The sequence below is a fragment of the Citrobacter sp. CRE-46 genome (genome assembly GCF_059615875.1).
This window is the reverse complement of sequence record NZ_CM184341.1, coordinates 1,263,693-1,321,363: the sequence shown is the minus strand read 5'-3', so window position 1 is coordinate 1,321,363 and position 57,671 is coordinate 1,263,693. Positions and strand designations below refer to the sequence as shown.

General features: G+C 51.0%; 46 protein-coding genes, 1 other RNA gene, 2 pseudogenes and 1 other annotated feature (1 of these 50 only partly in view). Of the genes and pseudogenes, 35 read left to right on the top strand and 14 right to left on the bottom strand.

What is annotated here, in order from left to right; translation table 11 throughout:
• The 3 genes from clpB to rluD all read right to left on the bottom strand — a co-directional run.
• On the bottom strand, positions 1-816 hold the beginning of the coding sequence (gene clpB, locus AC534G_RS06255; RefSeq protein WP_038642736.1) for an ATP-dependent chaperone ClpB. 1,758 nt of this gene lie to the left of the window's left edge; only the first 816 of its 2,574 coding nucleotides appear in the window; the start codon lies at positions 814-816; its stop codon lies off the left edge, out of view.
• A gap of 129 nt (positions 817-945) precedes the next feature.
• Positions 946-1,677, bottom strand: coding sequence for a purine nucleoside phosphorylase YfiH (gene yfiH, locus AC534G_RS06250; RefSeq protein WP_110497124.1), 732 nt, complete (start codon positions 1,675-1,677; stop codon positions 946-948).
• Positions 1,674-2,654, bottom strand: coding sequence for a 23S rRNA pseudouridine(1911/1915/1917) synthase RluD (gene rluD / locus AC534G_RS06245; RefSeq protein WP_038642740.1), 981 nt, complete (start codon positions 2,652-2,654; stop codon positions 1,674-1,676). The genes yfiH and rluD overlap by 4 nt, the downstream gene beginning before the upstream one ends.
• A 131-nt stretch (positions 2,655-2,785) precedes the next feature.
• Between rluD and bamD the strand changes: the two genes are divergently transcribed.
• From bamD to pheA, 4 genes are all read left to right on the top strand, one after another.
• On the top strand, positions 2,786-3,523 hold the full coding sequence (gene bamD, locus AC534G_RS06240; protein ID WP_005130417.1) for an outer membrane protein assembly factor BamD: 738 nt from the start codon (positions 2,786-2,788) through the stop codon (positions 3,521-3,523).
• Positions 3,524-3,793: 270 nt separating this feature from the next.
• Positions 3,794-4,132: a ribosome-associated translation inhibitor RaiA gene (gene raiA / locus AC534G_RS06235; protein ID WP_110497122.1), complete on the top strand. Its 339-nt coding sequence runs from the start codon at positions 3,794-3,796 to the stop codon at positions 4,130-4,132.
• Positions 4,133-4,234: 102 nt separating this feature from the next.
• Positions 4,235-4,360 (top strand) — a sequence feature (Phe leader region).
• The gene (gene pheL / locus AC534G_RS06230) at positions 4,236-4,283 is read left to right on the top strand and encodes a pheA operon leader peptide PheL (protein WP_100250063.1); all 48 of its coding nucleotides are present in this window, start codon (positions 4,236-4,238) and stop codon (positions 4,281-4,283) included. (Overlaps the previous feature by 48 nt.)
• 22 nt (positions 4,361-4,382) lie before the next feature.
• A complete protein-coding gene (gene pheA / locus AC534G_RS06225; protein WP_038642743.1) occupies positions 4,383-5,543 on the top strand; it encodes a bifunctional chorismate mutase/prephenate dehydratase in 1,161 nt (386 codons plus the stop codon).
• Positions 5,544-5,585: 42 nt separating this feature from the next.
• Here the strand turns inward: pheA and tyrA are convergent, their stop codons facing one another.
• Both tyrA and aroF read right to left on the bottom strand, forming a co-directional pair.
• A complete protein-coding gene (tyrA, locus tag AC534G_RS06220) occupies positions 5,586-6,707 on the bottom strand; it encodes a bifunctional chorismate mutase/prephenate dehydrogenase (protein ID WP_038642745.1) in 1,122 nt (373 codons plus the stop codon).
• Between the two features lie 10 nt (positions 6,708-6,717).
• Positions 6,718-7,788 (bottom strand): 3-deoxy-7-phosphoheptulonate synthase AroF, encoded by a 1,071-nt coding sequence (gene aroF, locus AC534G_RS06215; RefSeq protein ID WP_042313300.1) that lies wholly within the window; start codon positions 7,786-7,788, stop codon positions 6,718-6,720.
• Between the two features lie 215 nt (positions 7,789-8,003).
• On the opposite strand from aroF, the gene AC534G_RS06210 reads away from it, so the two are divergent.
• From AC534G_RS06210 to AC534G_RS06195, 4 genes are all read left to right on the top strand, one after another.
• Entirely contained in the window at positions 8,004-8,378 is a 375-nt protein-coding gene (locus AC534G_RS06210) for a DUF2799 domain-containing protein (RefSeq protein WP_038642749.1), read from the top strand.
• Positions 8,379-8,536: 158 nt separating this feature from the next.
• Complete coding sequence (yfiR, locus tag AC534G_RS06205; RefSeq protein ID WP_038642751.1) at positions 8,537-9,055, top strand: regulatory sequestration protein YfiR; 519 nt, start codon at positions 8,537-8,539, stop codon at positions 9,053-9,055.
• Positions 9,048-10,271, top strand: a complete 1,224-nt coding sequence (gene dgcN / locus AC534G_RS06200) for a diguanylate cyclase DgcN/YfiN (protein WP_110497118.1) — start codon at positions 9,048-9,050, stop codon at positions 10,269-10,271. The genes yfiR and dgcN overlap by 8 nt, the downstream gene beginning before the upstream one ends.
• A 12-nt stretch (positions 10,272-10,283) precedes the next feature.
• Complete coding sequence (locus AC534G_RS06195; protein WP_038642755.1) at positions 10,284-10,766, top strand: OmpA family protein; 483 nt, start codon at positions 10,284-10,286, stop codon at positions 10,764-10,766.
• Positions 10,767-10,905: 139 nt separating this feature from the next.
• Here the strand turns inward: AC534G_RS06195 and rplS are convergent, their stop codons facing one another.
• The 5 genes from rplS to ffh all read right to left on the bottom strand — a co-directional run bounded on the left by rplS (position 10,906) and on the right by ffh (position 14,533).
• Positions 10,906-11,253, bottom strand: a complete 348-nt coding sequence (gene rplS / locus AC534G_RS06190; protein ID WP_006687325.1) for a 50S ribosomal protein L19 — start codon at positions 11,251-11,253, stop codon at positions 10,906-10,908.
• A gap of 39 nt (positions 11,254-11,292) precedes the next feature.
• A complete protein-coding gene (gene trmD / locus AC534G_RS06185; protein WP_003031232.1) occupies positions 11,293-12,060 on the bottom strand; it encodes a tRNA (guanosine(37)-N1)-methyltransferase TrmD in 768 nt (255 codons plus the stop codon).
• 44 nt (positions 12,061-12,104) lie between these two features.
• Entirely contained in the window at positions 12,105-12,653 is a 549-nt protein-coding gene (gene rimM, locus AC534G_RS06180; protein WP_003031230.1) for a ribosome maturation factor RimM, read from the bottom strand.
• An 18-nt stretch (positions 12,654-12,671) separates the two neighbouring features.
• Positions 12,672-12,920, bottom strand: coding sequence for a 30S ribosomal protein S16 (gene rpsP / locus AC534G_RS06175; protein WP_003031228.1), 249 nt, complete (start codon positions 12,918-12,920; stop codon positions 12,672-12,674).
• Positions 12,921-13,171: 251 nt separating this feature from the next.
• Positions 13,172-14,533 (bottom strand): signal recognition particle protein, encoded by a 1,362-nt coding sequence (gene ffh, locus AC534G_RS06170; RefSeq protein WP_110497116.1) that lies wholly within the window; start codon positions 14,531-14,533, stop codon positions 13,172-13,174.
• Between the two features lie 166 nt (positions 14,534-14,699).
• On the opposite strand from ffh, the gene AC534G_RS06165 reads away from it, so the two are divergent.
• Positions 14,700-15,491: a cytochrome C assembly family protein gene (locus AC534G_RS06165; protein ID WP_042313291.1), complete on the top strand. Its 792-nt coding sequence runs from the start codon at positions 14,700-14,702 to the stop codon at positions 15,489-15,491.
• An 18-nt stretch (positions 15,492-15,509) separates the two neighbouring features.
• Positions 15,510-16,799, top strand: a complete 1,290-nt coding sequence (locus AC534G_RS06160; protein ID WP_038642758.1) for an HlyC/CorC family transporter — start codon at positions 15,510-15,512, stop codon at positions 16,797-16,799.
• A 49-nt stretch (positions 16,800-16,848) separates the two neighbouring features.
• Here AC534G_RS06160 and grpE read toward each other — a convergent pair whose 3' ends face one another.
• The gene (gene grpE / locus AC534G_RS06155; RefSeq protein ID WP_038642760.1) at positions 16,849-17,442 is read right to left on the bottom strand and encodes a nucleotide exchange factor GrpE; all 594 of its coding nucleotides are present in this window, start codon (positions 17,440-17,442) and stop codon (positions 16,849-16,851) included.
• Positions 17,443-17,563: 121 nt separating this feature from the next.
• Here grpE and nadK point away from each other — a divergent pair, with 121 nt between their 5' ends.
• From nadK to bamE, 3 genes are all read left to right on the top strand, one after another.
• Positions 17,564-18,442 (top strand): NAD(+) kinase, encoded by an 879-nt coding sequence (gene nadK, locus AC534G_RS06150; protein ID WP_038642764.1) that lies wholly within the window; start codon positions 17,564-17,566, stop codon positions 18,440-18,442.
• Positions 18,443-18,527: 85 nt separating this feature from the next.
• Entirely contained in the window at positions 18,528-20,189 is a 1,662-nt protein-coding gene (recN, locus tag AC534G_RS06145; RefSeq protein WP_110497112.1) for a DNA repair protein RecN, read from the top strand.
• A gap of 149 nt (positions 20,190-20,338) precedes the next feature.
• Positions 20,339-20,683, top strand: coding sequence for an outer membrane protein assembly factor BamE (gene bamE, locus AC534G_RS06140; protein ID WP_003826401.1), 345 nt, complete (start codon positions 20,339-20,341; stop codon positions 20,681-20,683).
• Between the two features lie 50 nt (positions 20,684-20,733).
• Here the strand turns inward: bamE and AC534G_RS06135 are convergent, their stop codons facing one another.
• The gene (locus tag AC534G_RS06135) at positions 20,734-21,030 is read right to left on the bottom strand and encodes an RnfH family protein (protein WP_038642768.1); all 297 of its coding nucleotides are present in this window, start codon (positions 21,028-21,030) and stop codon (positions 20,734-20,736) included.
• A complete protein-coding gene (ratA, locus tag AC534G_RS06130) occupies positions 21,014-21,457 on the bottom strand; it encodes a type II toxin-antitoxin system toxin RatA (protein ID WP_038642770.1) in 444 nt (147 codons plus the stop codon). The genes AC534G_RS06135 and ratA overlap by 17 nt, the downstream gene beginning before the upstream one ends.
• Positions 21,458-21,611: 154 nt before the next feature.
• Here ratA and smpB point away from each other — a divergent pair, with 154 nt between their 5' ends.
• The 7 genes from smpB (at position 21,612) to AC534G_RS06095 (ending at position 40,613) form a co-directional block, all read left to right on the top strand.
• Positions 21,612-22,094 (top strand): SsrA-binding protein SmpB, encoded by a 483-nt coding sequence (gene smpB / locus AC534G_RS06125; protein WP_043017973.1) that lies wholly within the window; start codon positions 21,612-21,614, stop codon positions 22,092-22,094.
• A 567-nt stretch (positions 22,095-22,661) separates the two neighbouring features.
• Positions 22,662-33,896, top strand: a complete 11,235-nt coding sequence (locus tag AC534G_RS06120) for a BapA/Bap/LapF family large adhesin (protein ID WP_110497110.1) — start codon at positions 22,662-22,664, stop codon at positions 33,894-33,896.
• A 71-nt stretch (positions 33,897-33,967) separates the two neighbouring features.
• Entirely contained in the window at positions 33,968-35,377 is a 1,410-nt protein-coding gene (locus tag AC534G_RS06115; protein ID WP_069325287.1) for a TolC family outer membrane protein, read from the top strand.
• Positions 35,374-37,560 carry a type I secretion system permease/ATPase gene (locus AC534G_RS06110; RefSeq protein WP_110497106.1) on the top strand — a complete coding sequence of 729 codons (2,187 nt, stop codon included), beginning with the start codon at positions 35,374-35,376 and terminating at the stop codon, positions 37,558-37,560. The genes AC534G_RS06115 and AC534G_RS06110 overlap by 4 nt, the downstream gene beginning before the upstream one ends.
• Positions 37,561-37,567: 7 nt before the next feature.
• Complete coding sequence (locus AC534G_RS06105; protein WP_110498798.1) at positions 37,568-38,731, top strand: beta-barrel domain-containing protein; 1,164 nt, start codon at positions 37,568-37,570, stop codon at positions 38,729-38,731.
• Positions 38,732-38,803: 72 nt separating this feature from the next.
• Positions 38,804-39,167, top strand: a transfer-messenger RNA (tmRNA) gene (gene ssrA / locus AC534G_RS06100).
• Positions 39,168-39,371: 204 nt separating this feature from the next.
• Positions 39,372-40,613 carry an integrase gene (locus tag AC534G_RS06095; RefSeq protein ID WP_496594519.1) on the top strand — a complete coding sequence of 414 codons (1,242 nt, stop codon included), beginning with the start codon at positions 39,372-39,374 and terminating at the stop codon, positions 40,611-40,613.
• Positions 40,614-40,683: 70 nt separating this feature from the next.
• Here AC534G_RS06095 and AC534G_RS06090 read toward each other — a convergent pair.
• Positions 40,684-40,863: pseudogene (locus tag AC534G_RS06090) on the bottom strand (hypothetical protein); the annotation flags it as partial.
• A gap of 65 nt (positions 40,864-40,928) precedes the next feature.
• Here AC534G_RS06090 and AC534G_RS06085 point away from each other — a divergent pair.
• The 15 genes and pseudogenes from AC534G_RS06085 to AC534G_RS06015 all read left to right on the top strand — a co-directional run bounded on the left by AC534G_RS06085 (position 40,929) and on the right by AC534G_RS06015 (position 57,354).
• A protein-coding gene (locus tag AC534G_RS06085) for an IS3 family transposase (RefSeq protein ID WP_096755719.1) occupies positions 40,929-42,076 on the top strand; the annotation gives its coding sequence in 2 pieces (ribosomal slippage) (positions 40,929-41,166 and positions 41,166-42,076; 1,149 coding nt in all).
• Positions 42,039-48,131, top strand: coding sequence for an AAA family ATPase (locus AC534G_RS06080; protein WP_496594518.1), 6,093 nt, complete (start codon positions 42,039-42,041; stop codon positions 48,129-48,131). Before AC534G_RS06085 ends, AC534G_RS06080 begins: the two co-directional genes overlap by 38 nt.
• Before the next feature lie 38 nt (positions 48,132-48,169).
• Entirely contained in the window at positions 48,170-48,655 is a 486-nt protein-coding gene (locus AC534G_RS06075) for a hypothetical protein (RefSeq protein ID WP_152900793.1), read from the top strand.
• An 89-nt stretch (positions 48,656-48,744) separates the two neighbouring features.
• The gene (locus AC534G_RS06070; RefSeq protein ID WP_319830485.1) at positions 48,745-51,033 is read left to right on the top strand and encodes a KAP family P-loop NTPase fold protein; all 2,289 of its coding nucleotides are present in this window, start codon (positions 48,745-48,747) and stop codon (positions 51,031-51,033) included.
• Positions 51,034-51,204: 171 nt separating this feature from the next.
• Positions 51,205-52,068, top strand: a complete 864-nt coding sequence (locus AC534G_RS06065) for a GTPase family protein (protein WP_496594602.1) — start codon at positions 51,205-51,207, stop codon at positions 52,066-52,068.
• A 95-nt stretch (positions 52,069-52,163) separates the two neighbouring features.
• Positions 52,164-52,988 carry a DUF932 domain-containing protein gene (locus tag AC534G_RS06060; RefSeq protein WP_496594517.1) on the top strand — a complete coding sequence of 275 codons (825 nt, stop codon included), beginning with the start codon at positions 52,164-52,166 and terminating at the stop codon, positions 52,986-52,988.
• Positions 52,989-53,196: 208 nt separating this feature from the next.
• Positions 53,197-53,895, top strand: a complete 699-nt coding sequence (locus AC534G_RS06055) for a DeoR family transcriptional regulator (RefSeq protein WP_286636886.1) — start codon at positions 53,197-53,199, stop codon at positions 53,893-53,895.
• Between the two features lie 37 nt (positions 53,896-53,932).
• A pseudogene (locus AC534G_RS06050) lies at positions 53,933-54,127 on the top strand (DUF4339 domain-containing protein); the annotation flags it as partial.
• A gap of 41 nt (positions 54,128-54,168) precedes the next feature.
• Positions 54,169-55,077 (top strand): Ivy family c-type lysozyme inhibitor, encoded by a 909-nt coding sequence (locus AC534G_RS06045; RefSeq protein WP_286636885.1) that lies wholly within the window; start codon positions 54,169-54,171, stop codon positions 55,075-55,077.
• Positions 55,078-55,175: 98 nt separating this feature from the next.
• The gene (locus tag AC534G_RS06040) at positions 55,176-55,412 is read left to right on the top strand and encodes a DUF905 domain-containing protein (RefSeq protein WP_286636884.1); all 237 of its coding nucleotides are present in this window, start codon (positions 55,176-55,178) and stop codon (positions 55,410-55,412) included.
• An 85-nt stretch (positions 55,413-55,497) separates the two neighbouring features.
• Positions 55,498-55,956: an antirestriction protein gene (locus AC534G_RS06035; RefSeq protein ID WP_286636883.1), complete on the top strand. Its 459-nt coding sequence runs from the start codon at positions 55,498-55,500 to the stop codon at positions 55,954-55,956.
• A gap of 8 nt (positions 55,957-55,964) precedes the next feature.
• Positions 55,965-56,447 carry a RadC family protein gene (gene radC, locus AC534G_RS06030; RefSeq protein WP_286636882.1) on the top strand — a complete coding sequence of 161 codons (483 nt, stop codon included), beginning with the start codon at positions 55,965-55,967 and terminating at the stop codon, positions 56,445-56,447.
• Positions 56,448-56,455: 8 nt separating this feature from the next.
• Positions 56,456-56,677, top strand: coding sequence for a DUF987 domain-containing protein (locus AC534G_RS06025; RefSeq protein WP_286636881.1), 222 nt, complete (start codon positions 56,456-56,458; stop codon positions 56,675-56,677).
• An 18-nt stretch (positions 56,678-56,695) separates the two neighbouring features.
• On the top strand, positions 56,696-57,013 hold the full coding sequence (locus AC534G_RS06020) for a type IV toxin-antitoxin system YeeU family antitoxin (protein WP_000065829.1): 318 nt from the start codon (positions 56,696-56,698) through the stop codon (positions 57,011-57,013).
• A gap of 20 nt (positions 57,014-57,033) precedes the next feature.
• Complete coding sequence (locus AC534G_RS06015) at positions 57,034-57,354, top strand: TA system toxin CbtA family protein (protein ID WP_496594516.1); 321 nt, start codon at positions 57,034-57,036, stop codon at positions 57,352-57,354.
• Positions 57,355-57,671 lie beyond the last annotated feature (317 nt).

The following is a 57,671-nucleotide window of genomic DNA, read 5'->3' as shown; positions in this document are numbered from 1 at the left end:
ATTGCCTTCTTGTTTAGAGAGATCGTTCAGCACACCTTTTAAACGTTCTTCAAACTCGCCACGATATTTTGCCCCGGCCACCAGCGCGCCCATATCCAGCGCCAGTACGCGGCGGCCTTTTAAGCCTTCCGGCACTTCGCCATTGATAATACGCTGCGCCAGTCCTTCAACGATGGCGGTTTTACCGACGCCAGGTTCACCAATCAATACCGGGTTATTTTTAGTACGACGTTGCAGCACCTGAATGGTGCGGCGAATTTCTTCATCACGACCGATAACCGGATCGAGCTTGCCCTGTTCGGCGCGTTCGGTCAGATCGACGGTATATTTTTTCAAGGCCTGACGTTGGTCTTCAGCTCCCTGATCATTCACGCTTTCACCTCCACGCATTTGTTCAATTGCCTGAGTGATATTGGCGGTCGTCGCCCCTGCTGATTTTAATAAATCGGTCAGCGTACCGCGTGACTCAAGCGCCGCCAGAACGAACAGTTCTGACGAAATAAAGTTGTCCCCACGTTTTTGCGCCAGCTTGTCGCAAAGATTCAGTACACGCACCAGATCCTGAGAAGGCTGCACATCACCGCCGGTACCTTCTACCTGCGGCAAGCGGCTCAACGCCTGGTCAATGGCTGTACGTAACTGGCCGGCATTAATGCCAGCAGAGGTTAATAAAGGACGTACCGATCCCCCTTCCTGATTCAGCAAGGCGCTCATTAGATGAAGTGGTTCGATGAATTGATTGTCGTGCCCCAATGCGAGTGACTGGGCATCGGCAAGAGCAAGCTGGAATTTATTAGTAAGACGATCCAGACGCATAACTCCTCCCATAACAGGTCAAAATTGCTACTGGAGATTAAATGAGGTCATCCCTCAATTATTCAAGGTGAATGACCTGAATTATGTGAAAAGAAAATTACACGTACCGGATCGTCTTGATTCTTTAGGTTATATCAGCCAAATAAAACTTGCCATACGACCCGTGGTATTGTCGCGACGATAAGAGAAGAAAGTCTCACTTTCGCTGAAGGTGCACCGGTCACCGCCGTAGAGGTGCGTCACGCCGACATTTGCCAGACGCTGGCGCGCAAGCTGGTAGATATCCGCCAGATATTTGTCTGCGCGCGGTACAAATGCGAGGTCCGCCTGCGGATCATGCGCCATGAACGCTGCGCGGACTTCTGGCCCCACTTCAAACGCGTTCGGGCCAATCGCCGGGCCTAGCCAGGCAATAATGTTTTCAGGTTTGTCGGCAAAACACGCCACCGTCTCTTCCAGCACACCGGCGCATAATCCGCGCCAACCTGCATGGGCCGCCGCGACTTCCGTACCTGCACGATTACAAAATAGTACGGGCAGACAGTCCGCCGTCATCACCGCACACACGGTACCAGGCGTATTGCTGTATGACGCATCCGCACGTTTGGAGGAGTACGGCTCGCCCGTCAGTTTCAGGACGTCCTTGCCGTGAACCTGTTCCAGCCAGACTGGCTTTGAAGGCAGATTGCCCGCAGCAAACAGTCGTTTGCGGTTCTCTTCGACATGCTCCGGGTTATCGCCGCAATGGGCGCCCAGATTCAGCGAATCATAAGGCGGCATACTGATACCGCCAATACGGGTAGAACTACATGCCGCAACACCTTGCGGTAGCGGCCACTGCGGGACAATTAGCTTACTCATAACCAGGCAATATCATCCTTATGTTCTTCGAAATCAGCGCGCATCACTTCAATCAATTCCACCATATCTTGCGGAATTGGCGCATGCCATTCCATTTCGATACCGGAAATCGGGTGATACAGACGCAGCATGGTCGCGTGCAGCGCCTGACGGTCGAACTTACGCAATACGGAAATAAATTCGTCAGAAGCGCCTTTTGGTGGACGCGGACGACCACCGTAGACCGGATCGCCCACCAGCGGATGGGTGATATGCGCCATGTGCACGCGGATCTGGTGCGTACGTCCGGTTTCCAGACGCAACCGCAGACGCGTGTGCACACGGAAGTGTTCCATAATACGATAGTGCGTCACCGCCGGTTTACCCATCGGGTGTACCGCCATGTGTGTACGCTTGGTCGGGTGACGGCTAATCGGCTCTTCAACGGTTCCGCCCGCTGTCATATGACCAATCGCCACGGCTTCGTACTCACGGGTAATTTCACGCAGCTGTAATGACTCCACCAGACGCGTTTGCGCCGGAACGGTTTTTGCTACCACCATTAATCCGGTCGTGTCTTTGTCCAGACGATGGACGATACCCGCGCGAGGAACATCCGCAATTGGCGGGTAGTAATGCAGCAACGCATTCAATACCGTGCCATCAGGATTGCCTGCGCCCGGATGCACCACGAGGTCACGCGGTTTGTTGATAACAAGAATGTCATCATCTTCATACACGATATCCAGCGGGATATCCTGAGGTTCAAAACGAACCTCTTCGTCAATTTCTGCATTGATGGAGACCTGCTCTCCACCCAACACTTTTTCTTTCGGTTTATCGCAAAGATTGCCATTTACCAGCACGCGCTGGTCGAGGATCCATTCTTTTATGCGCGATCGCGAATAATCAGGGAACAATTCGGCCAAAGCCTGATCTAAGCGTTGACCGAGCTGATTTTCGGAGACTGTTGCGGTGAGTTCTACTCGTTGTGCCATAAACTGCTTCTTTGTTTAACGTTGGGTTTTACGGCTTTGCCGTTTAATATAGTGTGCTATTGTAGCTGGTCTTAACCGGGAGCAGGAACAGAGAATCTCCCGTAAAACATTTTGAGGAAAGTCAAAACGTCATGACGCGCATGAAATATCTGGTGGCAGCAGCCACGTTGAGCCTGTTTTTGGCGGGTTGCTCTGGTTCAAAGGAAGAGGTGCCCGATAATCCGCCAAATGAAATCTACGCGACTGCTCAGCAAAAGCTGCAGGACGGTAACTGGAAACAGGCAATAACGCAATTGGAAGCGTTGGATAACCGTTATCCATTTGGACCGTATTCTCAGCAGGTGCAATTAGATCTCATCTACGCCTACTACAAAAACGCCGATCTGCCACTTGCTCAGGCTGCCATCGATCGTTTTATCCGTCTTAATCCGACACACCCTAACATTGATTATGTCATGTATATGCGTGGCCTGACCAATATGGCGTTGGATGATAGCGCACTGCAAGGATTCTTTGGGGTTGATCGCAGCGATCGCGATCCACAACATGCCCGAGCTGCGTTTAATGACTTTTCCAAACTGGTACGTGGCTACCCGAACAGCCAGTACACCACTGACGCCACTAAACGTCTGGTGTTCCTGAAAGATCGTCTGGCGAAGTATGAATACTCCGTTGCGGAATATTACACTGCCCGTGGCGCATGGGTGGCGGTGGTAAACCGTGTGGAAGGCATGCTGCGCGACTACCCGGATACCCAGGCAACGCGTGATGCTCTGCCGTTAATGGAAAACGCTTATCGCCAGATGCAAATGAATGCGCAGGCAGAAAAAGTAGCGAAAATCATTGCCGCCAACAGCAGTAACACCTGATTTACCTCAGAATGCAAAACGGCAGCCCCAAGGGCTGCCGTTTTTTTATCCGTTTACGCCATAACTGAAGCGGTTTAGCTCCAACGCATCTCATCAAATATGGCCTGCTTTCTGCTATTCCTCAAGTAAAAAATCGCTTGTTCCTGCGGTGCCTCACAAAAAGGTTTTCTTGACAAAAAGCGACAAAATAATGTGATTTAAATCACACATTTTGACATTAAGAACGGTATGCTGGAATCACCAAGACGGGAAAGACAAGAGGTAAAATTTATGACAATGAACATTACCAGTAAACAAATGGAAATTACTCCGGCAATTCGCCAGCATGTCGCAGACCGTCTCGCCAAACTTGAAAAATGGCAAACTCATCTGATTAATCCACATATCATTCTGTCTAAGGAGCCACAGGGTTTCATTGCTGATGCCACCATCAATACACCGAACGGACATCTGGTCGCCAGCGCAAAACACGAGGATATGTACACCGCAATTAACGATTTGATCAACAAGCTGGAACGGCAGCTCAATAAAGTGCAGCACAAAGGCGAAGCCCGTCGTGCAACAACTTCAGTCAAAGAAGCTAACTTCGTCGAAGCAGAAGAAGAGTAGTCCCTTACATTGAGTGTATCGCCAACGCGCCTTCGGGCGCGTTTTTTGTTGACAGGGTGAAAACAGTACGGGTACTTTACTGACGTAGCCAAAGGAAAATTACATGAAACTTGTCCCGTTCTTCTTCGCATTCTTTTTTACCTTCCCCTGAATGGGAGGCGTTTCGTCGTGTGATAAAGAATGCGAAGACGAACAATAAGGCCTCCCACAACGGGGGGCCTTTTTTATTGATAACAAGAAAGGCAACACTATGACATCGGAAAACCCATTGCTGGCGCTGCGCGATAAAATCAGTTCGCTGGATGAAAAATTACTGGCCCTGCTGGCTGAACGGCGTGGGCTGGCCGTAGAAGTCGGTAAAGCTAAACTGCTTTCACATCGTCCAGTACGTGATATCGACCGCGAACGCGATCTGTTAGACCGGCTGATTCAGCTTGGCAAAGCGCATCATCTCGACGCGCACTATATCACCCGCTTGTTCCAACTGATTATCGAAGACTCCGTCCTGACGCAGCAGGCACTGCTCCAGCAACATCTGAACAAAATTAACCCCCATTCCGCGCGCGTCGCCTTCCTTGGGCCAAAAGGCTCATACTCACACCTCGCCGCACGTCAGTACGCTGCCCGTCATTTTGAACAATTCATTGAAAGCGGCTGCGCGAAATTTGCCGATATCTTTAATCAGGTCGAAACCGGACAAGCTGACTATGCGGTGGTCCCGATTGAAAACACCAGCTCCGGTGGGATTAACGACGTCTACGACCTGCTGCAGCACACCAGTCTGTCTATCGTTGGCGAGATGACTATTACGATTGACCACTGCGTACTGGTATCCGGCACAACCGATCTCGAGACCATTGATACGGTATACAGCCACCCGCAGCCGTTCCAACAGTGCAGCAAGTTCCTGAGCCGTTACCCACACTGGAAGATTGAGTACACCGAAAGCACCTCAGCGGCGATGGAAAAAGTTGCACAAGCTAACTCACCGCGCGTAGCCGCATTGGGGAGCGAAGCCGGAGGCGTACTGTATGGTTTGCAGGTTCTCGAGCATATCGAAGCAAACCAGACACAAAACATCACCCGCTTTGTGGTACTGGCACGCAAGGCTATCAATGTTTCCGACCAGGTTCCGGCGAAAACCACGCTGCTGATGGCAACAGGCCAACAGGCCGGTGCGCTGGTTGAAGCGCTGCTGGTACTGCGCAACCATAATCTGATTATGACTAAACTGGAGTCACGCCCGATTCACGGCAATCCATGGGAAGAGATGTTTTATCTTGATATCCAGGCGAATCTGGAATCCCCCCAAATGCAAAAGGCGTTAAAGGAATTGGGGGAGATTACGCGTTCGATGAAAGTGCTGGGATGTTACCCGAGTGAGAACGTGGTGCCGGTCGATCCGAGTTAACGTGACAATGCCGGATGGCGCTAAGCTTATCCGGCATCTTACTTAAGGACGGCTGTCATTCGCCTGGCGCAACAAAGTACGGCTTTCGCTCTGGAAGCGTTTCGCATAATCGCCAAACCAGTGCTCCACCTTACGGAAGCTGTCGATAAACGCTTGCTTATCGCCCTGCTCCAGTAAACCAATCGCCTCACCAAAACGTTGATAGTAGCGTTTGATCAGCGCAAGGTTGCTCTCAGACGACATAATGATATCGGCATACAGCTGCGGATCCTGGGCAAACAGGCGTCCAACCATCGCCAGTTCAAGGCGGTAAATCGGCGAAGAGAGCGCCAGCAATTGTTCCAGTTGCACGTTTTCTTCCGCCAGGTGCAGACCATAAGCGAAGGTCGCAAAGTGACGCAAGGCCTGAATAAACGCCATATTCTGGTCGTGTTCAACGGCGCTGATCCGATGCAGCCGCGCGCCCCAGACCTGAATCTGTTCCAGGAACCACTGATAGGCTTCCGGCTGACGTCCATCACACCAGACAACCACCTGTTTTGCCAGACTGCCGCTGTCCGGACCAAACATGGGATGTAATCCCACCACCGGACCATCGTGCGCTGCCAGCATCGCCTGTAAAGGACCATTTTTCACCGATGCCAAATCGACCAGGATACAGTCAGACGGCAGACGCGGTAATTTAGCGATCACCTGCTCGGTGACGTGGATCGGCACGCTGACGATCACCATGCCTGCATCAGAGACGATCTCCGACGCGCGATCCCAGTCCTGCTGTTCCAGGATCCGCACCTGATAACCTGACAGAGTGAGCATTTTTTCGAAAAGACGCCCCATCTGACCACCGCCGCCGACGATCACTACCGGTCGTAGGGAAGGACAAAGCGTTTTAAATCCTTTGTCATTTTCACTGGAGTAGGACTCGCGCATAACCCGGCGCAGCACATCTTCAATCAGATCCGGCGGTACGCCAAGGGCTTCCGCTTCCGCGCGGCGTGAAGCCAGCATAGAGGCCTCCCGCTCCGGCACGTAAATCGGCAGCCCAAAGCGGCTTTTTACTTCACCGACTTCAGCAACCAGCTCCAGGCGGCGTGCCAGCAAATCCAGCAGCGCCTTGTCGACTTCATCAATTTGATCGCGTAATGCGGTCAATTCAGCAACCATAACCAACCTCTTATGCTACACGCGCCGACAGCTGGCCGTTTAAATCCTGGCTAATTTCACGCAGTAGCGCATCCGTCATTTCCCAGCTAATGCATGCATCGGTTACGGACACGCCGTATTTCATTGCGCTGCGCGGCTGTTCGGAAGACTGGTTGCCTTCATGAATATTACTTTCAATCATCAAACCAATGATCGAGCGATTGCCATCTTTGATTTGCGCAATCACGGATTCAGCCACGGCAGGCTGACGGCGGTAATCTTTATTGGAGTTACCATGACTGCAATCTACCATCAGGGAAGGCCTTAGTCCCGCCTGTTCCATCTCTTTTTCGCACTGGGCAACATCTGCCGGGCTGTAGTTCGGCGCTTTGCCGCCACGCAGGATCACATGACCGTCCGGATTGCCCTGAGTTTGCAGCAGCGCTACCTGCCCTGCCTGGTTAATACCGACAAAACGGTGTGACTGCGCCGCGGCACGCATGGCGTTGATCGCGGTGGCCAGGCTGCCGTCAGTGCCGTTCTTAAAGCCAACCGGCATCGAAAGACCAGAAGCCATTTCACGGTGAGTCTGTGATTCCGTGGTACGCGCACCGATTGCCGACCAGCTAAACAGATCGCCCAGGTATTGCGGGCTATTAGGATCCAGGGCTTCAGTTGCCAGCGGGAGTCCCATATTTACCAGTTCAAGCAGCAGTTGACGCGCAATTTTCAGTCCAGCTTCAACATCAAAAGAGCCATCCATATGAGGATCGTTAATTAACCCTTTCCAACCAACGGTAGTACGGGGTTTTTCAAAATAGACGCGCATCACCAGGTAGAGGTTATCGCTGACCTCTGCGGCAAGGGCTTTAAATCGACGAGCGTACTCAATTGCCATTTCAGGATCGTGAATGGAGCACGGACCACATACCACCAGCAGACGCGGATCGCGACCGGAGATAATATCTGAAATGGTTTTACGCGACTGGGCGATTTGCGCCTCTTGTGCCTGGCTCAGCGGAAATTCAGCTTTCAGCTGTTCCGGAGTCATCAGAACCTGTTCGTCGGTAATATGTACGTTGTTCAGCGCGTCTTTTTGCATGATGGTGATCCTGTTTAGCTCGTTTGCGATAGTTGATCCTCAGCGAGGAGGAAATAACGATATCACAACAGGTAAAGATTTCAATCCATAATCCGTAAATTTTAATTTACAGCGCGCTATTAAGCACTAAATAAAGCCTATCTTGGTGTACATTTAAATTTACATCATCTTGATATCAGATCCACTATGCTTAAAAAAACGCGGGAGCACAGGCAATGAAGCAACTCATCAGCACCTTATTAATACTACTTCTTAGCGGATGTCAGATAGACCCCTATACTCACGCCCCTACCTGGACTGGCACCGACTGGTACGATGCCGGGATACGCGATGCCATTTCAGGCTATGCGGTTAAAGATAATGAAATTCTTGCCGACAATTACAATGATCCAGAAGTCGATCGTACGGAATATCTTAAGGGTTACGCCGAGGGACAACGTAAAACCTGCCAGCAGGATTTTGTTTACGCCAGGGGTCTGGCCGGGAAAACCTTTCCCCCAAGTTGCGATACTGTCGAAAATGTTGACCAGTTACACAACGCCTGGCAAAAAGGGGCAAACGAAGGTAATGCCGCTATAAGATTAAATTAAACAATAACTTATATTTTATATGCACATAAGATTTAACTTAAATTATCCATAGCTTTATACCCGGAATAATGACGACTTAGGAAAATAATGTTATTTTGTCTCAAACAATCTTGAGTGTATTTCGACGCTTTACGGCAACCGCTGGTAGGTAACTATTCATGAGCTATTCTTACCGACTCATACTTCTACTGGCACTGCTCCTGACCGGATTACCGCTGTACGCCCAGAGCGTTACGGAAGAAGCAAAATCTGTACGCGCGATGGTTTCCGGCATCGTCAGTTATACACACTGGCCTGCACTTTCCGGGCCACCAAAACTGTGTATTTTCTCTTCATCGCGTTTTTCCAGTGTACTGGGAGATACCAGTACTGGTGCTTTACCCTATCTTCCCGTCATCATTCGTACGGAACAAGAAATATTAGTTTCGCAGTGTGATGGTTTTTATTTTGGAAAAGAATCCCCTGGTTATCAGGTGGAATTAAAGAATAAATATCCGACAAAGGCACTGTTATTAATCGCTGAACAGAATCCCGAATGCGTTATTGGCAGTGCCTTTTGCCTCATAATTAAAGATGAAGATGTGAGATTTTCCGTAAATATGGATTCCCTTTCACGCAGTGGCGTAAGGGTCAGTCCAGACGTATTGATGCTTGCACGGAATAAAAAGCATGGATAAGGGCCATTCTCCCATAACACGCCCGACGTTTAAGCGGACATTACGGCGTATCAGCATAATCAGCGTCCTGGTCACCATGACGTTGATCTGGCTACTGCTTAGCATTTCCTCCGTGCTGGCATTAAGACAGTATGCGCAAAAGAACCTGGACCTGACCGCAGCCACGATGACTCGTACACTTGAAGCTGCATTAGTCTTTTCTGACAGTGTTGCGGCAACAGAAACTCTGGCGGCACTAGGGCAACAAGGGCAGTTTTCCGTAGCGGAAGTGCGTAATAAAAATCAGAACGTGATCGCCACCTGGCGCTATGACGCGCAGGACACCACTGAAAGGATCAGCGGTTTGATCAGCCACTGGCTGTTTCCGCAACCGGTCACGCAGCCCATTTTGCATAATGGCAATGTTATTGGTGAAGTGCGCCTGACTGCCCGCGATAGCGTGATCAGCCATTTCATTTATTTGTCGCTGGCCGTTCTTACCGGATGCATTCTGCTGGCATCAGGCATAGCATTAATGCTCACTCGCTATTTGCACAATGGCGTAGTAGAAGCCCTGCAAAATATCACCGAGGTGGTACATGATGTCCGTACCAACCGTAACTTTTCACGACGTGTTTCAGAAGAACGTATCGAAGAATTTCATCTTTTTGCCCAGGATTTTAATAGCCTGCTGGACGAGATGGAGGAATGGCAACTTCGGTTGCAGGCAAAGAACGCTCAGCTTTTGCGTACCGCATTACATGATCCTCTGACAGGACTGGCAAATCGCGCCGCATTTCGCAGCAGCATTAACGCCCTGATGAACGACGATGCTGCCCGCAGCAGTTCTGCATTGCTATTCCTTGATGGTGATAATTTTAAATTTATTAACGATACCTGGGGCCACGCAGCGGGCGACCGTGTCCTGATTGAAGTTGCAAAAAGGCTGTCCGAGTTTGGAGGTGATCGACATCACCCCTACAGGCTTGGCGGCGATGAGTTTGCCATGGTGCTGTATAGCGTTCACTCAGAATACGAAGTTCAGCGTATCTGTGCCGCACTGTCACAAGCGTTTAACCGACCTTTTGACCTGCACAATGGTCATCTGGCAAGCATGACACTCAGCATTGGCTTTGCGCTGACGTGGGAACATGCCTCTGCCGAGAAATTACAAGAACTTGCCGATCAAAATATGTATCAGGCCAAACATTTGCGTTCTGAACGCATTATTAAATAAGGAATTACACACATGTTAAAACGCCTATTTTCACCGTTTTTTCTGCTTTTACTGATCGTGGCAGGCTGTCAGGCACCTCAGGGAAAATTTACCCCAGAGCAAATTGCAGCTATGAAATCGTACGGATTTAGCGAAGTTTCAGGAGACTGGTCTCTTGGCCTGTCTGACAATATCCTGTTTGATAAAAACGACTATAAGCTACGTCCGGAAAGTGAAAAGCAGATTCAGGAAATGGCATCCAAACTGGCTGCTACCGGGCTAAACCATGCTCGTCTGGATGGTCATACGGATAACTACGGCGAAGACAGCTACAACGAGGCTCTGTCGCTCAAACGCGCGAATGTCGTGGCCGATGCCTGGGCACAAGGCGCTAATATTCCCCGTACCAATCTGACCACCCAGGGACTCGGGAAGAAATACCCTATCGCCAGTAACCAGACCTCTAAAGGTCGTGCTGAAAACCGCCGTGTCGCGGTCGTGATCGCCACACCGTAATCATCCCCGGCTGACTGTATCCAGAGAGTATGTAAAGTTCCCCGGCAGTCAGTCTGTTCCCCATCAGTAAATATCGCGATAAAAAAAGGGCCAGCCTTTCGGCCAGCCCTTTTCTAACAGGATGTCGCTTGCGCGAATCTTAGTTAAGACGCTCTTTGATACGAGCAGACTTACCAGTGCGCTCACGCAGGTAGTACAGTTTAGCTTTACGAACAGCACCACGACGTTTAACAGCAATGCTGTCAACTACCGGAGAGTGAGTCTGGAAGACACGCTCAACGCCTTCGCCGTTGGAAATTTTACGAACAGTGAATGCAGAGTGCAGACCGCGGCTACGAATAGCGATAACCACGCCCTCAAATGCCTGCAGACGTTTTTTGGAACCTTCAACAACCCATACTTTCACTTCCACGGTATCACCCGGACGGAAGGAAGGTACGTCCTGCTTCATCTGTTCTTGTTCAAGTTGCTTAATAATGTTGCTCATAATTTAATCTCTTATCCTGGGTAAACTGATATTGGGGGCTTACGCCTGCCCATCATGTTTATGTTGCTGTTGTGCGTGTTCCTTTTTGAACTCCGCCAGCAACCTTGCTTGCTCTTCAGTCAGAGCCAGGTTTTCCAGAAGTTCAGGTCTTCTAAGCCAGGTCCGGCCCAGCGACTGTTTCAAACGCCAGCGACGTATCTCAGCGTGGTTCCCCGACAGTAATACTGCCGGTACTTCCATCTGCTCTAACACTTCAGGTCGGGTATAGTGTGGACAGTCCAGCAACCCGTCAGCAAACGAATCTTCGATTGCTGATGCTTCATGACCCAGAACCCCCGGAATAAACCGGGAAACGGAATCGATCAGCGTCATTGCCGGTAACTCACCACCGCTGAGGACGTAATCGCCGATTGACCATTCTTCATCAATTTCGGTTTGAATCACGCGCTCATCGATACCTTCATAGCGACCACACACCAGAATCAGCTTTTGATTCGTGGCCAGTTCGCTGACGCCCGCTTGATCAAGCTTGCGTCCCTGAGGTGACAGATAAATCACCTTTGCGCCTTCACCAGCCGCAGCTTTTGCTGCATGAATGGCGTCCCGTAAGGGTTGCACCATCATTAACATCCCCGGTCCGCCGCCATAAGGACGATCGTCCACGGTACGGTGCCGGTCATGAGTAAAGTCTCGAGGACTCCAGCTCTGGATGTTCAGCAGGCCATTTTTTACTGCCCGGCCAGTTACCCCGTAATCGGTAATTGCGCGGAACATTTCAGGAAACAGGCTAACGATACCTATAAACACAAGCCAATCCCCATAACGCCGACTTTTACCGTTTATCCGGTGGTTTAAAAACCAGGATCCCAATCTACTTCGATAGTACGAGTAGCGAGATCGACTTTCTTGATAACCTGCCCATCGAGGAACGGTACAAGACGTTCCTTGATACCAAACGCATCTTTCAGGTTTGCCTTGATGACGATGACGTCATTCGAACCGGTTTCCATCATATCGACGACTTTACCGAGATCGTAGCCTTCAGTGGTCACTACCTGGCAGCCCATAAGGTCTTTCCAGTAGTAGGAACCATCTTCCAGCGCTGGCAACTGCGAGGAATCCACGACAATTTCGCAATTGGTCAGTAGATTCGCCGAATCACGATCGTCAACGCCTTTCAGCTTGATGATCAGATCCTGATTGTGGTGCTTCCAGCTTTCCAGCTGTACTTGCTGCCACTGACCCGCCTTCTGGATAAACCAGGGCTGATAGTCAAAAATGCTTTCGGCGTCTTCAGTGGAAGAAAACACTCTGAGCCAACCACGAATACCGTAAGAAGACCCCATTTTCCCCAAAACGATGGGTTCCACAGGAGCCTGCGCGGCGAGTTGCTTGCTCATCATGACCACCGTGACAGATTAAGCTGCTTTGTTTGCTGCTTTGATCAGCGTAGCTACGCGATCAGAAATAGTCGCGCCCTGGCCAACCCAGTGAGCGATGCGATCCAGATCCAGGCGAGTGCCTTCTTCTTTTTCGCTAGCGATTGGGTTAAAGAAGCCAACGCGCTCGATGAAGCGACCGTTGCGTGCATTACGGCTGTCGGTGACAACAACCTGGTAGAACGGACGCTTTTTAGCGCCGTGACGAGCTAAACGAATAGTAACCATAACATCCTCTTGTGTGAATAAAACACCGGGCCCCATCGAGGGAAGGGACCCGGTGTCATATTAAAAGCCCGAAAATTTTACTGATTTCTGGGAAAAAAGCAATCAACAGTTAATAACTCTGCTGTAGAAGGCCGTCGGCGGCGCAGCGAGTTCGGTGCCGGCGTGCGCGCAGCCACCGCAGCGTACACACAGTACGTGAGGATGGCGAGCACACCCCGGTGCCGAAGTAGCAAGTGAGCCAAGCCGGGAAATTAGCGGCCCGGGAAGCCTGGCGGCATCATCCCCTTCATACTCCGCATCATCTTCGCCATCCCGCCTTTCTTCATTTTCTTCATCATGCGCTGCATGTCGTCGAACTGTTTCAGAAGGCGGTTAACGTCCTGTACCTGCATGCCGCAGCCGGTAGCAATACGGCGTTTACGGGAACCTTTGATGATTTCCGGCTTAGCGCGTTCTTTCATCGTCATCGAGTTGATGATGGCTTCCATACGCACCAGCACTTTATCGTCCATCTGCGATTTCACATTGTCAGGGATCTGACCCATACCCGGCAGTTTGCCCATCAGGCTTGCCATACCGCCCATGTTTTTCATCTGCTTGAGCTGCTCAAGGAAATCGTTGAGATCGAAGCCGTCGCCTTTTTTCAGCTTGCTGGCTAATTTCTCTGCCTGCGCGCGGTCAACTTTGCTTTCGATATCTTCGATCAGCGACAGCACGTCGCCCATGCCGAGAATACGTGAAGCAATACGATCCGGGTGGAACGGCTCCAGCGCTTCGGTTTTCTCGCCGACACCGAGGAATTTAATCGGCTTGCCGGTGATATGACGAATAGAAAGCGCCGCACCGCCACGAGCATCACCATCAACTTTGGTCAGCACCACGCCGGTTAATGGCAGCGCTTCGTTAAAGGCTTTTGCGGTATTGGCGGCATCCTGACCGGTCATCGCATCGACGACAAACAGCGTTTCTACCGGCTTGATAGAAGCGTGGACCTGTTTGATTTCGTCCATCATCGCTTCGTCAACGTGCAGACGACCGGCGGTATCCACCAGCAGCACGTCGTAGAATTTGAGTTTGGCTTCTTTCAGCGCGGCGTTGACGATATCGACCGGTTTTTGACCGACATCCGACGGGAAGAAGTCCACACCAACCTGCTCGGCCAGCGTTTCCAGCTGTTTAATCGCCGCCGGGCGATAAACGTCCGCGGAGACCACCAGCACTTTCTTCTTGTGCTTCTCACGCAGGAATTTCCCCAGCTTACCCACGCTGGTGGTTTTACCTGCCCCCTGCAAGCCCGCCATCAGCACGACGGCAGGCGGCTGAGCAGTCAGATTCAGGGTCTGGTTTTCTTCGCCCATTGCCGCAACCAGCTCGTTACGGACAATCTTGACGAACTCCTGACCCGGCGTCAGGCTTTTGTTAACTTCATGACCAACCGCTTTCTCTTTTACGCGATTGATAAACTCACGCACTACCGGCAGCGCTACGTCAGCCTCCAGCAGCGCCATGCGCACTTCGCGCAGCGTCTCTTTAACGTTGTCTTCAGTAAGGCGTCCACGGCCACTGATATTGCGCAGCGTGCGCGACAAACGATCGGTTAAATTATCAAACATTGTCTCTCGCCTGGGGTGGAAACGGTCGGTCGCGACAGCGACACATCAACAGAAATTTGTCGCAGTATAACATGAAGCCGCCTTTGTTGTTATGCAACGGTTGGAGCAGCGGTCACGTAACGCTATACTGCTTTTCTTTATCACTGGTCAACTGTCGACACCTAATATGCCCGTTTTTGCTCTGCTCGCCCTTGTCGCCTACTCAGTCAGCCTCGCGCTGATTATTCCCGCTCTGCTGCAAAAAAACAGCGGCTGGCGGCGTATGGCTATTCTTTCTGCGGTCGTCGCGCTGGTAAGCCATGCTATCGCCCTGGAAGCGCGTATCCTGCCCGGCGGTGAAAGCGGACAAAACCTGAGCCTGTTGAACGTTGGCTCGCTGGTTAGCCTGATGATCTGCACGGTAATGACTATCGTCGCTTCACGCAACCGTGGCTGGCTATTACTGCCCATTGTCTACGCCTTTGCTCTGATCAACCTCGCCTTCGCGACGTTTATGCCTAACGAGTTCATCACTCATCTCGAAGCGACACCGGGCATGATGATTCACATCGGGCTATCGCTGTTTGCTTACGCCACGCTGATTATCGCCGCGCTGTATGCACTACAGCTGGCCTGGATCGATTATCAATTGAAAAACAAAAAACTGGCGTTCAGTAATGAAATGCCGCCACTGATGAGCATTGAGCGGAAAATGTTTCATATCACCCAGATCGGCGTGGTTCTGCTGACGCTCACTCTGTGTACTGGCCTGTTTTACATGCATAACCTGTTCAGTACTGAAAATATTGATAAAGCCGTTCTTTCTATCGTGGCATGGTTTGTCTATATCGTTCTGTTGTGGGGGCATTACCATGAAGGCTGGCGCGGACGTCGCGTCGTATGGTTTAACGTCGCAGGCGCAGTCATTCTGACGCTGGCCTATTTCGGCAGCCGTATACTGCAGCAGTTCGTGAGTTAAATCTTTAAGGAACCCTACGTGGAACACATCTCCACCACCACGCTCATTGTCACGCTTCTCATTATGGTGGTCATTTCCGCCTATTTTTCCGGTTCTGAAACCGGAATGATGACTCTGAATCGCTATCGTCTGCGGCATCGGGCCAAGCAAGGTAATCGTCAGGCAAAACGCGTTGAAAAGTTACTTCGCAAGCCGGATCGCCTGATAAGCCTGGTACTGATCGGGAATAACCTGGTGAATATTCTGGCCTCTGCGCTTGGCACTATTGTCGGTATGCGCCTGTATGGCGATGCCGGCGTCGCCATCGCCACCGGGGTGCTAACGTTTGTGGTGCTGGTTTTTGCCGAAGTACTGCCAAAGACCATTGCCGCGCTGTATCCAGAAAAAGTCGCCTACCCGAGCAGTTTTTTGCTGGCCCCCCTGCAAATCATCATGATGCCGCTGGTCTGGTTGCTTAATACCATCACCCGTCTGCTGATGCGCATGATGGGTATCAAAACGGATATCGTGGTGAGCGGTTCGCTGAGTAAAGATGAACTGCGAACGCTGGTGAATGAATCACGTTCCCAAATCTCACGTCGTAATCAGGATATGCTGCTGTCCGTTCTGGATCTGGAAAAAGTCAGCGTCGATGACATCATGGTGCCGCGCAGTGAAATCATCGGCATTGATATTAACGACGACTGGAAATCAATCGTGCGCCAGCTTTCGCACTCCCCCCACGGTCGTATTGTGCTGTACCGCGACTCACTCGACGATGCCATCAGTATGCTGCGCGTACGCGAAGCCTGGCGATTAATGGCGGAGAAAAAAGAGTTCACCAAAGAGACCATGTTACGCGCGGCTGACGAAATTTATTACGTCCCGGAAGGTACGCCCCTCAGCACCCAGCTCATTAAATTTCAGCGCAATAAGAAGAAAGTGGGTCTGGTGGTCAATGAATATGGCGATATTCAGGGGCTGGTCACGGTCGAAGATATTCTGGAAGAGATTGTCGGCGATTTCACCACGTCAATGTCACCGACGCTTGCCGAAGAGGTGACGCCGCAGAATGATGGCTCAGTGATCATTGACGGCAGCGCCAACGTTCGTGAAATCAATAAGGCGTTTAACTGGCACCTGCCGGAGGATGACGCACGTACCGTGAACGGTATTATTCTTGAAGCGCTGGAAGAGATCCCGGTTGCCGGCACGCGAGTGCGTATTGGGCAGTACGATATCGATATTCTCGACGTGCAGGACAATATGATCAAACAGGTACAGGTGTTGCCGGTTACACCGCTACGCGAGAGCGTATCGGACCAGTGAGAGGAGTCCGGACCGGGTAGCGCATCAGCATTACCCGGCCCGAGGCTGATTAGCCTTTGGCTTTCGCCACGGAGACCATCGCCGCACGGATGGTACGTCCGTTCAGGGTATAGCCTTTTTGCATGACCATCAGCACATTACCGGCAGCAACGTCGTCAGACTCTACCATTGCAATGGCCTGATGCACGTTCGGGTCCATCGGCACATCGATATCCGCAACCACCTGCACACCAAACTTCGCCACCACATCCAGCATTGACTTACGCGTCAGCTCAATACCTTCAATCATCGGCGCCATCGCATCATTGTCTTTGTCCGCCACTTCCAGCGCACGATCCAGACTGTCCAGCACCGGCAGCAGCTCGTTGACGAATTTTTCCAGCGCAAATTTATGCGCTTTTTCTACGTCCAGTTCGGTACGACGACGCAGGTTTTCCATTTCCGCTTTGATACGCAACACGCTGTCGCGCTCGCGAGTTTCGGCCTCAGCAAGCTGAGCTTCCAGATTCGCAATTTTTTCATCGCGCGGATCCACCTGCTCAGCAGAAGCGTCTGGTTCAACCGCCTCAACTTCTTCGTGCTGATCCATGATAATTTCTTCCGGGGCTTGCCCCTCAGGCGTTTTCTGTTCTTTACTACTCATGAATTTCTCCGCGTTTTTTCGCATTCATCTCGCTAACCTGGATTATTATGGGGATAAGATTCAGGGTTTCAAGGGAAGTACTCACATTGTCACTAATCTTCGTTACAAGGACCTCGAGAAAATGAACAATCATTTCAAGTGTATTGGCATTGTGGGGCATCCACGTCACCCCACTGCACTGACAACACATGAAATGCTCTACCGTTGGCTGTGCACCAAAGGTTATGAGGTTATCGTGGAGCAACAAATCGCTCACGAGCTACAGCTGAAAAATGTGAAAACCGGTACGCTCGCGGAGATTGGCCAGCAGGCAGACCTCGCCGTCGTCGTCGGTGGCGACGGCAATATGCTGGGCGCTGCGCGCACCCTGGCACGTTATGACATCAAGGTTATCGGCATTAACCGTGGTAACCTCGGTTTCCTCACCGACCTCGATCCAGACAATGCCCACCAACAATTAGCCGACGTGCTGGAAGGCCACTACATCAGCGAAAAACGCTTTTTACTCGAAGCCCAGGTATGCCAGCAGGATTGCCAGAAGCGCATCAGCACCGCAATCAACGAAGTGGTACTGCATCCAGGCAAAGTGGCGCACATGATTGAGTTCGAAGTGTATATCGATGAAATCTTTGCTTTCTCTCAGCGTTCCGACGGGCTAATTATCTCCACGCCTACCGGTTCTACCGCCTACTCCCTCTCTGCCGGAGGTCCAATTCTGACGCCTTCCCTGGATGCTATTACGCTGGTACCGATGTTCCCGCATACGCTTTCCGCGCGTCCGCTGGTGATCAATAGCAGCAGCACCATTCGTCTACGTTTCTCGCATCGCCGTAGCGATCTGGAGATCAGCTGCGACAGCCAAATCGCCCTGCCGATACAGGAAGGGGAGGACGTATTGATCCGTCGCTGTGATTATCATCTGAACCTGATACATCCAAAAGATTACAGCTATTTCAATACATTAAGTACAAAACTGGGCTGGTCAAAAAAATTATTCTAATTTAACGCCAACCTCTTTACTGTATAAAAAACCAGTTTATACTGTATGTAATTACAGTTATGGTTTTTCATACAGGAAAACAGCTATGTTGGCACAACTGACCATCAGCAATTTTGCTATCGTTCGTGAACTTGAGATCGATTTCCAGAACGGCATGACCGTCATCACCGGTGAGACAGGTGCGGGTAAGTCCATTGCCATTGATGCTCTCGGTTTGTGCCTGGGCGGGCGCGCAGACGCTGACATGGTGCGCGCAGGCGCTGCGCGAGCCGACCTCTGCGCCCGTTTCGCCTTAAAAGACACCCCAGCAGCTCTGCGCTGGCTGGAAGAGAACCAGCTTGAAGATGGCCGTGAGTGCTTGCTGCGTCGCGTGATCAGCAGCGACGGCCGCTCCCGTGGCTTTATTAACGGTACCGCCGTTCCGCTGTCACAGCTTCGTGAGCTGGGCCAGCTGCTGATTCAAATCCACGGTCAGCACGCGCACCAGCTTCTGACGAAATCCGAACACCAAAAATTCCTGCTTGATGGTTACGCCAATGAAGCATCCCTGACCCAGGAAATGACCGCGCGCTATCAGCTATGGCACCAAAGCTGCCGCGATCTGGCGCATCATCAGCAACAAAGTCAGGAACGCGCAGCACGGGCGGAACTGTTGCAATATCAGCTAAAAGAATTGAACGAATTCAACCCGCAGCCGGGCGAGTTTGAGCAAATTGATGAAGAGTACAAGCGTCTGGCTAACAGCGGGCAATTGCTCACCACCAGCCAGCAGGCGCTGGCTATCCTCGCGGATGGCGAAGACATCAATCTGCAGAGCCAATTGTACACCGCAAAGCACCTGGTCACTGAACTCGCAGGCATGGACGGCAAACTTTCCGGTATCCTGGATATGCTGGAAGAGGCAACCATTCAGCTCAGTGAAGCCAGCGATGAACTGCGCCACTATTGCGATCGTCTGGATTTAGACCCTAACCGTTTGTTCGAACTTGAGCAGCGTATTTCAAAGCAAATCTCGTTGGCACGTAAGCATCACGTCTCCCCGGAAGCGTTGCCGCAGTTCTATCAGTCTTTGTTAGATGAGCAACAGCAACTTGACGATCAGGCCGACTCGCTCGAAACCTTAACCCTGGCGGTGAACAATCACCACCAGCAGGCGCTGGAAACAGCAAAAAGGTTGCACCAACAGCGCCAGCATTATGCTGAGGAACTGGGACAACTCATTACCGAGAGTATGCATACCCTTTCGATGCCGCATGGTCTCTTTTGCATTGATGTAAAATTTGATGAGCACCATCTGAGCGCGGACGGTGCCGATCGCGTGGAGTTTAAAGTTACCACTAACCCGGGTCAGCCGTTACAGCCGATCGCGAAAGTTGCTTCTGGCGGCGAGCTGTCGCGCATCGCTCTGGCTATTCAGGTTATTACCGCACGTAAAATGGAAACCCCGGCGCTGATTTTCGATGAGGTTGATGTGGGCATCAGCGGTCCGACGGCTGCGGTCGTGGGCAAAATGCTGCGTCAGTTGGGGGAATCAACCCAGGTTATGTGCGTAACTCACCTGCCGCAGGTTGCTGGTTGTGGTCATCAACATTTCTATGTCAGCAAGGAAACTGACGGCGCAATGACGGAAACACACATGCAACCGCTTGATAAACGCGCGCGTCTGCAGGAGTTAGCCCGCTTACTTGGCGGAAGCGAAGTCACGCGCAATACCCTCGCAAACGCAAAAGAACTGCTGGCGGCATAAACTTTTTTCCCTTGTGAAGGTCTGAGTTCAACATAAAATCGCCGACCGACCCGACAGCAAAAGGTTTTAAAGTGGTGAAAGGTCTATTATCATCGGCATATTACATATGAGCCGCGTACTGCTCGGGCCCGAAAAGGAATCAAATCACTATGCGCTGTAAAACGCTGACTGCTGCTGCAGCAGTACTACTGATGTTGACTGCAGGCTGTTCCACTCTGGAGCGAGTGGTTTACCGCCCTGACATCAACCAGGGAAATTATCTGACACCGACCGATGTCGCCAAAGTGCGTACAGGCATGACGCAACAGCAGGTTGCTTATGCTCTGGGTACCCCGATGATGTCCGATCCTTTTGGCACAAACACCTGGTTCTATGTGTTCCGTCAGCAACCTGGACATGAAGGCGTAACTCAGCAAACGCTGACGCTGACCTTTAACAGCAGCGGCGTATTGACCAACATTGATAACAAACCTGCCCTGACCGACAACAAGTAGGTTTGAGAGATCAAAAAAAGGTGCTCAATGAGCACCTTTTTTATTGTCTGTTATTTTTTAGCGGATTTCTCTGCTCGCTGTCTGCGCAGCTCTTTGGGATCGGCAATCAGCGGCCGATAAATTTCCACCCGATCGCCGTCATGCAGAACATCCGCAAGCTTTACCGGACGGCTGTAGATGCCCACTTTATTTTTGCTGAGATCGATATCATTACGCAATTCCAGCAGCCCGGAAGCGCGGATAGCCTCTTCCACCGTTGCGCCCTGCTGCAGCGTTACGCGCTGTAAATACTGTTTTTCGGGCAGCGCATATGCCACTTCAACGACAATTTTAGCCGACGCTGACACTGTAAACCTCTTTCGCGCGAACCGTGAAAGCCTGCACCATATTCGAAGCCAGCTCTTTAAAGATGCGGCCAAACGCCAGCTCGATGAGTTTATTCGTGAACTCGAAATCGAGATGAAACTCAATGCGACACGCGTCCTGGCTTAACGGCGTAAACTTCCAGCCGCCAATCAGTTTCTTAAACGGTCCATCGACCAGATGCATCAGGATGCTCTGGTTACTGGTCAGTTGGTTACGCGTGGTGAACGTTTTGCTAATCCCTGCTTTGGAGACATCCACTGCGGCCGTCATTTGTCCCGGAGTCGACTCCAGTACGCGGCTACCGGTGCACCCCGGTAAAAACTGGGGATAGGATTTAACATCATTCACTAACTGATACATCTGCTCCGCACTGTAAGGTACTAAAGCGGTCCGGCTAATCTGAGGCATAACAATTTCCATCAATATCAATCACACAAATAATACCATTTATCACTCGCTAAAAAAAACGCTATAGCCCAACTCGTGCTAAGATAGCGCCTTGCGCCCCGCTGGATGAAATGGGGTGTTTTTCGATTCCAGATTACCTATACTGAGCGGCATTATGACGAAGAAAAAAGCACACAAACCTGGCTCAGCCACAATCGCGCTTAACAAACGCGCACGACACGAATACTTTATCGAAGAAGAGTTCGAAGCTGGACTCGCTCTGCAGGGCTGGGAAGTCAAATCCTTGCGCGCAGGTAAAGCTAACATCGGCGATAGCTACGTTATACTCAAAGACGGCGAAGCGTTCCTGTTTGGCGCCAACTTCACACCGATGGCCGTTGCCTCAACACACGTGGTATGCGATCCCACCCGTACCCGTAAGCTACTGTTAAACCAGCGCGAACTCGACTCTTTGTATGGTCGTATGAATCGGGATGGTTATACCGTAGTAGCACTGTCGCTGTACTGGAAGAACGCCTGGTGTAAAGTAAAAATTGGCGTCGCCAAAGGTAAGAAACAACACGACAAGCGCTCCGACGTGAAAGAACGCGAATGGCAGGTGGATAAAGCACGTATTATGAAAAATGCCGGGCGATAACCTTCTTTTCTCTGTGGCCAGTCTATCACCATGATGACTGGCCTTTATTTTTTAGTTATTGAAAGCCGCACAATACATTCATAGTAATTATAGATTCCATTGCTGAATCGTTCAGTTAAAAATACGAACCCCAGCCTGCAGGCAAGCAGTAGTCCAATAAAATAAAACTTCAAGTACTCCCACGCGCTATTTTTCATCTTTCAAAATAGCATTATTATTACTGTTGTTTATTATTAACAATAAATAACAAAAACAACAATTACAGCAACTTATAAATAAAACCTATTTATCGAAACGTTTAACTCATTTCGATGAAAAATATCACCATATGTTTTTAATATCTGGACATTGCAGAAAGTTTTCTTTCTGACTATATCATCTAATACGAAAGAACTATTTTGGTGCTCAGACTACGACTTAATTTTTTCAGAAACTGATACCAGTAAATCTTATCCATGAAATTACATGTGTAAGTTCATCATTATGATGAACGAGGCACCTGTCTGCTCATTTTCCCGGCACGCCGTTGCGGATTAATACTCCCGACCTGCCATCAGGAGTGAACATATGCGTCTACTCGCCGTTGTATCGAAGTTGACTGGTGTTTCTACCAATGTTGAAGCCTCTGAAATTACACTCAACTCACCTTCTATTGTGAAACTGTCCGTTTCACGTGAGGAGGTCAGCCAGTTGACTCGTGTTAATCAGGATCTGGTTGTCACACTCCGTTCAGGTGAAACCATCACCATTAAAAATTTTTACGTCGGAAAAGGTGATGCGCAAAACCAGCTCGTTCTGGAAGACAGCAATGGCGCGCTATGGTGGGTTCAGGATACGGATGGTGCTTTCCATTTTCAGCACCTGGACGATCTCACGCCGCTGATGACGGCCGAAGGCAGTCATGACGGAGGCGCAATCTGGCCCTGGGTCCTTGGCGGGGTTGCGGTCGCTGGCGGAATTGGCCTCGCTGCAGGAGGTGGCGGTGGTGGCGGCGGCGGGAGCGGCGGGAGCGATAATAATGCCGGAAACGGTAATGGTAGCGGCGGCAACGGTAATGCCGGAAACGGCAATGGTAACGGCGGCAGCGGTAGTGGCGATGGCGATAACGGCGCGCCGCCAACAACAACCCCCAATATGCCAGACATGCCCGTCATCACCAGCGTAATTGACGACCAGGAGCTTATTACCGGCCTTGTCAATCAACAGGAGTCCACCAACGATAATACGCCTGAACTCCAGGGTACCGGCCCGGCAAATGCCACATTACATATTTTTGATAACGGCGTCGAAATAGGCCAGGTGACTATCGATGCCAACGGCCACTGGTCGTTTACCCCCTCATCCCCTCTTGCAGACGGCACTCACCAGTTTACCGTCAGCGCGTCAAATAATGCGGGTAGTAGTGGGATGTCAGACAGTTGGGTGATTATTGTCGATACGCTTGCCCCTGATACCCCTGTGGTTACTCAGGAAATCGACAATGTCGGTTCCATTACCGGTCTTATCGCCAATGACGGCGAAACCGACGATGCCACGCCAACTCTCACTGGTACTGGCGAAGCAGGGAGTACCATCAGCATCTATGACAATGGCATCCTGATTGGTATGGAGCCAGTAGATGACAATGGTAACTGGACCTTTACGCCTGATACGCCCCTCAGCGACGGCGTTCACAATCTGACGCTGACGCAAACTGATGCCGCAGGTAACGTGAGCGCGGAAACGAGCCTGCCGACATTTACCGTTGATACGACCGCGCCTGCAGGCGCGGTGATTTCCGCAGTAAACCTCGAAGGCACCACGGTAACGGGTAGAGCGGAAGCAGGAAGTCTGGTCACTATCATTGGTAGTAATAGCCAGGTTTTAGGTGTAATAACGGTCGATCAAACCGGCAATTTCGTCATCGCGATTTCCCCCTCACAGACGCACGGCGAAGCGTTGCTCGCGAAGATTCAGGATAAGGCGGGCAACATCGGGCCAGATACCCCATTTTATGCCACAAATTCCGGCTATCCGGGCGTACCCTTTATCGTCAGCGTTATGGATGATGCCGCACCGTCAACCGGGTTATTGAGCAACAATCAGGCCACCAACGATCAAACGCCAACGCTCTCTGGCACTGCGGACGCTAACAGCACCGTTAACATTTATAACAATGGTGCGATTATCGAAAGCGTGGTTGCCGACGCCAATGGCAACTGGAGCTGGACATCCGCCACGCCGTTGCCGGAAGGGCCGCACGCTTTCAGCGCCACGGCAACAAACCAGCTAGGGACAGGCGGTATGTCGCCAACATTTAATATTAGTATCGACATACAGCCGCCGTCGCCACCAGACGATCTCAGCGTCTCCGCAGACGGCAGCGTTGTCACCGGGACGGCCGAGCTGGGCAATACTGTCGTTATCACCGACAGTAATAACACTCCGATCGGCAGCGGCGTCGCCGGAGAAGATGGATCATTTACCATCCCCATTACCCCGCCACAGACCAATGGCGAAACGATTACCGCCATCGCGACCGATCCGGCAGGCAACCCAAGCCAGCCAGAAACCACGCTCGCGCCAGATATCACGGCCCCGCAGCCGCCCGCTAACCTGATGATTAATCCTACGGGGGATCAGGTTACCGGCACCGCAGAACCCAACAGTACGGTACATATTCTGGATCCAGATGGCGCGATCATTGGAACAGCAACTGCTGGCCCGAGCGGAGATTTCACCGCCACGCTGGTTCCGCCGCAGACTAACGGTGAACGCCTTAACGCGAATGCAACGGATGCAGCAGGCAATACCAGCGGTAACACTCCGATTACCGCACCAGATACCACAGCACCTGATGCGCCAACCGGCGTCATCGTCGCCGGGGACGGCGGTTCTGTAAGCGGACATGCCGAAGCGGGAAGCACCGTCACTGTCAAAGACAGCAACGGCAATCAGATTGGTGTTGGTCAGACTGACAACGGTGGCAACTTCACCGTGTCGATTACACCGTCGCAAATGAACGGCGAAACGGTAAAAGTCACCGCAACTGACAGCAATAATAACGAAAGTCTGCCAACCTCGGCGCTGGCACCGGATATCACCGCACCAAACCAGCCGATTATCATTGCCGTGACGGATGATGTCGCGGATGTCATCGGCCCCATCAGTAACAACGGCTTAACTAACGACGATAAACCTAAACTCGAAGGCACTGCCGAGGCCGGAGCTCAGGTTAAAATTTACGATAACGGCGAACTGTTAACGACCGTCACCGCTGATCTCAACGGTAACTGGAACTACACGCCCACAACAGCGTTGACCCAGGGCGCGCACATATTTACGGTGACGGCAACCGATGCCGCCAGCAATACCAGTAGCGCTGCAAGCTGGAAAATAATTGTCGATAGTCTCGCTCCGACCGTCCCCGTGATTACGCTGATTAACGATGATGTCGGCAGCATCACAGGTAGCGTCGCGAACAACGGTTGGGTCACCAACGATAATACGCCAACCATATCAGGCACCGGTGAACCCGGTTCTTTGGTGAGCCTGTACGATGGCAGTTTCCTGATGACAGTCATGCTTGTCGATAGCACGGGAACCTGGAGTTATACCGTTCCGGCAAATCAGGCGCTCAGCGATCGCATCCACCAGTTTACAGTTTCTGCTACGGATGCCGCTGGTAACGTCGTCACCTCCTCCACCGTGGTCAGCGTTACCGTAGATACCCAACCGCCAGGCAATCCTGTCATTTTGACTGCCACCGACGACGTCGGGAATGCGCCGATTGATCTGTCCACCGGTAGCCGCTCAAACGATACTTTGCCGCTGCTGAAAGGGACCGGGACAGCCGGTTCTACCATCACCCTCTATGATGGCGCCACGTCGATTGGTAGCACAACGGTATTACCTGATGGCACCTGGAGTATTCAACTCAGCCAGCCGCTCAGTGAAGGTCCACATAGTTTGTCAGCAATTGCGACAGACGTTGCAGGCAACGCCAGTAACCCAGGTAATTTCACGCTGACTATTGATACCACCCCACCGCCAGCCCCGGTTATCAGCTCAGCAGAAGGTCTGATTGGCACAAGCCTTCAAACGTTGAGCAACGGTGGCAGTACCAAGAGCACGACCCCCGAACTGTCCGGAACCGGCGAGCCAGGCGCGACGATTACCCTTTACGATAACAACGTTTTTCTTGGTACCACCACCGTTCAGCCAAATGGAAGCTGGACATATACGCCGACAGGTCCACTGCCGGACGGTCCGCATAAATTTACGGCGACGGCGACCGATGTGGCTGGCAACACGGGGATCCCGTCAGCAGGCTTTACGCTGACGGTAGATAACCTGCCGCCAGCAAAACCAGAGCCGCCAACCATAACGGATGACGTCAACCCGATAACCGGCATCATCACTAACGGCATCACTAACGATACCACGCCAACCTTTAGCGGCACGGGCAACCCTGGCGATCTTATTTCTATCTACCTTGATGGCAACACTTCACCGCTGGGTACTGCGACCGTTGGCGCAGATGGCTCCTGGAGCTTTACGCCCACCAGCCCCATTAATCCGGACAATTATCAGGTCACCCTCACCGCAACCGATCCTGCTGGTAACGTCAGCCTACGTTCGGATGCTGTTGCCCTGGGGATTGATACGACACCTTCAGCGCCGCCGGTGATTATCGCCGCTAACGATAATGTCGGCGACGTCCAGGGCGATGTTGCGGCTAACGGCGTGACCGATGACACCACGCCAACTATTCGAGGTACTGGCACCGACGGGGATACTATTACTCTGTATAACGGCGGTACGGTGCTCGGCACAGCAACGGTGGCAGGCGGAACCTGGAGTATTACGCCCGGGACGGCACTGACCAACGGGAGCTACACGCTGATCGCCACCGCAACCGATCCGGCCGGTAACATCAGCGACAGCTCAAACAGCATTTCGTTTACGGTTAACAACACGAAGCTGACCCTACCGCTGGTCACGGATATTCAGGATAACGTCGGCGTCTTTACCGGTTCGCTAATCAGCGGCAGCGTGACGGACGATACAATGCCAACCATTAGCGGGACCGGCACGCCGGGCAGTACGGTGTTAATTTATGACGGCAACAATCCCATCGCCATTGCGACGGCTATCGTTGCCGCGAACGGCAGTTGGAGTGTCGAAGTTCCCCTTACGCCCAACGTTACTCACACATTAACCTTCGGTGCCCAGGATGGGGCCGGTAACGTACTGGCGGCAGATAATCCGCTAACGTTGATTATCGATACGCAGCCTCCTGCCATTCCAGTTGTTACCAGCGTAGATACTGATGGGACGAAAGTAAGCGGCACGGCAGAAATTGGCAGCACGGTAATTATCCGTAGCGGCAACACCGTTCTTGGTCAGGGAGTGGCTGACAGTTCCGGGAACTTTACTGTCACGATTTCACCGGCACAAACAACGGGTCAGGCGCTCACCGCTATTGCCCAGGATCCTGCAGGCAATCAGAGCGATCCTGCGCCGTTTAACGCCGCCATCTCCAACGTGCCACATCCCCCGACTCTTGAGATTGTCGATGACATCGCGCCCATCATGGGGGTGATTGGCAACGGTAAAACCACTAACGACACCTTACCGCTGCTGCAAGGAACAGCCACCCCTGGGGCGACTGTTAATATTTATATAGATGGTGTGTCACCTGCCATTACAGTGACCGCCGATGCTGTTTCCGGTGCCTGGAGTTATCAGTTACCCACTGCGTTGACTAACGGCACAACCTATAACTTCACCGTGTCACAAACTGTAGGCGGCATCACCAGCGGTTTATCGCCCAACTACGCCATCACCATCGACACCACCGCTCCGCAGGTGCCAACTATCACCAGCATCATTGACGATGTTGCCCCAGGCACCGGATCGTTGGATAAAGGGCAAATTACCAACGACTCACGCCCGACATTCAACGGAACCGGCGAAGCAGGCGCAACCATCACCCTTTACGATAAGGGCGTTGCTTATGCCACAACCACGGTAAACATCAACGGTTTCTGGAGCTTTACCCCGACCGACCCTCTGGGAGAAGGCGACCATATCTTCACCGCTCGCGCAACAGATGACGCAGGCAACCAGGGAGATCCGTCCAGTGATTTCCGAATCATTGTCGATACTCTGGTGCCGGATGCCCCCTCCATTGTGACGGTCACAGACAACGTTGGTACAACTCAGACCCTGACCTCCGGACAGTTGACCAACGATAATACCCCAACGCTCGCGGGCACCACTGAAGCGGATTCGGTTGTGACCATCCGCGATAATGGCGTAGTGATTGGCACAACCACCAGCGATGAAAACGGCAACTGGAGCTTTACGCCTGCGCCTGCTCTCGGTGAAGGCAGCCACTCACTGACCGCCTCCGTCACGGATGGCGCGGGCAACATCAGCCCGGCCACGCCACCGTTCGTGGTCGTCGTCGACACGCTTCCCCCTGCTGCGCCAGTCATCACCTCGGTGATTGACGATCAACCCGGTAATACGGCGCTAACTAACGGACAGTTGACCAACGATGCGTTGCCAACGCTGAACGGTAAAGGTGAGATCGGCGCCATCATCACGATCCGTGATAATGGTAGCGACTTAGGGACAACTCAGGTGGATGCGTCGGGCAACTGGAGCTTTACACCAGAAACGCCCCTGGGCCAGGGTCAGCATATTTTCACCGCCGTTGCCACCGATCGGGCAGGAAATACGGGCGGAGTATCATCATCGTTTACGATTGAACTGGACTCTATTGCCCCGTCAATACCGGTCATCAGCACGGTGCAGGACAACACCGCCCCGACAACAGGCCCAATAACAAACGGCCAGACCACGAATGAATCCCGTCCGGCCCTGAGTGGCACCGGTGAAATTGGCGCGACGATTACTGTCCTGAGCGACGGTCTGCCCATCGGCACTACGACCGTTGGCGCGAACGGTACCTGGAGCTTAACCCCAACGGCTGCACTCAGTAACGGGCCACATACGCTGACCGTCACCGCTACAGACAGTGCGGGTAATACCAGCCTTCCATCCAATGGCTTCGCACTTATCGTCGACACGGTGTTGCCGGGGACGCCGGTCATTACTCAGGTTGCGGATGATGTCGGTCCGGTAACCGGTAATCTGAACAACGGCCAGGCCACAAACGATACACAACCCACACTCACCGGCACAGCTGAAGCCAATTCGACGGTCAAAATTTACGATAACGGAACGTTTATCGGTTCAACCACAGCGGATGGGACGGGTGCCTGGAGCTTCACGCCGCCAGCCCTGGGCAATGGCAACCACGCGCTGACAGCAACCGCGACGGACGCAGCCGGAAACGTCAGCCCAACGTCCGCTGGATTTAACATCGTTGTTGATACCGTCGCTCCCCTGGCGCCAACCATTATTCAGGCTTTTGATGACGTGCTGCCGGGTACCGGAACGCTGTCGAACGGAGCCTTTACTAACGACACCCGTCCGTTACTCAACGGCTCGGCGGAAGCGGGCGCCCGAGTGGCCATCTACGATAATGGCACGCTGCTGGCGACGGTGACTGCGGCGATAGACGGCACCTGGGAATATCTGCCCGCCACGCTGGGCAACGGTCAGCATGTGTTTACCGCCATTGCCACCGACGCCGCCGGCAACGTCAGCCCGGCGTCGAGTGGATTTACTATTAATGTCGACACGCTTGCGCCAACTACCCCGATACTGGTCTCGGTGGTCGATGACGTCGCAGGCGGCGTGTTCAATGCGGTGCTCAGCAACGGGCAACTCACTAACGATGCGCGCCCAACGCTGAACGGCACCGCTGAAGCAGGCAGCACCGTCAGTATCTATGACGGGAGCACCCTGCTGGGAACGGCACTGGTGCAGAGCAATAACAGTTGGTCGTTTACCCCAACCACGCCGTTGGCGAGTGGATCGCACACCTTCACCGTCACCGCCACCGACGCGGCGGGCAATACCAGCGGCGCGACGGCCGGTTTTAGCGTCGTGGTGGATACTACCGCCCCGACGCTGCCTGCAATCAGCAGCATTATTGATGATGTCGGACCAAATACCGGCGCGATTGGCAATAATCAGCCAACCAATGACGCACGCCCAACGTTAACCGGCACCACCGAAGCCAATGCGCGGATCGATATTTATGATAACGGCATCTTCGTCATCAGCGTGACGGCGGACGGCAGCGGCAACTGGAGTTACACCCCGCCCACCGAGCTGGCACAAGGTCCCCACTCCTTTACCATCACCGCAACGGACAGTGCAGGTAACACCAGCGGCACATCGGCTCCTGCAGTGATAGTGGTCGATACCGTCGCGCCAGGCATTCCTGGCGGACTTTCAGTAAACGCCACCGGCACGACGCTCACAGGCGTTGCCGAGCCCAACAGCACGGTCATCATTACCTCTAACGGCGGAACGGTGCTCGGTACGGCAACCGCGAACGCCTCCGGTAACTTCACCTTCACGCTGAACCCACCGCAAATCAGTGGGCAAACGCTGTTGGTTAGTGCACAGGATGCCGCGGGTAACATCGGTACAGCAGGCAACGTTCTGGCACCCTTTACCGGCGTACCGCCTGCGCCCCTTATTGCCAGCGTGTTCGATGACGTCGGCTCGGTCACTGGTCTGGTCACGGCGGGCAAAACCACCAATGACACCCTGCCAACGCTCAGCGGAACGGCGCAGGCTAGCGCCGTGGTCCGACTGTATAACAACGGGGTGTTCATGGGCGCCACGACCGCAGATGGCAATGGGCTCTGGAGCTTTACCCCAACCGGCGCGCTCAGCGAAGGTAACCACGCGTTTACCGCCACGGCAACAAATGCCAACGGCACCAGCGGATTGTCCGGTTCGTTCAGCGTGATTGTGGATACCACGCCGCCATCCGCGCCAACAATACTGATCAGCGCCGATGGCGGAACCGTAAGCGGCGTCGCCGAAGCGGGAAGCACGGTCACGATCTCTCTACCCAGCGGCACCAGCGTGACGGCCATCGCCAACAGCAGCGGTGTCTATAGCGTCAACTTGCCGGTTCGCCAGATTGAAGGTCAATCGCTGTCCGCCACGGCGACCGATGCAGCGGGTAATACATCATCGCCTACAAGCGTTATCGCCCCGGTATTGCCGTTGCTGGCCGAAGACAACATTACCCGTCTGCCGCTACAGACCGATGTGATCGTCAGCACCGAGCATAAAAGCGATTATGGTTTTCTGTTGGTCAACGCGCTGGGTAATGTGGCGAACGTGCTGGGGGACGATACGGCAACCGTCAATTTTAATATCGTCTCTGGCGGCAGCGGATCCATTACGATCAATGCAGCCGCGACCGGCGTGGTCCTGTCACTGCTTAACACCTTGGAGATCGTGATCCAGCGCTTTGACACTACGCTGAATGCCTGGGTGACGGTAGTGGATACCGGCCTACCCAACTTTGCCAGCCTTCTTACCTTAGGCGCTTCTGGCGTAACGCTTAATTACAGCGGACTGACGGGGGGTGATTACCGTGTCGTAAGCTATAACACCAACCTGCTGGCAACGGGCTCTTACACCAGCCTTGATGTCGCGGTGGTGAAAAGCAGCGCCGGGACCATCATCGGCGGTACGACGGAATCTGGCAACATCATCACGGATATCGATCCCACCAACGGGCAGGATAACGCGCCTTCTGGCACGCTGGTCACCTCCGTTACCGACGGTAACGGCAACATCGTGAGCGTCCCGGCGGGCGGTATTGATGTGCAGGGGAAATACGGCATCCTGCATATTAATCAGAACGGTAGCTATACCTACACCCTGACTAATACGTCAATTTCAGTGTATGGACGCTCCGAAAGTTTCACCTATACGCTGACGCATGGCGCAGATAGCTCATCGGCAAAACTGGTGGTAACGCTGGGCCAGCCCCCAGCGACCAGTACAGTCACAGCAGCAGATGATATTGCCGCGCTGACTTACGGGACGCAGGTCATTGCGATCGATAATGGAACGTCAAAACAAACCGGCTTCACGCTCGTTAACGTTGGACTGGGTAATGTGCTGGACGTCAGTCTGGTTAACGGCCTGACCAACCCTATCAAATTCAACGTGGATGATGGCGCAACCCGCACGCTGACCGTGCAAGCGAATGTTCTCGGCGTGACGGTGGGCGGTTTTGATCTCTACATTTATCGCTTCAATGAGTCTATTCAACAATATGAACAGTTCCGTGTGAAGCCCAATTGGGTCACCGCGGTGTTAGCTGGCGGCTCTACGGAATACACCATCACGATGCCTGGCGGAGACTATCTGTTCCTGCTTAACGCTTCCGGCGGTCTGGCTCTGGCAACCACTTATACACTGGACATTAAGACGGATCATACCTACGCCGTAGACAGCCTGAGCGCGTCGACCAACGGAAATCTGTTGGTCAATGACTCGGCTCCGGCCAATACCGTTATTACCGAGGTGAACGGAGTCGCCGTTAATGGGACGGGCATCACAACCATAAACGGGCAGTACGGCACGCTGACTATTGATGCGAAGGGGAACTACACCTACACGTTAAAAAGCGGGCTGGGCGCGGACGGCATCAACACCCCTGACAGCTTCGTGTATAAGGTCCGGGCGCCAAACGGCGACACCGGCAGCGCGTCGCTGAACATTACGGCAACCCCGCAGGCACTGGATGCCGTCAATGACATCAGCCCCCAGATGGCGGTCACCACGCAGGCGGATACATCCCGGTCGTTCACCGATAATAGCGTCGGTAACGCCAGTTGGAACGCCCAACTCTTGTCAGCAACGTCACAAAATGGCACAGGAACTATTGAGGTTGCAGCGGGAACGGCGGTGCAAAACGCCATCCTGCATTTTAACGTCGCTTCAGGTCTGACGCTGGGCGGACTAACCGTCACCTGGACACTGTACGACAGTAATAACGTCAAGGTGACTAATGGCTCGTTCAACGGCGGATTGCTGGTTGGCGGCAATATTGATATTGCCCTGAGCGGGATCGTACTGCATAGCGGTAACTACCGCCTCGACTACACCGGCAGCGTCGGGGCCCTGGGCTTGGGGAATATCACCATCACCCCAAGCGTAAAAGGCACGATAATCGATCTGCAAAACTTCGAAACCTCCGCCGCAAACAGCGTCACGGGCAATATCTATGACGGAGACCATATTGCCAGCGTGCATACCCTGCTGACGGTGAACGGCACTGGCGGTAGCACTGCCACGTTGGATCCGCTTGGCAACACGACCAGCGCCATCATTAACGGTCTGTACGGCAAACTGACCATCGGCATAGACGGCCATTACACCTATGCCCTCAACAGCGATGTATCACTGGCCTCCATCACGACCAAAGAGACGTTCAACTACACCCTCAACGACCAGCAAGGCCATACCGATACCGCCACGCTGACCATCGACATGAATCCGCAGGTCGTGAGCACCGTGGATGCCGATCGTCTGACCGGCAGCGCATACGGCGATACGCTGATTTATCACCTGCTTAATGCCAACAACGCAACCGGAGGGAACAACAGCGACAGTTGGACCAACTTCTCGATGGCCCAGGGCGACAAGATCGATATCCACGAACTGCTGAGCGGATGGAACCATCAGGCTTCTACGCTTGGGAACTACGTACAGGTCACCACCAACGGATCCAACACCGTGATTGCCATCGACCGCGACGGCACGGGGGGAACTTATCAATCCACCAACCTCATCACCCTGGAGAACGTCAACACCACGCTGAATGAACTGCTACAGAACAACCATCTCATCACGGGTGGTTAATACATAAAGCTCCGGGCGCCACGACGCCCGGAGCAACTGCCGTAACGGTTGTATTTTGAAAGGGATGAGATATGGGAAAAGTCATGCCCGTGGCATTACTGCTGGCATTAACGCTGTGTTCCATGCGGGTGAATGCCGAAGATGAACCGCAAGTTATTACGCCGGAAGGGTTGGCAAACAGCCAGATGCTTCCAAGCCTTGACGGCTCCGTCGCCGATCTGCCGCTAAGCCCTGCCGCCCCCGGAACTCTGACGCTGAACGATGCCGTGAGTCGTGCCGTGAGCTGGCACCCTTCCATTCGTGAATCTATCGGCAAACTACTCTCACAGAATGAGCAGATAGACGTGGCGAAATCGAAATATTACCCGCAGGTAACTGCCGGAATGAACAACGGCTACAGCAATACTTACACCGACCACGGCTTTAGCCCGGCCCTGGTTATTTCGGTGTCGCAAATGCTGTATGACTTCGGCAAAGTGGCCAGCCAGGTCCGCGCTGAAACGGCAGGATCCGCGCAACAACAGGCTAATGTGTTACTCAGTATTGATACCATCGCCCACGCGACCGCCAACGCGATAGTCCAGGTGCAGACGTGGCAGCAGATGGTGGACGCCGCCGAGGAGCAACTCTCCGCTCTGAACGGCATTGGCCGATTGACCCGGCAACGCAATGATGAAGGCGCAACCTCACTATCAGACGTGGTGCAAACCGATGCGCGCATAGAGTCCGCACGTTCGCAACTGGCGCAGTATCAGGCCAATCTCGACAGCAGCAAGGCAACGCTGATGAGTTTTCTCGGCTGGAACTCGCTCAACGGCATCAGCAATGAATTTCCCGGCAAACTGGACAGCAGTTGTGATGTCGTTAAACCCGACGATAAGCTGGTTCCTGCCGTGCTGGCGGCGTGGGCGCAGGCGAATGTGGCGCAGGCCAATCTCGACTACGCCAACGCGCAAATGACGCCGACTATCTCTCTGGAGCCGTCGGTTCAGCACTATCTCAACGACAAATATCCCAGCCATGAGGTGCTCGACAAAACCCAGTACTCCGCATGGGTAAAAGTTGAAATGCCGCTGTATCAGGGAGGCGGACTTACCGCCAGACGCAACGCCGCCAGTCATGCGGTTGAGTCAGCCCAGTATTCCATTCAACGAACCCGGCTTGAGGTACGGCAGAAATTACTGGAATCCCGCAGCCAGGCGATGAGTCTTGCCACCGCTCTGCAAATTCTGCGACGCCAGCAGCGACTGAGTGAACAAACGCGCGAGCTGTATCAACAGCAGTATCTGGATCTTGGCTCTCGCCCGTTGCTCGATGTGCTTAACGCCGAGCAGGAGGTGTATCAGGCGCGTTTTGCTGAACTCCAGACCCAAAACCAGCTACGCCAGTTACAGCTGAACTGCCTCTACAACACCGGCTCGCTACGCCAGGCATTCGCCTTAAATAACCGCAGCATTCAATCGGTGGAGATACAGCTATGAGCGACGTCGATTCACATGCGGAAGAGGCCATTGGCGAACAGGCCCTGAGCCAGTGGGCGCAGGCGATGACGTATATTGCCAGCCACTATCGCGTTGCCTGCTCCCCCGGCGCAATCCAGGCCAACGCGCCATGGTTTGCAGGAAAAAACCGCACCCTCGCGCTGACGCAACTGGCGCGCCAGGCAGGCCTGTCATTTCACGCACTGGATACCACAAAGCAGGCGTTCAGCCAGTGGCGTTTACCGGTAGTGGCTGAACTGCGCGACGGCCAAATCATGGTGCTAGAACATTTCAACGGTGACGATGCGCTGGATGTTTTTATCATCGCCGAAGAGGGGCAGCGTAACCGGCTGACGGTTGCAGAGCTTGTGCCGGAGATCGTAAGCATTACCGCGCTGCGTCCGCTTTCGGCGCTAAAAGACAGTCGGGTAGACCGCTATATTTCTCGCTTTAAGCCGGACTGGATGCGCGAACTGGTTTTACAGGATATCCGCCCTTACCTGCCGGTGATGGTTGCCGCTTTTCTGATTAACGTTCTGTCGCTCGCCGGGATTATCTTTTCGATGCAGGTCTACGATCGGGTGATTCCGGCCCAGTCGTATCCGACGCTATATGTTCTCTCAACCGGCGTTCTGGTGGCGGTCCTGTTTGGCTTTCTGCTGCGCGAAGCACGTACCCACATTATGGATCTGCTGGGTAAACGCGCCGATATGCGCATTTCCGATCGGGTGTTCAGCCATGCCCTGCGGCTGCGTAATAGCGCCGTACCTCGCTCGACGGGGAGCTTTATTTCTCAACTCCGCGAGCTGGAGCAGGTTCGCGAGATGATCACCTCCTCGACCATGTCGACTATTGTCGATCTGCCTTTTTTCTTTCTGTTTATCGTGGTATTGGCCTGCATTGCCCCGCCGCTGGCATGGATAGCGCCCGTCGCCGCCCTGCTGATGATCCTGCCTGGTTTACTGTTACAGAAGAAGCTGGCGGTGCTCGCCAACCAGGCCGCACATGAATCCACCCTGCGCAACGCGGTACTGGTTGAAAGCGTTCAGGGGCTGGAGGACATCAAGCTGATGCAGGCGGAAAACCGCTTTTTACAGCAGTGGAACAGCTACATCCGTATTACCGGAGAGTCCGGACTGCGCACGCGCAAGCTGACTCAGGGGCTGATTGGTTGGGGCATGTCGGTACAAAGCCTGGTCTACGCCGCCATTATTATGTTCGGCGCGCCGATGGTCATTGAAGGCACGATGACCACCGGGGCCGTGGTGGCCGCCTCCATGCTCGGTTCCAGAATGATTGCCCCAATGGCTAACCTGTGCGGCGTGCTGGCCCGCTGGCAGCAGGTCAAAGCAGCGAAGATGGGGTTGGACAGCATCATGCAGCTCCCCACCGAAACGCAATACGATGAAGATCGGGTACATCAGGAGATTCTTCACGGTCATTATCTCTTTGAAAACGCGCACTTTCGCTACCACAGCGACGATCAGCGCGTGCCGCTGCGTATCTCACGTCTGGAGATCATGCCCGGGGAACGAATAGCGCTCCTCGGTCGTAACGGCGCGGGGAAATCAACGCTGCTGCAGGCCATGGCGGGCGGCGTGGAGATTATTCAGGGCGAGGTCCGACTCGATAACCTGAGCCTGGCGCAAATCGATCTGGCCGATTTACGCCGCAACATCGGTTTTCTCAGCCAGAATGCGCGGCTGTTTTTCGGCACCCTGCGTGAGAACCTGACTCTTGGCGCGCCGCATGCCAGCGACGCGCAGATATTCGACGCGCTGGAGGTCAGCGGCGCAGCGGCTTTCGTTAAACAACTCGCCAAAGGGCTGGCGCATCCGATTATGGAGGGCGGCAACGGTCTGTCCGGTGGACAGCGGCAGTCGATACTGCTGGCAAGAATGCTGCTGCGCTCACCCAATATCGTGCTACTGGACGAACCCAGCGCTTCACTGGATGAACATACCGAGCGGGAGTTTATTCAGCGGCTAAACCTCTGGCTGGGCAACCGTACACTGATTGTCGCCACCCATCGCGTGCCGGTTCTGGAGCTGGTCGAGCGCGTGGTGGTATTGAAAGAAGGTCAACTGGTGATGGATGCCCCGAAAGCGCAGGCATTGAGTGCAAGTCGGGCACCTGTACCTACTCACGGTCGGGAGTGGAAAAATGAAAACCAATCCGCATGACGCCGCCATGGACGATCTGGATATCCGCCGCGAACACCATTTTTCCGGGGCCAGCCGCATTATTCTGCTCAGCACGCTGTTATTTGCCGTGCTGGGTATCTGGGCGTATTTCGGTAAACTGGATGAAGTCTCAACCGGCAGCGGGAAAGTGATCCCCAGCTCACGTGAGCAGGTATTGCAGTCGCTGGATGGCGGGATCCTCGCCGAGCTGACGGTACGCGAGGGCGATAAGGTGCAGGCCAATCAAATCGTAGCGCGCCTCGATCCTACCCGCTCTGAGTCCAACGTTGGGGAAAGCGCCGCCCGCTATCGCGCCTCGTTGGCTTCCAGCGCGCGGCTTAATGCTGAAGTTAACGATCTGCCGCTGACCTTTCCCGATTCACTACGCGCCTGGCCGGATCTCATCGCCTCCGAAACGCGTCTGTATAAAAGCCGCCGCGCGCAGCTTGCTGATTCCATGGCGGAACTGCAGGACGCGCTGGTCTCAGTCAATAAAGAGCTGGCCATTACCCAACGTCTGGAGAAAAGCGGCGCCGCCAGCCATGTGGAAGTGCTGCGCCTGCAACGACAAAAAAGCGATCTGGGATTAAAAATCACTGACCTGCGTTCCCAATACTTCGTGCAGGCGCGTGAAGCGCTGTCTAAAGCCAACGCCGAAGTGGATATGCTGGCGGCCATTTTGAAAGGACGTGAGGATTCCGTCACCCGGCTGACCGTGCGCGCGCCCATGCGCGGCATCGTGAAAAATATCCAGGTCACCACCATTGGCGGGGTTATCCCACCCAATGGCGAAATGATGGAAATCGTGCCAATAGACGATCATCTACTCATTGAAACCCGTCTGTCGCCGCGTGATATCGCATTTATTCACCCTGGCCAGCGAGCGCTGGTCAAGATAACCGCTTATGACTACGCCATTTATGGCGGTCTGGAAGGCGTAGTTGAAACCATCTCTCCGGACACTATTCAGGATAAAGTGAAACCGGAAATCTTCTACTACCGCGTGTTTATCCGTACCCATCAGGACTACCTGGAGAACAAACTGGGACGCCAGTTCTCCATCGTACCGGGCATGATTGCCACAGTGGATATAAAAACAGGTGAAAAAACCATCGCCGACTATTTAATCAAACCGTTTAATCGGGCTAAAGAAGCGCTACGCGAGCGGTAAATCCTTAAGGATTAGGGGTTGCGGGGGCTGGTCACGCGTGTCACAAGTCTGTTATACTTGCTCTAACACATTGGGGCTGATTCTGGATTCGACGGGATTCGCGAAACCCAAGGTGCATGCCGAGGGGCGGTTGGCCTCGTAAAAAGCCGCAAAAAAATAGTCGCAAACGACGAAAACTACGCTTTAGCAGCTTAATAACCTGCTCTGAGCCCTCTCTCCCTAGCTTCCGCTCTTAAGACGGGGATCAAAGAGAGGTCAAACCCAAAAGAGATCGCGTGGATGCCCTGCCTGGGGTTGAAGCGTTAAAACTAATCAGGCTAGTCTGGTAGTGGCGTGTCCGTCCGCAGGTGCCAGGCGAATGTAAAGACGAACTAAGCATGTAGTACCGAGGATGTAGGAATTTCGGACGCGGGTTCAACTCCCGCCAGCTCCACCAAAATTCTCCATCGGTGATTACCAGAGTCATCCGATGAAGTCCTAAGAGCCCGTACGGCGCAAGCCCTGCGGGCTTTTTTGTGCCTTGAGTTTGTCCCGCGAAGTCTGATGCCAACTAATTAAATCCGAACCTTTTAGGCACCTTGTTAGGCACCTCATAAAGCTTTATTGTTTTTGAGGTGCCTAAAACTATGGAAACCCGGCAATGGCAAGACAAACCAAACCTCTATCCGTTAAAGAAATCGAATCTGCTAAACCCAAGGAAGCGGACTACGTTCTCTATGATGGCGATGGCCTTGAGCTACTTATCAAATCCAGCGGGAGTAAAATCTGGCAGTTTCGCTACATTCGCCCTGTAACCAAGAAACGTGCGAAGAAGAGCATAGGCCCCTACCCGTCAGTTACGCTTGCCGATGCCAGAAACTACCGGGCAGAGTCACGCTCTCTCCTGGCGAAACAAATCGATCCACAGGAACATCAGCAAGAACAACTTCGCAGTTCGCTTGAAGCTAAAACCAATACTTTCCAACTCGTGGCTGAACGATGGTGGAATGTGAAGAAAGCCAGCGTGACAGAGGACTATGCCGACGATATCTGGCGCTCTCTTGAAAGAGATGTCTTTCCTGCAATTGGCGACGTTAGCGTTACAGATATTAAAGCTCACACACTGGTTCAGGCCGTCCAACCGGTTCAGGCCAGAGGAGCACTGGAAACCGTTCGTCGCCTGTGCCAGCGCATTAATGAGGTCATGATCTATGCCCAAAACATAGGGCTGATTGATGCTGTTCCCAGCGTTAATATTGGTAAAGCCTTCGAGAAGCCTCAGAAAAAGAACATGCCCAGCATTCGACCGAATCAGCTACCTCAACTGATGCAGACAATGCGAACAGCCAGCATTAGCCTTTCCACACGCTGCCTGTTCATGTGGCAACTTCTTACTATTACCCGCCCTGCCGAAGCGGCTGAAGCTCGCTGGGAAGAGATAGACATAGAAGCACAAGAGTGGAAGATTCCTGCAGCACGCATGAAAATGAACCGCGACCATACTGTTCCATTGTCAGATGAAGCAATTGCGATACTAGAGATGATGAAGCCGTTAAGTGGAAATCGAGAATTTATCTTTCCCAGCCGCATCAAGCCAAACCAACCTATGAACAGTCAGACCGTAAACGCATCGCTAAAACGCGCAGGTTTTGGTGGAGTGCTCGTTTCACACGGTCTGCGATCTATCGCCAGTACAGCCCTTAATGAACAAGGCTTTCCGCCTGATGTTATTGAGGCAGCACTGGCCCACGTGGATAAGAATGAGGTACGTCGAGCATATAACCGCAGCGATTATCTTGAACAGAGACGCCCGATGATGCAGTGGTGGGCTGACTTCGTTATGGCTGCTGATCACGGAAGTATGATTGGAGATGGCATTCGAGGTATAAGGCTCGTCGGATAGTATTTATATAAGCGCCTCAAACTGGCGCTTATGTCTTTCACTCAAATCCGAAGCTCCGATTAATAACTGATTATTTTTTTCTTACATTCGCATCAAAAGCTTGTTTAATACTTTCATTATTTTGCGACCAAGATTTCATGATAGTTTCAGCTAAGGCATCTTGACTAGCAGTTGCTAATCTATATTTTTTACTTTGGTTATCAATCATAAAATCTGATTCCTCAACAAATTCCCACAAAGGTTCAATGAGAGTGAATCGCCACGGGTTTAACAGACACCTCAGAGTCATTTAAGATGGCTTAAAGAGAGGTGCCCATGAGCGGTAAGCGTTATCCCGAAGAGTTTAAAATTGAAGCAGTCAAACAGGTTGTTGATCGCGGTTATTCTGTTGCCAGCGTTGCAACACGTCTCGATATCACCACCCACAGCCTTTACGCCTGGATAAAGAAGTACGGTCCAGATTCTTCCACTAATAAAGAAGAGTCAGATGCTCAGGCCGAGATCCGCCGTCTCCAGAAAGAGCTGAAGCGGGTTACCGACGAACGGGACATATTAAAAAAAGCCGCGGCGTACTTCGCAAAGCTGTCCGACTGAGGTACGCCTTTATCCGTGACAACACCTGTTGCTGGCCTGTTCGCCTGCTCTGTCGGGTGCTGGATGTTCATCCCAGTGGTTTTTACGCCTGGCTTCAGCAGCCGCATTCACAACGCCATCAGGCAGACCTGAGGCTGACAGGGCAGATTAAACAGTTCTGGCTGGAATCGGGATGCGTCTATGGTTATCGCAAAATCCATTTGGATCTGCGGGACAGCGGGCAACAGTGCGGAGTGAACAGAGTCTGGCGACTGATGAAACGTGTCGGGATAAAGGCTCAGGTCGGATACCGGAGCCCGCGGGCACGTAAAGGCGAGGCCAGTATCGTGTCGCCCAACAGGCTCCAGCGACAGTTCAATCCGGATGCTCCGGATGAGAGTTGGGTAACGGACATAACCTACATCAGGACCCACGAAGGCTGGCTGTATCTTGCCGTGGTTGTTGATCTGTTCTCACGCAAAATTATCGGCTGGTCCATACAATCCCGGATGACAAAGGACATTGTCCTGAACGCACTGCTGATGGCTGTATGGCGGCGTAATCCCCAAAAACAGGTGCTGGTTCATTCGGATCAGGGCAGTCAGTACACAAGCCATGAGTGGCAGTCGTTCCTGAAATCACACGGCCTGGAGGGCAGCATGAGCCGTCGCGGTAACTGCCATGATAATGCGGTTGCAGAAAGCTTTTTCCAGTTGTTGAAACGTGAACGGATAAAGAAAAAAATCTACGGAACGCGGGAAGAAGCCCGCAGCGATATTTTTGATTACATCGAAATGTTTTATAACAGTAAGCGTCGGCATGGTTCTAGCGAACAGATGTCACCGACAGAATATGAAAACCAGTATTATCAACGGCTCGGAAGTGTCTAGATTATCCGTGGCGATTCAATCAGCCCCATCCCTGAACATTGGCAAGACCACTCATCTACCTCCGGCTGAAGGCGAACGTCGAGCAATACGTGGTTACATGGGCCAGTATGAAAAGGCAGGTGCAGCCATTTATGCTGAGTTGGAGTATGGGCAATTAAAGTGGATTGGGGTTGCAGATCGCAGTGCAGGTATCGCTGATGATCTCGTTCTGGGATTTGATGGAGTGGTCATCGGGCACCAATTTAAAACATCACGATTCCCAAGTTCATTTACTCTACCAACACTTTTGACTGGATCTGCTGGATTACTCAAACCATTAGTTTACGCTTGGGAAAAACTATGCAATACCCATCCCGATTCCCGAGTTGAAATCCGCTTGGTAGTAAACGATTACCCATCTGTGAAAGATACTATTGGTTCAGAAGAACCAGCACATAGCGCCGCTTTTCTTTATGAGTTTGGGCGTTTTCCTGACCGTTCTCTACAAGAATGGCGATCCGGCAACTGGCATAATTTTATCGAAAAATTAATGCAACATTCTGGATTAAATGACAATAACTTCGAAATGTTCATTCATGCGTTACGCGTAATATACGGTTCTGCTGCAGATTTTGTTCAGTCATATAAGCTGAGTGCTGAGCAGGCTAGGTTAGCGTCTGAAATTGCTCAACTATTACCTCGGCTCGTTTCAGATTCAAGAGATAAGGATCGCTGGTCCCGGGACGAAATATTGCATGAACTGGGTTGGAAAGATCCGATTAAAACTCGTCATATTCATCAATTCCCGATCGGTGCCCATGTTCAGCGCAATCGGGATACAGAATTACAACTGCTCCAAACACTACGCAACACAGTTAATGGTTATATAGCGCTAATTGGGCCTCCAGGTTCGGGGAAATCGACTTTACTGCAACTGGCTCTGGCTGCAGAGCCAAATGTCCGGGTGGTGCGTTATCTGGCTTTCGTGCCTGGAGCGGCACAAGGAGTAGGACGCGGAGAAGCCGATGACTTTTTGGATGATATATCTGCCCAGTTACGTAAAAGTGGATTATTGGGCATCCGTCTTCGAAATAATAACCAATTTGAAAGGCGTGAGCAATTTGGGGAACTTCTCAAACAAGCCGGTGAACGTTACATAAGCAATGCTGTCAGGACAGTTATTATTGTCGATGGGCTCGATCATATACCTCGTGAAGAATTACCAGTCCGTTCCCTATTGAGCGAATTACCCCTCCCCTCGGCCATTCCTGAAGGTGTTACCTTTGTTCTCGGTACTCAACACCTTGAACTTAAGCATTTAAAACCAGCAGTGCAAGAGCAAGCTGCAGCCTCAGGACGTTTTGTAACGATGCGTCCACTGGGAAGAGTGGCGGTCGCAAGGATGGCAGATACCCTTGGTCTTAGTTCAACAATTTCGCGGGTAAAACTTTACGAACTCAGCCGTGGTCATCCCCTGGCTGCAAATTATCTAGTTCAGGCGCTGCTTGTTTCTGATGCGGATGCTATATCAAATATCCTCGCCGGAGGAATGAAATTTGATGGTGATATTGAATCGGTTTACACCTCAGCATGGAGAGAAATCGTAAATGCCCCTGATGTAATGCATGTTTTGGGATTCCTTGCTCGTATTGAGGCTCCAATGCCCCTGAGGCTTTTGGCAACAATCATTGATGTTCAATCAATTGAACGTACGCTAAAAACTGTCCAGCATTTACTTAAAGAAACACCTCACGGGTGGACCGTATTCCACAATAGCTTTCGCCTTTATGTACTCTCCAAACCAAAAATAACGCTTGGCAGTATAGATGAAACTTATTCACAAAATATTTATCGAAAATTAGCTCACTTATCGCGCCATGCACCTGATCACTCGCTCCAGTCTTGGTTAGAACTGCGTTATCTCGCTCGCGCTGGTGATCAAGAAGAACTCCTGACGCTGGCAACACCTAAATATTTCAGGCAACAATTTGCCCATGGACGTTCATTGGCAGATATTGATGCGGATATTCGCCTCGCTATGATCGCTGCGCGTTCATCGTTCGATGGTGTCGTAATCACGCGGTTACTACTTTGCAGCGATGAAATGTCCAGGCGTGCAGCAGCATTGGAACATGCTGATGAACTGCCCAGGGCAATGTTAAAGGCTGGATATGTTGATGCTGCTTTTTCATTCGTTCAAGATTTTCCTAATGCCGGTTATGAAGTAGTAGATGCACTTTTGGAGCTAAATGAGTTCGATCGCGCAAAAGAACTTTTTGAAGAACTTGAGCCACTGTCACAATTACATACATCTCGATTTGAAAATTACGGTCATTCTCATAATCTCAATGAGTTTAAAAAATGGGCAAGGAGAGTTTTTCATTTTAGAGACTATGAGCAGATCAAGCAGGCAATAGACTTTATTTCAGTTGAAGGCATGACAAAATCCCCAGAGTACTTAGCAGAAGGAAATATCGATTCGATAAATACACAGTTGAGATTAGAGGTGGCTAGGGCAATTGTATGCTGGCAAGCAGATGTGGATATCCAGGATATCTGCGATAAGTTAGAAATTAAAGAAGAAGAACACCTAGGGCTTACAATTCAGGCTGGGTTTTCGGCCAGAGATCGTGGAGACAAAAAACTAGCACTAGACTTATTCAGCAAAGCTATTAAATCACCTGGCTTTGATAATATCCATAATGGATGGAGACGTTCTATCGCATTATTTTCCGCTTCATCCAATTTTTTTGAAATAGCTTCACGACTTTTTGACACCCTTTTCATGCCACAAATAAAAATGGCTGACAAAGAAATGGAATCAGTAAAAGCGCTTGTAACTGCAATAATAGAACATGTGCAGCTAGCTACAATTCTTGGAAAGAAATTACCTGAAGCAACATTATCCGAGCATATAATTTTTCGGCCCTTGCAATCTCATGCGACTGAGGCAGGACATCTGCTCGGTATGGCAATGAAAGAAACAGACTCTATAACATCTGGCAGTGTTCAAAGAGCCTGCCGTATGCTTATGAAATATATATTAAAACTCAATTCCCATTCTGGAAGTGACCATTATCAAGCTCAAGTAGCTTTACAAGGTACGTTACCTATTATTAAAACATTAATCCAAACTGCAGCATTATGTGGTTTGAAAGAATATAGCTCCGTAAAAAAAGAAATTGACATTGTATTTCCCGTGCTAGCACTAAAAGGTAATTTTCTACTGCGTCATGAGTTAGCAATTGCCATGTATCAGGCTGATGGCGATCGGGAAAGCGCAGCTGCGCGGCTTGAACCAATGATAAATGAGCTTATAGAAAATACGCCTAGCGAGCAACTTGAAGCTCTAGCTTATTTAGCAAACAGTTTTACTGCCATTGGAGAGATTGAGCGTGCCCGAAGCTTACTTTCTTCAGCGCATGACCATTGTTTTGGTTATGCTTTGGCAGCACGTAAGGATCCGTTATACTCGATTTGGCGAAATATTCTAGTCTTAGCTAATGCCACCGATCCTGATCAGCGTGACCAACGAATAAGACAGCTTATGCGCCAAGTTGATGGCATGAAAGAGACTGAAGGGGCAAACGCAGCATATCGTTTAACTGAAGTATTGATTAATGAATCCATGTATATTAATTCACATAGTGGATATCAAATTGCTCAGACGCTGACGAATTGGGGTATGATACCGTGGCCCAATCAGGTTAATGAGCTAATGATAGGCATTCTGAGAGGCAGACCAGAATTGCTGCTTACATGTATTTCAATTTGGTGTAACTTATGCCTGCCATTCTATATGGAACCACATTATCGTGATCCCTCACATGTCGGTGATTTTATAGACATAGCTGTCGATACTTCTGAATTGACGTTACTCGTTGAAGTTGTTTTTATTTTATTAGATGCCATAGAAGTTCGCAGTCGAGCTCACGAACGTCTCACTTTACTCAAACGCTTACATGCTGCTGCGAGCAGACATTCGTTTGAAAACATTCAGAGAATTGACAATGCTATTAGCCGCTGGTCATTTGAAGAACCTCCGGCACGCCATTCCTACACACCGCAAAAATACGACGATGCCTCAACCCTTGACGAACTGCAATTAGCATTTGAAACGGATGGAAAGAAGCTTGATTATAATGCGTCCTCTCGCTTTCGTGAACTTGCACACTCTGCTTCATTAGATCAAGTTATGCATGTTTATGAAAGCTGGGATTGTTTAAAGTCTGATGCACGTTGCCGTTTTTTTATTGCCGAGCGGCTTGTGAAAGATGGAAAGACTGAATTAGCAAGAAAATTAGTACAAGAATATGATGCCAGTAATGAACGAGAGAATTATTGGAGCCCATGGATGGGAGGGAGACAGCTCGACTTCTATCGCATACGTAAATTGCTTGACGGAGATAAAATATACCGCGAAGCATACGAAAACCTCATCGACTCGATCGTAGCAGGTAAAGAAAATACAATGTCACTACTGATGGATATAGATTCCATCTTACCTTTTATATGCCAAAATCCCGACTGGCCTGCCGTTTGGTCTATTCTGGCCGAACAAATGTCATCAACTCGTGAATATAATCTTGGTACTCCATTTGAATTTAAAGAAGAAGTCATGACAGATGAGAGCCTCCTCTCGGAATTGTTATACTTTGCATTGAGGTTACCAGTATCAGAAGTACGACGACATGCAAGGCATTGTGCACTTGAGCAAGCAGATCTAAAACCAGCAGGACAAAACGTGTTTGAGTCTACGATGATAAAACTCCTTACCGGTATCCTTGATGAACCACATCAAGCATTACAAATCTTACTTATGCTAGAACACAATATTTTTGCATTTCGGCTGCATGATTATGTGGCCAGTCTTGCAAATCATCGTGATGTTGCCGTGGCTGAAGCCGCATATTTGTTAGCACAACGTTGGCTGATTCCTGTATCCAGAGATTTTCACCCATTGCCACTAACCTATCAGTTGACTCTTGGAGGGGAGCTTAATCATGACAATCTTTTATCAGACTCAGCAACAGGAGCCATGTTTGTAGAAACTGACTTAGGTTGGACGCAGATGCTCCGCCCTGTTGCTAAGGTATTGGCAAGTCTGGCTGATTGTGATGAAACCAACATACGTCAGCGCGCTGCAACATTTATTCAGAAGTGGGGGGGATTAAAAGTATTCGGCCAAGAAAGCATTAAAACCGTAGAATCCCAGTTACGTATATTATCAATGAAAATTACTTACCAAAAACCTCACGCATATATTGGAATACTTGCACTTCGTCATGTGGCAGGAGAGCTACGCAGGGCAGGCCTACTTTCGAAAAGGGATTTACCAACACTCTTGGAACAGTTGGATGCGCCTTTACCGCCGGCCCCACCTGTAAAAATTTGTGTTCGGCCTAAAGGGATCAAGAGGCCACTTAAAGTACCGAATGTCTCTTGGAATGAATCGGAGGAGGCCTGGGTTAAACTCGTGAGTGAAGATACCAAACCTTGGGCAGAGCAGGTCGACGAATTGGTTATCGCTGAAATATCACAATTTAAAATTCATGATGCCCGACGCGCGGATTATCAAGTTTACCGTTTTCGCTCGCCACAACTATCCGCCCATACTGAAGAATTTTGGAAATGGTATGGGAGTTTACCTGCAGCCGTATGGCTCGGAGAAATTGTTCCACTTGATGAGGAAATTGCAACGTCAATAGTAAGGCGCATTGTAAGTTCTATTGGCACAATGTCTCTTCAGGACTTCCCAATAACTTTATGCCCTAATCTACAGTCATTTCTTGGATGGCAGAATTGCAATGAGGATCCTAATGTTTATCTCGATAAAAACTCGCTCGCTGTCGCAAGATTAGTTCATTGGAGAGATGCTGGCCCCGTGGATATAGATGATGATTCAATTTGGGGAGAAGGTTGCTATCTATCAATTACCAGAGCAGGTTTGGCACAAATTCAGAACGTCCTTGGTGAACTCATAGTTCATAGTTTTGCCAGTCGTGAAGTTCAAAAATTGTTCGAAGGTGCGGAAAAAATGAAAAAAACCGCCGTGGATTACTACTCAATTCATTAACCTAAATATCTGTTCTACAAGTTAAAATGATTACAATATTGAAAAAAATGGCCAAATCATCCGCTACTCCAGTTTTTTGTACTTTATTAGGAGTGATAATCTCTAGTGGATTAGGTTGGTTTGGTAGCTATCAGTCAAGCCAGGTAAACTACAAATCATCCTGTATCGCGCGTATAGACCAACAAGAAGCAATACTTCGGGATAAGTACAGTCAATTTCTTGTGGCGCTGACTAACTTCTCATTCTCCCCAGACATCGTGGGAAGAGATAACCCACAGATTTTTAGGAAAATTTCGCTCCCCCTTGCTGCAAGTGCAATGGAAGTGACAGCTTATGCACCTACATCACTTACACTAGTAACATTAAAAGTTACTGAAGCATTAAATGCAGCAATCAATGCTGGCGATGATCAGATTAAGCGTGAAGAATCTATTCAAAAGGCATTACAATCATCGTCAGGTTCGTATAAAGCTTATCATGCGTCATTGGATGAATTAACCAAACAAAGGGCTGGCTGTGGATAAATATCGCTACTCTATGTTGAATTATCAAAAATAGAGTTTTGGTAAGAATTTTTTGTTCCAGATGTTTTTTATTATTCAATAGGGGCACTATGTTTAATTTTCTGAAGAAAAAAAAAGCTATTAAAACCATCTCGTTAGACAACGATTGCACCAGCACTTCAAGCGAAGTGATAGCAACAAATGACCAATTCACTTCGGATCAACCTATAACGGGTAAGTCCCAAGACCGTTTTAATCGAGCACCATTTGCCACCCGAATAGCGGAAACGATCGCTACCAGAGGGGAGCATTCAAGCATTGTCATAGGTATATTCGGTCCATGGGGGGACGGGAAAACCTCTGTTCTTGAAATGATGCAAGAAACGCTTCAATCTCATGCTAACGTTGTTACTATTCGTTTTAATCCTTGGCATTTCCAGAGTGAAGAACTACTGTTAAGAGGTTTTTTCACGACCTTAGCTGATGGGATGGGACAGTCTCTTCCGAATATGAAAGAGAAAGCTGGCGAGCTTTTGAAAAAATATGGAAATCTACTTTCTCTTGCATCCATAACCGTTGGTGGAGTAATTCAAATTACTCCAGGTGAGACAGCCAAAGGATTTGGCGATGCGATGTCTAATGTTGGATTAGATGAACTTAAAGCTCGCATTGAAGGGATGTTAGATGAAGCAAATAAAAGATTGGTCATCATGATAGATGATATTGATCGTTTAGACCGTACAGAAACTCATGCAATTTTCAAGTTAGTTAAGCTATCCGCTAGTTTTAAGCATACATCTTATGTTCTTGCATTTGATGATGCAGTTGTATCTGCATCTCTCGGAGAACGTTATGGGGATGGCGGCTCCGCTGCTGGCCGTGCCTTTTTAGAAAAAATTATTCAGGTGCCATTACACCTCCCTCCTGCAGATCAAAATAGCCTACGAGCACTTGCTTTAGAAAGCATTCAGAATACTTTAAATCAAACTGAAATACAATTAACTCAACCGCAAGTAGATACATTCATTAGACATTTTGATGATGCTGTACTACCAAATCTTGAAACACCAAGACGTGCAAAATTATATTCTAATGCATTAATGTTTGCATTGCCGATTCTTAAGGGGGAGGCAAATCCGGTTGATTTAATGCTAATTGAGGGAATTAGAGTTATATTCCCTAGTTTGTATATAACAATAAGAGAAAACCCAGAGCTTTTTCTAAATGGAGAGAGAGATAGATCTCAACGCCGACTCCAAGATAGAGGCGGGGAAATTGACAGTCTTATTGAGCAAGCTACTCCCTTGTTGACAGATAGCGAGCGTGAAGTATTAAAATCGCGGCTTCTGGTCCCACTTTTTCCTCGCATTGGAAATATGGGCTATGGCCACGAATGGGAAGAAACTTGGGGTAAAGAGCAAAAAATATGTTCCAGTCAGTATTTCAAGAGGTATTTTACGTATAGTATACCTATTGGAGATGTCCCTGATGCACAAATAAAATCCCTATGTGAAGACCTACCTTCAGCGACTGATCTAGAAAAGCGAGCGATGTTAGAAACATTAGCTTTACGGCAAGCATTGCCACGTGCAATTTCAAGACTGCGCCAATTAGTGGACTCGTTGACGCCAACGCAAGCCATTTCCCTTATTACTGCATTAACAATGAATGGTGATTTTTTACCCCGTGAACGAGGCATGATGATTCTTGCCGATACACAGGCCAAAGCAGCAATGCTAATTTCGGAACTATTAAGACAAATACCGGATAAACAATCTCGACAGATTGAAGCTGAACGCGCTATTCAATTGGCTACACCTATTAGTTTTGCGATGGAGTGTATTAGATGGATAAGTCACTACGATGGTAAATCAGAGGAAAAAAGAGTTTTATCTGACGACGGTGAACTATCGCTAAAAGTGATTCTCACTGCACGTATTGAAGATGCGGATAACTTATCTCCTATTTTTGTAAGTTACTCTAAAGACGCATCTTCTTTGTATTGGTGCTGGATTGATGGAACGTCTGAAACACACGTTCAGAAGAAAATAATATCTCATTTTGATAAAGACCCAGAACTATTGGACGTTTTCTTAGCATGCTATGTTGGAGAGGCGTGGGGAATGGAGAGTGGTCTCCCAAGGCCAGCAGACTTTAGAAGAGATCAATACAACGCGGTATGTAGCATTGTTCCCGCAGAATATATAGCTTCAAATCTTAAATTACGTTATGGGGAAGAGCTTGAACACCCTGAAAGTTATCCATCTGAAAATATGTTGCAAGCTCGCCGTGTTGCGCATCAATTCATGAATGTACATCAATATGTTCTTGCAGAAAAGAAAAATGCCAAACTGCCTTCAGATGATGCTCCATCTGACGAAATAAACACAAAAGAGTAATAATACAAGACCCAATATTTTCTTTATATTGGGTCTAGATATCTTTCACTCTTGTCTTATTGCACTTAGAATCCAACATATTTCAGATATATATCATCGCTCTGAATAAATCTCAATGACAACAGTACATTATTGTATTGACGATTTTTTAATCCCCCTAGAGATAAAATGATGAATAATTCTGAAGGTCTACAGCCAATTAAGCGATCTCTATCGGATTTGCCGCAGTGGTTGACTGAACGCGTTTTGCAGCAAATCAATCAGCTTACTAGTTACGAGCCCGTAATCGGAATTATGGGTAAAACTGGTTCGGGCAAGAGTAGTCTGTGTAATGCCCTGTTTGCCGGTGAAGTATCACCAGTCAACGATGTCTCGTCCTGCACCCGTGAACCCTTGAGTTTTCGCCTGCAAGTTGGTGAGCGCTTTATGACCATCGTGGACCTACCCGGTGTAGGCGAAAGTGGCGTTCGCGATAACGAGTATGCTGCGCTGTACCGTCAACAGCTTCCCCGGCTCGACCTGGTGCTGTGGTTGATCAAGGCCGATGACCGGGCGCTGGCAGTGGATGAACATTTTTACCGGGAGGTGATTGGTGAGGCATACCGGCATAAGCTGTTGTTTGTTATCAGTCAGTCCGACAAGGTTGAACCCACCAGCGGTGGTGAAAAGCTGTCTACAGAGCAGAAACAAAATATCAGCCGCAAAATCTGTCTACTGCATGAGTTGTTCCAACCTGTAAACCCTGTCTGTGCGGTGTCGGTACGTTTGCAATGGGGTCTGCGGGTAATGGCTGAACGGATGATTCATTGCCTGCCGCGGGAGGCCAGTAGTCCGGTGGCGGTACAGCTTAGTGATCCACTTCGTACCGATGCCATTAATAAAAAAGCCCGTGACGATTTTGGTGAAACGGTCGGCTCGGTGTTGGACACAGTAAGTTCCATGCCCCTGATACCGTCCTCGGTTCGGACTGTCATCCAGTCTGTACGCGACATCGTGGTATCGGTCGCTCGTGCAGTCTGGAACTTCTTCTTCTGAACATTAACCCTTCTAACCCGTAGTTTCCTAAGCCCTGCCGCGATTGAGCGGTAGGGCTTTTCTGTCTTTATTTTCCCATCATGAGGAGTCTGCTTATGACCCGTCTGGCTTCGCGCTTTGGCGCATCAAATCTTATCCGTCGTGACCGTCCGTTAACCCGCGAAGAGCTATTTCGTGTAGTGCCCAGTGTTTTCAGTGAGGACAAACACGAATCTCGCAGTGAACGGTACACATATATACCCACGATTTCTCTCCTCGACAGTCTGCAGCGCGAAGGCTTTCAGCCCTTCTTTGCCTGTCAGACCAGAGTGCGTGACCCAGGTCGCCGCGAGCACACAAAGCACATGCTGCGCCTGCGTCGGGAGGGACAAATTACCGGCAAGCAAGTCCCGGAAATCATTCTGCTCAACTCTCATGACGGCACCAGCTCGTATCAGATGCTGCCGGGATTATTCCGCGCGGTATGCCAGAACGGGCTTGTCTGCGGTGAGTCGTTTGGCGAGGTGCGTGTGCCGCACAAAGGAGATGTCGTGAGTCAGGTGATTGAGGGAGCGTATGAAGTGCTGGGTATTTTTGACCGTGTGGAAGAGAAGCGGGATGCCATGCAGTCGCTGATGCTGCCGCCATCTGCACAACAGGCTCTGGCACAGGCTGCACTGACGTACCGTTTCGGTGAGGACCACCAGCCAGTGACAGCACCTCAGATACTCTCCCCACGCCGCTGGCAGGATGAGAGCAATGATCTGTGGACCACATATCAGCGTATTCAAGAGAACCTGATTAAGGGCGGGCTCAGTGGCCGGAGTGCGAAAGGCGGGCGAACGCATACCCGCGCCGTGCGTGGTATCGACGGAGATGTGAAGCTCAACCGGGCTCTCTGGGTGATGGCTGAAGCGATGCTGAGTGGGTTTCAGTCCTGAGCTTGTTATCAGCATGTTGGGAAAGGACACTCCCTGTCCGTTTTACCTCCATTGGATTGAGTGTTTTATCACCGCATTTCACGGTGTGCCGCGCCGGGACTGCCTCCGATGGCAGATAAAAAATAGTTCATTCCATGTCCATACCCTGTCCGCCCCCCTCTTTAGAATCATTTCATATTCAGTCAGTTAATTATTTCGGAGATTTAAGATGACACAGGCAGAGCGCCGTCATGACCGGCTGGCTGTCAGGCTGTCACTGATAATCAGCCGCCTGGTTGCCGGTGAAACGCTGAACATGGCGCGGCTGGCTGCAGAGTTTGGTGTGTCAGTCCGTACCCTGCGACGGGATTTTCGCGAACGGCTGATGTACCTCGACCTTGAGTATCGACGGGGGCAATGCCGCCTGCGCAGTACCGGTGGGGGCGTACAGGGCGAGCTGGATGCGCTGACCTTTGCTCATCGGGCAGGACTGGCCGATATTTTTCCGGGGCTGGACCGGCGTCTGGCGGGCGCACTGCTGGCATCGGATGGAACCCCTTGCCTGGTGTGGCAGTCACCACAGCCGATAGCGGCCACCAGCCCGCTGGTATTTTATCGGCTGGTCAGCGCCATCACCGGCAGTCAGCGTGTATTGCTGCTCGCGGACGGTGAACGTTGTGACGGACTGGCCCCGTACCGTCTGATATTTCTCGACGGCTGCTGGTACCTCACCGGTGAACTTAACGGGCATATAACCGTGCATCCTCTGGCGACCATCCATGCAGTGACAATCCTGAACACCACTTTTACCCCTCGAAAACGTCTCAGCCTGTTAACCACTCAGGCAGGCTTTATCCGGGCACTTCCTCACTTCAGCTGTATCCGTGAAGTTTTGTCACAGGCTGCCGATAACGGGGGATCGGGATGAGCTTCGGTTTAATGACCTCTGTTAACAAGGAAAAACAATGACCTGGCATTACGAGAAAAATGGTGTGCGTCACGACAATGTGACCGAAGACGACATCACCAGCCTGATTGTTCACGGTGAACTGACTGCCGCCGCTCTGGTTTGGCGACAGGGAATGACGGAGTGGCAACCGGTCTCCGCCACCCCACTAGCTTCGGTGCTACTTCAGAGCGCCATACGCCAACATATGCCCACAGCCCCTGACGCATCAGGGGCTTTATAAGGAGTCTTATAATGAAAAGAAAATCTTTCTCTGCAAATGTGAAATGGAGTTGGTTGGCATTGTCTGTGGCACTGATGGCCCCGACTGCAGCCCAGGCAACCGCCAAAACGGCGGTAGAAGCCAAGAACTGTCAGTCAGAAAACAATACCTGCCCATATTCTTTCGACCTGTACAAAACCGACCCAGCGTACAAAAAGTCGTTTGATGAGACCATGAATCAGAATGGGTTACCGGCAATGCTCGACGAGATGAATGGTCCAGCGGGTCCGATGGAACCAGTAAAAATTGACGGTAAAGTCTACCTGAAAGGTTTTATGTGTGAAGACGGTAACTGTGGTAACCACAATCTGACATTCTTGTACCAGCCTGACCTCCATAACTTCGTGGGCTTCTACAGCAACGGTAAAGATGGGCAGTGGGTTAATACCCCAAGTGATGGTGAGCTGAAAGTATTACGTGCATTAGTCAATGGGACTGCGGAACCAACACACACGCCAACCGCCACTACCACGTCCAATGATGCACCACCAGCGAATACCATCTGGGAATTTACCGGGGGTAACGGTGACACTCTGTGGAACATGTGCGGCGGTAAACATAACAGTTGTGTGATTGTTGGTAATACCAAACACGTGGCCGCCGTGTTAAATCACAAATCTGCAAGTGGGTGTTCATTAGGTGATTTTTACATCATTGACAAGGATGACCGTTCCTGGCAACAGCGAGATACCGGAACCTGTAGTCCAAATGCCTGGGTGCGCAAAGGCTCCATTAAAGGTGGTCAATATCTGTCTGTTGACATCGGCGTTGGCAACGAAACGGTAATACAATATCCGATCGGGTACTGGTCAGATGTGAAAGAGTTCACTGGCCCAAACCGACCATCCTGGGAAAAAGCAAAACAGGCAGCTAAGCAGTAGGGTTATCGTTACGACACGAAACATACCCTATTTTTCCTTCCTCTCTTTCAGTCCCTGTCGCTTTTGCGACAGGGGATTTTGCTTTTAAGGTACACCGAATGCCTGAATCTCACATGTTGCCACCAGGACCTTTCACCCGACAGGAGGCCGAAGCGGTTATCCGCCGGTATCAAAACATCACTATTGAAGATGACCAGCGCAGTCACTTCCGCCTGGTGGTTCGCGACTCTGAAGGTCGAATGATCTGGCGGGCGTGGTGCTTTGAACCGGATGCCGGTGAAGGGCTTAACCGTTATATCCACAAGTCAGGCATCCTCAGAACCTCCTCCTCCTGACCACACCCATTCATCATCCCTGTATGTCCTTTATTTCCCATAAGCCAGCCATCGTTGCTGGCGTTTTTATTGACGGAGAATATCCATGACGACACAAACTCAATGCGAATTGATGTCCACTAATGAACCTCAATTTGACCTCACTGCAACACCAGCACCTGACGAACAGCGCCTCGATTTCTGGCCGCTGTACTTTGGCGCTATCCCGCAATGGATAACGCTGGAACCGCGTATTTTCGCCTGGATGGAGCGATTTTGTGATGAATATAGCGGTGGTATCTGGTCCTTTTATACGCTCAGCAATGGCGGCGCGTTTATGGCTCCTGATGCTGAAGGTGACGATAAATGGCATCTGTTCAACGGCATGAACGGCAATGGTGCGGAAATGAGCGCGGAAGCCGCAGGTATCGCTGTCTGCCTGATTGAATACAGCCATCACGCCTGTCGCACCGAATGCGATGCCATGACAGAGCACTATTACCGCCTGCGGGATTACGCCCTGCAGCACCCTGAATCCAGCGGCATTTTGCGCATTATTGATTAAGGATACTCATGATGGAACAGTCACTTATCCCACCGGCTCCGGTACTTCCACTAACCGCACAACGCACGGTAAAACGCGCCTTAACGTTGCTTGACCGACACCTGCGAGAAACAGGCGTGGCATTCACGTCCGCCCAGGTTGCCCGTGACTGGCTGACACTGAAAATGGCGAGACTGGAACGCGAAGAGTTCATGGTGCTGTATCTGAACCAGCAAAATCAGTTGATTGCCCATGAAACTCTGTTCACCGGGTCCATCAACAGCACCGAGGTACATCCCCGGGAGGTGGTCAAACGCGCTCTGTATTTCAATGCAGCAGCAGTGATTCTGGCGCATAACCACCCCTCCGGCGACACCACGCCCAGCCGGGCAGATAAGACCATCACGCAGCGTCTGGTGCAGGCGCTTCAGCTCGTTGATATCCGTGTGCCTGACCATCTGATTGTCGGTGGCAAGCAAATCTATTCGTTCGCTGAACACGGTCTGCTGTGAGGTATGACATGAACATTATCAGTAAACGCCGGGCGATGACGATTTACCGTCAGCATCCGGTCTCCCGCATTTTTCGATACTGCACCGGCAGATACCAGTGGCACGGCAGTGTCTGTCATTACACCGGTAAGGTAGTTCCTGACATTCCCGGCGTGCTGGCGGTATACGCCGAACGCCGCCAGGACCGCAACGGGCCCTATGCCTGTCTGATGAGTATCACTCTGAACTGACAATAAAGGTGGTTATAAATGAGCAACATTACATGGGGCCTGCAGCGGGATACCACGCCGCGTCTGGGAGCCCGTCTGGTACAGGAGGGGAACCGGCTGCATTATCTGGCTGACCGGGCCAGTATCACCGGTAAATTCAGTGACGCCGAATGCCGGAAGCTGGATGAAACATTCCCGCACTTTATCAGCCAGATGGAATCGATGCTGACCACTGGTGAAATGAATCCCCGCCATGCCCACTGCGTCATCCTTTATCACAACGGTTTCACCTGCGAAGCCGATACCCTTGGCAGTTGCGGCTACGTATACATCGCCATTTACCCCACTCAGCGTTAATTACCTTCACGAGAGCAAACATGAAACCTCAACCTGCAATAACTTCGCGGGCGGTAAAGCCCTGTCTGTCGCCCGTAGCTGTCTGGCAAATGCTACTGACACGCCTGCTTGAACAGCACTATGGCCTGACACTGAACGACACGCCATTCAGTAATGAAACTGTGATTAAGGAACATATCGATGCAGGTATCTCTTTAGTTGATGCCGTAAATTTTCTGGTGGAAAAGTACGAACTGGTTCGCATCGATCGTAAGGGGTTTAGCTGGCAAGAACAGTCGCCTTTTATTACTACTGTCGACATTTTAAGAGCCAGGCGAACTATGAGGGAAACAAGAACTTAATCTGTGTCAGCCCTCTTCCCACACCCCATCTCTTTACCGGGCAAAAAAGGTAAAAATATTTTTAGGCACCACATTAGGCACCATCACAAAGTTGAACTAGAATTTAGATCATATAATTCAAACAATTATAGCACCAATTCAGACTCCGCCAGCCCACCAAACACCGGTGAAAAGCCCTTAGCGCAAGCTGAGGGCTTTTTTGTATCGGACAAAATTAAAGTCCAGCAAACTAATGTAGTATAGAAGTTAATCAGAAACAGTTATAATTCAAGGAGTTTAGAGGAGATTGTCATAGCAAAACAACTCCACGCAATGCC

Excerpts from the sequence above, each read along its gene's own strand:
- yfiH (WP_110497124.1), bottom strand. The coding sequence starts at position 1,677 with ATGAGTAAGCTAATTGTCCCGCAGTGGCCGCTACCGCAAGGTGTTGCG.
- rluD (WP_038642740.1), bottom strand. The coding sequence starts at position 2,654 with ATGGCACAACGAGTAGAACTCACCGCAACAGTCTCCGAAAATCAGCTC.
- bamD (WP_005130417.1), top strand. The coding sequence starts at position 2,786 with ATGACGCGCATGAAATATCTGGTGGCAGCAGCCACGTTGAGCCTGTTT.
- raiA (WP_110497122.1), top strand. The coding sequence starts at position 3,794 with ATGACAATGAACATTACCAGTAAACAAATGGAAATTACTCCGGCAATT.
- pheA (WP_038642743.1), top strand. The coding sequence starts at position 4,383 with ATGACATCGGAAAACCCATTGCTGGCGCTGCGCGATAAAATCAGTTCG.
- tyrA (WP_038642745.1), bottom strand. The coding sequence starts at position 6,707 with ATGGTTGCTGAATTGACCGCATTACGCGATCAAATTGATGAAGTCGAC.
- aroF (WP_042313300.1), bottom strand. The coding sequence starts at position 7,788 with ATGCAAAAAGACGCGCTGAACAACGTACATATTACCGACGAACAGGTT.
- AC534G_RS06210 (WP_038642749.1), top strand. The coding sequence starts at position 8,004 with ATGAAGCAACTCATCAGCACCTTATTAATACTACTTCTTAGCGGATGT.
- yfiR (WP_038642751.1), top strand. The coding sequence starts at position 8,537 with ATGAGCTATTCTTACCGACTCATACTTCTACTGGCACTGCTCCTGACC.
- dgcN (WP_110497118.1), top strand. The coding sequence starts at position 9,048 with ATGGATAAGGGCCATTCTCCCATAACACGCCCGACGTTTAAGCGGACA.
- AC534G_RS06195 (WP_038642755.1), top strand. The coding sequence starts at position 10,284 with ATGTTAAAACGCCTATTTTCACCGTTTTTTCTGCTTTTACTGATCGTG.
- rplS (WP_006687325.1), bottom strand. The coding sequence starts at position 11,253 with ATGAGCAACATTATTAAGCAACTTGAACAAGAACAGATGAAGCAGGAC.
- rimM (WP_003031230.1), bottom strand. The coding sequence starts at position 12,653 with ATGAGCAAGCAACTCGCCGCGCAGGCTCCTGTGGAACCCATCGTTTTG.
- rpsP (WP_003031228.1), bottom strand. The coding sequence starts at position 12,920 with ATGGTTACTATTCGTTTAGCTCGTCACGGCGCTAAAAAGCGTCCGTTC.
- ffh (WP_110497116.1), bottom strand. The coding sequence starts at position 14,533 with ATGTTTGATAATTTAACCGATCGTTTGTCGCGCACGCTGCGCAATATC.
- AC534G_RS06165 (WP_042313291.1), top strand. The coding sequence starts at position 14,700 with ATGCCCGTTTTTGCTCTGCTCGCCCTTGTCGCCTACTCAGTCAGCCTC.
- grpE (WP_038642760.1), bottom strand. The coding sequence starts at position 17,442 with ATGAGTAGTAAAGAACAGAAAACGCCTGAGGGGCAAGCCCCGGAAGAA.
- nadK (WP_038642764.1), top strand. The coding sequence starts at position 17,564 with ATGAACAATCATTTCAAGTGTATTGGCATTGTGGGGCATCCACGTCAC.
- recN (WP_110497112.1), top strand. The coding sequence starts at position 18,528 with ATGTTGGCACAACTGACCATCAGCAATTTTGCTATCGTTCGTGAACTT.
- bamE (WP_003826401.1), top strand. The coding sequence starts at position 20,339 with ATGCGCTGTAAAACGCTGACTGCTGCTGCAGCAGTACTACTGATGTTG.
- ratA (WP_038642770.1), bottom strand. The coding sequence starts at position 21,457 with ATGCCTCAGATTAGCCGGACCGCTTTAGTACCTTACAGTGCGGAGCAG.
- smpB (WP_043017973.1), top strand. The coding sequence starts at position 21,612 with ATGACGAAGAAAAAAGCACACAAACCTGGCTCAGCCACAATCGCGCTT.
- AC534G_RS06120 (WP_110497110.1), top strand. The coding sequence starts at position 22,662 with ATGCGTCTACTCGCCGTTGTATCGAAGTTGACTGGTGTTTCTACCAAT.
- AC534G_RS06115 (WP_069325287.1), top strand. The coding sequence starts at position 33,968 with ATGGGAAAAGTCATGCCCGTGGCATTACTGCTGGCATTAACGCTGTGT.
- AC534G_RS06110 (WP_110497106.1), top strand. The coding sequence starts at position 35,374 with ATGAGCGACGTCGATTCACATGCGGAAGAGGCCATTGGCGAACAGGCC.
- AC534G_RS06105 (WP_110498798.1), top strand. The coding sequence starts at position 37,568 with ATGGACGATCTGGATATCCGCCGCGAACACCATTTTTCCGGGGCCAGC.
- AC534G_RS06095 (WP_496594519.1), top strand. The coding sequence starts at position 39,372 with ATGGCAAGACAAACCAAACCTCTATCCGTTAAAGAAATCGAATCTGCT.
- AC534G_RS06080 (WP_496594518.1), top strand. The coding sequence starts at position 42,039 with ATGAAAACCAGTATTATCAACGGCTCGGAAGTGTCTAGATTATCCGTG.
- AC534G_RS06070 (WP_319830485.1), top strand. The coding sequence starts at position 48,745 with ATGTTTAATTTTCTGAAGAAAAAAAAAGCTATTAAAACCATCTCGTTA.
- AC534G_RS06065 (WP_496594602.1), top strand. The coding sequence starts at position 51,205 with ATGAATAATTCTGAAGGTCTACAGCCAATTAAGCGATCTCTATCGGAT.
- AC534G_RS06060 (WP_496594517.1), top strand. The coding sequence starts at position 52,164 with ATGACCCGTCTGGCTTCGCGCTTTGGCGCATCAAATCTTATCCGTCGT.
- AC534G_RS06055 (WP_286636886.1), top strand. The coding sequence starts at position 53,197 with ATGACACAGGCAGAGCGCCGTCATGACCGGCTGGCTGTCAGGCTGTCA.
- AC534G_RS06045 (WP_286636885.1), top strand. The coding sequence starts at position 54,169 with ATGAAAAGAAAATCTTTCTCTGCAAATGTGAAATGGAGTTGGTTGGCA.
- AC534G_RS06040 (WP_286636884.1), top strand. The coding sequence starts at position 55,176 with ATGCCTGAATCTCACATGTTGCCACCAGGACCTTTCACCCGACAGGAG.
- AC534G_RS06035 (WP_286636883.1), top strand. The coding sequence starts at position 55,498 with ATGACGACACAAACTCAATGCGAATTGATGTCCACTAATGAACCTCAA.
- radC (WP_286636882.1), top strand. The coding sequence starts at position 55,965 with ATGATGGAACAGTCACTTATCCCACCGGCTCCGGTACTTCCACTAACC.
- AC534G_RS06025 (WP_286636881.1), top strand. The coding sequence starts at position 56,456 with ATGAACATTATCAGTAAACGCCGGGCGATGACGATTTACCGTCAGCAT.
- AC534G_RS06020 (WP_000065829.1), top strand. The coding sequence starts at position 56,696 with ATGAGCAACATTACATGGGGCCTGCAGCGGGATACCACGCCGCGTCTG.
- AC534G_RS06015 (WP_496594516.1), top strand. The coding sequence starts at position 57,034 with ATGAAACCTCAACCTGCAATAACTTCGCGGGCGGTAAAGCCCTGTCTG.